Here is a 57,671-nt window from a genome sequence, read left to right as displayed (position 1 = left end):
ATTTTTAATTTGTGCGAACACTTTGGGACAGAGGTAGTGATTATAAATCAAACCGAAAATACTAGCTGTGACGAGGATTTAGCTAAAGATATATTAGAAATAATCACTGTTGTCTCCGCCCGCCTGAATGGCAGCGGGAATCCCAAGAACAAGCGCATCGTTGAAGAACTTAAAGCAATTGCCGGTAAACTATAATCAATACACCAGCTTGCAAAGTTCGTTAGTTACAGATTCTCAATTACCAATTACCGACGCACATCTCATGCAATCGGAAACTACTATATGTAAGGCTTTGCATAATAGCGGCATGATTTTGATTTTTTTGTCAGATGGGATATGGTAGCCCAAAGGCGTGTATTTTCACAGCAAGCGGGACACCCCACCATAATCATCCTCAAATTGTGCAACGTCATATGTCAGCCATTAAAGGTCAACTAAAAATAAAATTATGCCCGCGTTCGCATCGAAGATTGAAACGCGAGCACAACGATAGACAGCCATAACTTAGCAGTTATTTCAGATTGTGGTTTTTCTGAATAAAGGCGTGAATTAGCTGATAAATAGCTAATCTAGGACACGAAAGCTGAATTGGTCGAGATCTTCGCACGCTCTACAGTTTGGTAGTCTTGCCTCCAGAACCCCCACCATAACCGCCGTAGCTGCTCTCACTTCTGTTATCCAAGCTGGTTTCCTTCACAAACCCGGTGTAAGCTTCCATCCCGTGTTCGCCGATATCCAAACCTTCAGCCTCCTCTAAAGCAGAAACGCGGATACCCAGCAAAGCTTTGAGTGCCATCCAAAAAATCGTAGTCAGCAGCACGGTCATCCCGCCTACAGAAATAATGCCGACCAACTGCGCCCATAGTTGACCGAAACCTCCGCCCACAAGCAATCCGGCTGCGGGGCCTGTGGTATAAAGTCCAGTTGTAGGCCCGTCAGCAAATAAGCCAACTGCCAGAGTTCCCCAGATGCCGCAGACTAAGTGAACTGAAGTTGCGCCTACAGGGTCGTCAATTTTCAAGTTGTCGAAGAAAGTTACTGCGAAGACTACCATGATACCGGCGATCGTGCCTATAATGGCAGAGTTGGGTATGTTGATCCAAGCGCAGCTAGCTGTTACCCCGACTAAGCCGGCGAGGATGCCGTTGATAATCATCGAAAGGTCGGGTTTGCCAAGGTACAGCCAAGCAGTAATGGTGGCAGCAGCTCCCCCGAAGGCACCGGCGGTGTTGGTGGTGAGCGCAATGTGGGCGATCGCATTTGGATCGACTGCCATTGTCGAACCGGGATTGAACCCGAACCAACCCAACCACAGAATCAAACAGCCCAGGGTGGCAATGCTCATATTGTGCCCCGGCATCGCCACAGTATCGCCGTCGCGGTACTTGCCGATCCGCGGCCCCAAAAATGCCGCTCCCATCAAAGCAGCCCAACCGCCTACCGAGTGAATCACTGTCGAACCCGCAAAATCGTAGAAGCCTGCGTCTGCCAGCCAGCCGCCGCCCCAAATCCAGTGTCCGGTAATTGGGTAAGCAATTCCTACTAGCAGCAAGCTGAAAATTAAGAATTCCAGGAATTTAATTCGCTCTGCAACGGCTCCAGAAACGATCGTGGCAGCAGTTCCCGCAAAAACTAATTGGAAAAAGAATTTAGCGTTAAGAGGCACTCCCGTCCAGTTAAGCGAGTCGAAAATGCCTTGATAAGCGTCTCCTGTGGCGGGGCTGTTGTCGGCTACATTCCACAGAAAAAATCCGCCGCTGCTGCCGATAAAACCGTTGCCGTCGCTGAACATTAACGCAAAGCCGATCGCCCAAAATGCGATCGTAGAAAGCGCAAAAACAATCAAGTTTTTGGACAACACGTTAACGGCATTTTTCTGACGACAAAAACCGGTTTCCAACATACAGAAACCCGCGTTCATAAAGAACACTAGCATCGCCGCCACCATGACCCACATGGTATCCATGCCCACCTTAAGGCTTGCTAATTGTTCCTCGGTGGTTGGCGTGGCAGGGGTTTGGGCTACCGCCGCATATCCCCACACCAAGACGATGATTGCAGCTAAAGGTATGCAGGCTTGCCAACTTGGAGTGAGGCGGGCGATCGCCCGTGGTAACTTCTTCAACCTGTTGACTTTCGTAAAAAATTTAGCTGCTGGCAAATTTAAAGCCTCCCGCCTGACTTGTTTCGACTTTTTCTTTCCGACAGTCATTTTAATCACTTTTACCCTCTTTACGGCTAGTAAGCTCAGCAATATTCGGAAAACTTTCCAATCTTACTACAAAAGTTTATGGATTATTTGTTGAGATTGAGATAGTTATGATAGCCTAGCTCTTCTAGTTGATTTTGTTTTTTCAGTACAGATTCGGACAAAGTTTTGCGGTAATGCAAAACTCGCTCTAGCAATTCTGGCTGATGAGCTGCCAGTATCTGAACTGCCAGCAAGCCAGCATTCTTAGCGTTGCCGATCCCCACTGTTGCTACGGGTATCCCGGCTGGCATTTGCACGATCGAGTACAGCGAATCTACCCCTTGCAGGTGGCGGCTAGGTACAGGCACCCCAATTACGGGCAAGGGGGTTAAAGATGCTACCATACCCGGAAGGTGCGCCGCTCCCCCTGCTCCTGCGATAATGACTTTCAAGCCTCGTTGGTGCGCGGTTTGGGCGTATTCCACCATGCGCTCAGGGGTGCGGTGCGCCGAGACGATCGCCACGGAGCAAGCAACACTGAATTCTTCGCAAACTGCGATCGCATCTTTCATTGTTGGCAAATCCGAATCGCTACCCATGATAATTCCAACTGTCGCTTGATTCATAAAATTTTCAGATTTGAGATTTCAGATAAATGCTAATTTTAAATGATTGCGTTAACTCAAATTTAGATATTTTGTACCAAAACTGACCCTTCAAAGCAATTTTGCCACAAGCCCCCGTCTGAGCAGCCATGGAGCCAGCAAAAAGCAAAAAGCTCCCCATCCTCATCGCCAGCCACCGGATTTATCCGTAGCGAATATTAAATCTAAAATCTAAAATCTAAAATCGGATGACTGAAGCCACAACCCCAACTGCCACACCCACAGATATTCTCAATGCTCGCCTCCCCGGTTGCAAGGATTTGCAGATGCTTGCTGTTGACGAAAGGGGAATCATTCAAGAAGTTTTGCCGATGGACGCCATATTTAAACGGATTTGTCCTCCCCATTTGCACGTGCTTGATGTAGCAGGCGATTGGCTTTCTCTGGGCGGTGTTGACTTGCAGATTAACGGGGCCCTCGGTTTTGCTTTTCCCGATTTAGAAAGCAAGCATATTGAAATTTTGCCGAAAATTTGTCAATTTTTGTGGAATCAGGGAGTGGATGCTTTTTTGCCGACTTTGGTGACAACTTCGGTGGATAAGTTTAGGCGATCGCTCTCGACTATAGCTGATTATATCCGCACTGTACAAACTACTGTTGCCACAACCAATAAAGCCAAAACAGCGGAAATTATCGGCGTTCACCTCGAAGGCCCTTTTCTCAACCCCCAGAAGCGAGGCGCTCACCCAGTTGAGTTTTTGCTACCGCTAACTATAGAAAATGTCAAGCAAGTTTTAGGAGATTGTGCCGATATTGTCAAAATAATTACTTTAGCGCCGGAGTTAGACAGCACTGGTGAAGTCATTTCCTATTTGCAAAGTTTGGGAATTTCCGTCAGTCTTGGACACTCCCAAGCGACGGCAGAGCAAGCTCAACAAGCATTTGAGCGGGGAGCTTCAATGGTAACTCACGCTTTTAATGCGATGCCGAGTTTGCACCACCGAGAACCGGGTTTGTTGGGAGCGGCGATTGTTTATCCGGGCGTAAAATGCGGTTTAATTGCTGACGGGAAGCACGTTTCTCCGACAATGATTGATTTTTTGCTACGCGCTGGTAGGTATCAAAAAGGCGTTTTTTTAGTGAGCGATGCTTTGGCTCCCCTGGGCTTGCCTGACGGTGTTTATCCTTGGGATTCCCGACAAATTGAAGTCAGAAAAGGTACAGCTTGGGTAAGATTAGATTATCACTCGGCCCTGGAATGTGCTACTTTGGCAGGTACTACTCTGCCGCTGTTGGCGGGAGTGCAGAATTTGGTGGAGTGGGGAATTTGCGATGCCGAAAGTGCGATCGCCTTGGCAACTGAATCTCCGAGAAGGGCGATCGGAATTTCGGGAATTATTGGCAAATCGGCAAGTCAATTGTTGCGCTGGAATTTAAATGCTGCGACAAAGCAATTGACTTGGCATCGGTTATTTTAACCTGTTATACCATTTTAAATTAAAGAATTTCAGAAGTGGGAATGTGCGAACTGGTATTACCCGATCGATTTGAGATTTTAGATGTGCCGTTTTAATCTAAAATCTCAAATCGCCAATCTAAAATCGGTTGTTGCAAGTTGCACATTTTCCGAACCGGATTGCTATATAATATCTAACCGTTGGCAATAAATCAGCAGCAGGCAGATCGATGAATTTGGTAGACGACAAGACTATAGTTAGACAGTATTTTAACTCGACGGGATTCGATCGCTGGCAGCGAATTTACGGCGAGGGCAAAGTCAATAAAGTTCAGCTAGACATCCGCACCGGGCATCAGCAAACGGTGGATACAGTCATCAAATGGCTGCAAGCTGACGGCAATTTGCCTGGGCTTTGTGTCTGCGATGCTGGCTGCGGTGTAGGCTCTCTGAGCATTCCTCTGGCTGACGCTGGGGCAATTGTTTGCGCTAGCGATATCTCTGAAAAGATGGTAGCAGAAGCTTATGATCGATCGACAGCAGTTCCCGGCAAGCTCTACAACATCTCCTTCGCCGCCCAAGATTTGGAAGCTTTAACCGGCAAATTCCACACAGTGATTTGTTTGGATGTGCTAATCCACTATCCTCAAAATAAGGCTGCAGAAATGATCGCTCACCTAAGTTCGATCGCCGAATCTCGACTAATTCTTAGTTTTGCACCCAAAACCTTAGCACTCACCGCCCTCAAAAAAATTGGTGAACTTTTCCCCGGCCCGAGCAAAACTACCCGGGCTTACCAGCACCGCGAAGCTGATATTATCAAAATCCTAGAAAACAATGGTTTTGTTATTAACAGAACAGCGATGACTAGCACTAGCTTTTACTATTCTCGCTTGTTGGAAGCTGTGCGGAAATAGGTTAAAAATATCTACAAGAAAGCTAATTTCTCATCAGCCTAGGGTGCGCCTAGCGCACCTTCCCTTACCAAAGTTAGGCAAGTGAATTTCCATACTCTGCGATTGCTTCGCTCCCGCTGGCAATGACAAAGACGGCACGCAGCGCGCACCTTCGATATCAACAATTAGATGTTTTTTCCTCTTCCTTCTTCCTTCTTCCTTCTTCCTTCTTCCTTCTTCCATCGGACTGACATCCGTTACATCCGTTACATCCCGTACATTGCTCGTTGCCGAACTTCCTTCTTCCCAATTCAATAAATATTATGTCAACGCTAATTTTAATTCGTATTTTTATAGCAGTCGCAGCGGTATTCGGAGGTTTATCCGTTGCAGGCGGTGCTTTCGCCTCCCACGCTTTGAAAAATCAATTGAGCGATCGAGCTTTAACAATTTTTGAGACCGGCGCCCGATATCAAATGTACCATGCCCTGGCTCTATTACTCGTCGCTTTACTCTTGAGCCGCGCCCAAGAGTCTCAAACCTTTTTTGCAGTCGCTGGATGGGCTTTTATTGCCGGCAATATCATATTTTCAGGCAGTTTGTACGCCCTAAGTTTGAGCGACATCAAATGGCTGGGTGCAATTACGCCACTGGGGGGAGTTGCTTTTATTGTTGGTTGGGGATGTTTGGCAGTCGCAGCTTGGAGTTTTAAATAGAGATGGGCAATTCCCAATGCCAAATCCCTCCGCGAGAGTTCCGCTTTTTGACCCCATGCCTTATGCCCTATGCCCTATGCCCAATACCCTAATTATCAAACACATCCCTGGAAAACATCTCTGTCAAAGTACGCAAGTAAGGTACAAATACCGTTAAATCTTCAGCAGGAAGCCGATCGCATATTTCCCAAAATAAAATCAGCAGCATATCCTGCACTAACTCCCAACTTACATGAAGTTTCGGATACAACATCACGCAAATTGGAAACAATTCTTGCTGTACCGGGCGAATACTACCTTCCAAAACGCACCAGCACAAATAGCTTTGAAAAATCTCGACATCACGGATACCAGAAATTTTTACCTCTCGATCGCTCAAATAGCCGCTGCTGCTGCGGTATCCTTGATGCTGAGCACTAGCTCGATCGTACACTGCACTAGCAATCTGAGTCGTGTGCTGCAACAAATGCTGAACGGCTAATAGAGCTCTTGAATTCGGGGGCTGATTCGCCGCAGCCTCGTTAATCTCTCCGTAGGGAATGTGCAGGTAGTCGTCTACAACTTTTAAGTAGGGCGCAAATTCCGCTCGCTCTGACTCCGAAAGACATCCTAACAAGATTTTGCTAGTGTATTGAAACTCAATTGTCACAAATCCCAGCACTAACGGATCAGTCTTTGAATATTTTCGCCTCACTTTGATAATATCTTTTCCCACCAGGACTGACAAGCGGAAAACAGGTTCTCTATCTGCATAAGCGTCTATTGCTTTCTTATATAAGGTGCGAGAATCGGCGGCCATTTCTAAAGAATTAATTAAACTTGGATCGATCGCGTGCCGCTCTATTTGTTTCCCTAAAAGAGCTTCTACTCTACTCCAAGCTATCTCGCTGGCTAATTTCAGGGTATCTGTCAATTTGTCAACTATTGGGGCTCTATTTCCCTCAAAAGTAGTTAAATCGAGGCTTGGGAGAATTTGGCGTGGCGCTTGGTTCTCTCGTGCCGCAACTGTACTGTAATATTTTTTTGCCCAGCTAACTGCGAAGGAAGAAACGCTGACACCTTTAGCTTTTGGGAGTTTGTCAGTGTCCAGTCCGATAATACCTTGGGGCGCCTGACTTGCGCCCTGTTGAAGTTGGTCGGCTGCTGGTAAAGATTTTGAAGATATTTGTGAAATACCCGTCATGATAAACCTCGTTTTTTTATTAAGTCGCACCCGATCGATTCCCCTAATTTTTAACGTTGTTAACTACAATTTTCTGCATTTGTACGTTGAAAGTCATCAGCCATTACGCTTAAAGCTATAAGCCATTTCGCTCGACTGCCTGCATCTTTTATAAGTTGCACGTTAATAACGTTATTTATTGTGCGATCGATCACCATCATTCTGTGATCGCGATCCTAATTTATTTTTTTGACCTATAAAGAGGACTGGAAATAAATTTAATTTGTCTTAAAATCTAATAACTAAAGTCAAGTCTGCCTCAAAAAAACTGCTGCTTGAAATACTTTATCTTTGTTGTGGAGCGCTTTGGTTGATCGCCCTAATTTCTTAATGAAGCTAGGCTACAGCACGATCTAGCGATGACTTTGGTTAATTTATTTCTATAGGTCAATTAGAAATGTATTTTGAGCCTGACGATTGTTATGAAACCCCAATAAATTTAACGCTCGGTTTTTCTAAATAAAAAATTAAATTTGAGATGAGAATCAGATTTATGTGCATTTAGTTAATGCCATTGCCAGGGCAGTTTTTTGTGATCAGTTGTTTAGCTTCCCCGTGAAGCGAAGCTATCCCGTAGGGAATCGCCCGCAATTGATCGTCGTCCATTCGATCAACCACCTACCCTTCAAAACCGGAATTAGCGAGTGACTCCCCCGGTAGCGGGCACATTTTGCCAAATCCGGCGGGTTCGAGTCCTCTGTCGGAGGCGGAAGCCTGTCCCGACAACGAGAGGATTAGGTTGATGCGGCCCCCACCGGCGATCAATCCTCACAAACAGCACGGCCAGTACGTCTTTAAGGCTATGGCTTCGGGTAGGATTAGTAGGACGAGAGGAAGTGGATAAAGTCAGTAACTCAGGGCTAAAGCCACTGAGCTTGTAAGAGAGAGCTCTCGCAAGCTGTACTGACCAGCCTAAGTCTTCACTGACTACGTTATTTAGGTCATAACACCGGAGAATACGTCGCTAGTTTTCCGCTCTGTTGTTTACAGTTAAACAGTCTTAAAGTCACTGAGACAGTGCTGTAAGCGTGACAAGCCTTCATAACATTGGCGAAGCGAACTTTACCCCGAAAGGGAGATTGAGGCAACCATACCTCACTGGAGAGGTTGATTAAATTCCCTCTCCAACCCCGAAAGGGGATTCAAGGCGATTGAAATCGCCGCGCCGTTTTCCTCTCAGGGCTAAAGCCGCTGAGTTTCCCACTTACCGAGTTTTTTTATGAGCGCTAGCAGCAATTCAACTGAAATTAAGTTCGGAACCGATGGGTGGCGAGGACTGATTGCCCATGACTTTACTTTTGCCAACGTGCGAAAAGTCACCCGGGCGATCGCCAGTTACCTAGAAACCGCTTACACCAAAGACCGCCCAGTTCTAGTCTCCTACGATACCCGCTTTCTGGCAGACGAGTTCGCCCGCACCTCGGCGGAAGTATTGGCAGATTTGGGATGGACAGTGAAAGTGGTCGATCGAGATTGCCCCACACCAGTCATCGCCTACAGCGCCAAGCATCTCAACTCCGCAGGGGCCCTGATGTTCACGGCTTCGCACAATCCCGCACCTTACTGCGGCATCAAATACATCCCGGACTACGCCGGCCCGGCTACCCCGGAAATTACTGATACAATTGTGGCAAATATTGCTGGTGCTTCTGATGCCCCAGCCAAAGGCAGCCACAACGATAAAATCTCCACTTTTGACCCGAAACCCGAATATCTGAAGTTTCTTTATACTTTGATCGATGTGGAGCGGATTCGCTCTGCTAAGTTGAAGGTGAAGTACGACGCTCTCTACTCGACTTCTCGCGGCTATCTCGACGGCGTTTTGGAACACTGCGGCTGCGAGGTCGAAAGTTTTCACACCTACCGCGACGTGCTGTTTGGCGGCGGAATGCCCGAACCCAAGGGCGAACAGTTGGTTGAGTTAGTGGAAGCTGTTAAGAAGGATGCGGCGGATTTGGGTTTAGCTACCGATGGCGACAGCGATCGCTTTGGTATTGTTGACGAGTTGGGAAATGTCTTGACTCCAAATACTGTACTGTTGCTGCTGGCCCGTCACTTGGTTAAGAATAAAGGATTGACTGGGGCGATCGTCCGTACAGTCGCAACTACCCACTTGCTGGACAATTTGGCCGCCAAGTACGGTTTAACAATCTACGAAACCGCAGTCGGCTTTAAATACATCGGCGAAAAAATGCGGGAAACTGCGGTGCTCATCGGTGGCGAAGAATCTGGCGGTTTGAGCGTTTTGGGTCACATTCCCGAAAAAGACGGGATTTTGGCTGATATGCTAGTTGCTGAGGCGATCGCCTATGAAGGCAAACCGCTGTCTCAGCTAGTCGAAGAAGCCATTAAAGAAGCCGACGGCCCTCTGTACAACAAACGCTTGGACTTGCACCTAGAAGAAGCCCACAAAGCAGCCGTTTTGGAATCTTTTACCAAGAATCCCCCCAAAGAAGTAGCAGGTATCGGCGTTAAGGAAATCGGCCGCAAAGACGGAATTAAACTTTATCTTGAAGACGGTGGCTGGGTACTGCTGCGGCCTTCGGGAACCGAACCCTTGATGCGCGTTTACATGGAAACCAATTCTGTGGAAAAAGAAAGCCAAGTTGCCCAACACATGGAAAAGGTAATTTCCCAGTTAGAACCTGTTTAATTTTCTACCTATTCCAACGGGGGTTTTTTCCCTAGCGTTTGGGATTGTGAGGTGCGCTTGGCGCACCTTACGTATTTTTGATAACTGCTGGGTCAGTTATATATTTGCAATACACTTGGATTTGTTTAAGTTTGGGAAGTGTCAATTTGTTTATGTTTGTTAAATTTTTAATTAATTAAAAAAATCCTCTCTTTTTCCGCATCTACTTGACTTTTCCCCTAATTGTATTGTAGAGTATTATATAATGGGATGTTTGCCAAAATAAAAATTTTACACGTATTTAAATTATAAAACAACTATACAATTTAAATTATTAGCCTGTCAACCGGTTTATGAAAACAATTCCTCTGCTCGCCATTAGTTTTTTAGTAGCAATTTTAGTAAGCGCGATCGGCATTGTTTCAGTGCAGAACGCTGCCCCCGTATCCTTAAACTTTATCTTTTTTCAATCGATACAAATGCCCGTAGGAGTAGTATTGGCAATGAGCCTGAGTGCAGGACTTATCGGAGGTGCGCTACTGCAACCGCTGTGGAACCTTTCAGATTCCCAAAACTCGCGTCCTAAATTTCAGGCAAATCCAGAAGAATCCGACACCGTACAATATTAAATAGATTTTATCCCTTAGAGGGAATATACCTGACCGTCAATCAGCAATCGAGTAATTCCCTTAGCTCGCAAATAAGGTGCTGCTTTTTGCAGCATACTGCTGTCAGGAATCTTGAAAACTCTTTGATTGCGAGTAGCAAATCGGCGGGCCACTCGGTGATTGTCAAACACTGCCAGGGTTTTCTCGCGAATTTCCGCCGCCGGAATTTGACCGAGTTCGCCAAAAGCTTTTAGAGGTCTAGTGATTAACTCTGCCGCCCGATCGACCACCAAATAACAAATTTTGGGCAGAGATGCTTCGCTTAAAGGCAAAACTTGAATCAGTCCTGTACCCCGAAGCTCGTTAGCGAAGCCCTCGAAGAGGATCGACTCGCCCGACGATAGTGAACCCAGGAGACTGCCTTCAAACAGAGAGTCTTCATCCTCTACATCTTCGTCGAAGTCGTCATCTAAATCGTCTTCATCCTCCTCATCCTCGTCGTCGTCCTCGAAATCCCTAAAGTCTTCACCTGCCAGCAGCCCTTCTGCTGGCAGCATTGCCTTTAGTTCACCAGTCACAACAGCGCGGTGGCTTCGATCGGCAAGATTGGCTGCTGGGGCATCTGGCACATCAGAAACATCTAAATCAGACTCTACATTGCCTCGAATTTCTGGTTCTGCAACTGGTTCAGGGACTGAGTTAGAACGCTTTCGGATTGTCGGTCTCGAATTTGAGGCTGACGGCAGGACAGGGACTGACTCCGACAGGGGGACAGCTACAGGATCGGTTTCGCCATCATCTGCCGACGACTCAGTAGTCGCCTCTGTCGGTTCAGAAACACTGCTGCGATCGGACAAACGCTTTTGTTTTTGCTGCACTAGAAATTCGTATTCCGGCTCCGACAAAGCCCCCTGAATGATGCGCCTCACAGTAGAACTGCTCACTCCGTAGCGCTTTGCCAGAGTGATAGTATTCTCGTTTGACTGTCGGTACAGCCTGATGAGTTCGCGTTTGTCTGAATCGGAGAGTTTTGTAGGCGTCATGCCAAGTTTCCCAGCAAAAAGACTTGAAAAGACGCAGGCTAGCAGTCAGCGAACTGTGATTTTTCATCTTCGATTTCAAGCTCAGAGATGCCGACAAGGGCAAAGAAGCTTTCGCGTCCCCATCGCTTGCCAAAGCAACCCCAATCTCCAATCGCTACGCTGCGCGACGACTGCGCCTGCTCTGACGAGAGCGGGTTGAGATGTCATGTTCCAAGATAGCTCCAATCCCAAACAGGATGGCGCTGAAAACAAAAAAGACTTCCAGCAAACTGCCGCTTTGATAACTACCCTCAGCCTGAGTATCGCGCCATTTAAAGTACATATCTGCGATGTAAAGCGAAAAAGTTGCAGCCGCAATCATTCTCCAAGATTGGGAAAAACGTCCTCCCCAAAACGCCAGCAGCAATGCAGTAGCAATAATCAGGAGAAAAACATCCCCAACGATGTAAAACAAATTGATTGCGTTTTTGTGAGGCGCCAGTTGCTTGTCAAGTGCCATCACCCATGCGGGAGCTTTGATTTCTGCTTCTTCTTCTTCGGGTGCTGATGCAGCATCGGTCGCGGCTGCTTTTGCCTGTAACTTAGACGAATTTTCCAAAGCAGGCGCTCTTCCTGTGGCAGCGGTTGCTGGTGCAGATGTCACTACTTCTTCTTGAGTGGCTGCCGGAGCCATTCCTAGCTGGGCCCTCCAAGAGTCAGGTGCAGCAACCCAAATAGCTACAGCTATCCCGAAGGCTGCAATTCCCGCTAACAAAGCCCACTGCCAAATTTCTAGATTCAGCCGCTTGGAAGTCACAGCTACAACCATGCCCCCGATCAGTACCACATAGCTGGCCAGATAAAACGCATCTGCTGGAGACACGTCCGGGTCTAACCCGAAATAGAGTTCCCAAATCCCGAACAGCACGCCGGCTATGAAATAGAACAGCATCCCCAGACCTATGCCCAGCCAGACGTTGCGCCCGCTGACCATGTGGGGGCTTTGCCAGTTTCTAAAACAGACTAAAGCCGCTCCCAAGTATGCTCCGCATTCAAAAATATAAGTGCCGATCGAGTACCACAGAGGTAAACCCTCTTCTGCTGAGAGGGGGACGCTGAACAGCAAAAAAAACAGCAGCGCCATGACAGCCCAGACAATGCCTGCAATCACTAGGGTCTGAGCTGACAGTAAAGATGAAGATGTAGATGACTTTTCTGAAGTGCTACTCATAGGGATTCCACGAGACCTAACTAGCGGTTGAACGCACCCCATCTCAATCTTTGATTGTAGATGAGGATTCTTTCGCCAAAAAAACTTAAAAAACCTAGATCTGACGCTTCCGGAATAACTGGCGTCCTCAGTGTGTCGTCGGGACTTTTGCCCTCGTACACTATAGAAAGACTAAGCAAGAATAATCTCTATTTACTAATTCAATAAATTAGTCGTTAGTCGATCTTGTACCCGGAAATATAATGATAGATATACGGTAGATGTCTCCACCATTAAGGTTTTTACAGTACCAAATCTATCTCTGAAATTATACCCTCAAAGGTTGAGGGAGCTGTTTTTTTGCTTTCACTCTTCCCCACTCGTATCAATGATTGTGACTGGGGAGTGCGATCGAAACTGAATTAAATTGCCAGACCATAGGTGGCATCCAAACCGAATCAACAATTTGGTTGTCAATACAAGTTGGCAATCCAACTTGTATATCGCGTACCCCCTACAGTGCAATTATCTAAGCTGAATTATCTGGACCCAATTGTCTGAGAAATTGTCACAGATTTTCTATCCTGCGATCCACAACTTGTTGAGGGCTGATTGTTTCAGCCAATCTAGAAACTGAGTCCGATCCGGTGCTGGCATATCTTGCAGCACATCGCTCACTCCCTCCGCGAAGTCCGTATTGCCAAAATATGATTTGCCCAAGCGGTGGAGTTCTTGCAATAAGGTTTTGAGATGCTGCTCTTGCCAAGGAGGCACCTTGTGAGATTGCAAGGGACTAACGGTTAGCCAGTTTTTTATCGCATCAGGGGAGTCTGCCTGGGGGAAGTTTCCCTGCTGAAATACCTTGGCGATATCTTTCTGAAACGATGTGGCTTGCCTTGCGCCTAAAAGGTCTTCTACATCGAAGTAAACAGCTTGGAGTAGCAGCAGACAAGCCTGCGCGAACAGTGGTGCTTTGGCTGCTTCATTCCCTGCCGGTTCTTCACCGGCAAGCTGATCTAAACGGACTTTTCCCCAGACGCTATATCGATCCGGCTCTTCTAGCAGAACACAGGCTTTGCCTCGGTTGTCGGTTAAGTCCCGCCACAAGGCTCTGGCGTCTTCTGCTTGCTTGCCGTTGAAGGCGCTGATCAGGCGAAAAGTCTGCCCCTGATAATTGAGAATGGGAATTTGTTGATCCCGTTTTGGGTGTTGAAAATTGGTTATTTCAACATCCTGCCGTTTCAGAATAAACATGACACTGCGATTTGACTCCTGTCATGGCCGAGGTGCTGTGCTTTTGACACTCCCGATGCCTAAAGGCGAGGGGATTCTTGATTCAGCGAGTCCACTTAAATTAGCAGGATTGCTCCCGATCACCCAGAGATGGTTCTCTTCTCAAGCGTTCCGATACTTTTTTGCTAACAAATGCTAACAAATATCTAAGCTGAAATTGTCTCTCAGCCTTGGCGTATAAATCAATGCACGAAGGAAAATCCCCCGCGCACAATTTACGACTGCTGTACTGGCAACGCTTGATTTTCTCGCTCGTGCCGAGCAGGCGATTGACTGTTTTGCTTTGATGCCGTAGAGGAAGCTTATATAGAGGCTCCGTACCATCAGGGATTTTCACCTGAGTCTTTCAATCCTAGTTCTACCACATTTTTATCAAATATCAAGTCGAGCATAATGTTAGCCAACATAACTCAAGATCAGCAAATTAGTCATTCTGGCTCAACTCATACCTCAAATCAGGAGACGAGCTCTGGTTTTTCGCTAATGGGGTCAGCGTTTTAGGCTTTGCCACTAGGGGAGGTTAACATAACCAATAGACATCTGGGAAAAAGCACCTGTGACTCTTTTGCTGTCTGAGTTCCGTCTTAATTGGGAGAGATATCCGATCGACCAAATAGTTGGGTTTCAACTCGACCCCTAAATACTTTACGCGAGTTCACGTCCTACCTAGTTTTGATTGTAAATTTACAATTGTGCTGTTTGCAGGTGAGTTCCTCCAGCTTTTGTCAGATACAGTCTTGAAGGCAAAGGCACTCTCATCATCTTGGTTTTTTTCCCGAACCATCGCACTGCACGCCATATTTTTGCACCTCAAAGCGGTTTCTGCGTAAGTCATCACATAATTTACTTGCTCGATCGCACACTGCACCTATACAATAATGTTGTTAGCGATTTTTGAGTTGGGTGCGTAACTCAGTTGGATAGAGTAGCTGCCTTCTAAGCAGCGAGCCGCAGGTTCAAGTCCTGCCGTACCCGTTAATAAAACCTAATACCATCAATGCTTTGAGCCGTTCTTTACCGAAAAGGAGAGAGTGGCTCAAACCTTATTTGTTGTGCTTTTGTTGTGCATTTGTTTCGCACAACAAATGCGAAACACCGCTTATCTGGGTCAGGTGGTATCCCGGCATCCTGTCGGTAGACACGGGTTAACTCTCCGAACCCAATATTTCCAAGAACGTATCCACGTCTGCCAAGTCCGCTCTGGATTTTTTGCGTCGCGCTTTTAACTGGTTGAGCAAGTCGGCCGCTTCTGGAAAAACTGCGACGGTCGGACCGGAGTTTTTATTTTCCTCCCGCTCGCGCTGCACTTCCTTGAGTTCTTGCTCCAGCATCTGAACCTTCAGTCCCAAATCGCCGTTGCGCTCGTGTAACTGATTCAGTTCCTTGTCCCATTCTGCAAGTTGCTTGTTGGCCGCTTTCTATTCCTACCTGAGCGATTCATCGTTGCCATCGCTAGGGTTTCAGCAGTTTTCTCCTGCCAAGAAAAGAGAGGCTGAGATATTATTTGCTTCGGATTTGTTTTGGATTTCGGGCATCCAAAACAAATCCGAAGCAAAAGCCCCACCTGCCAAACTGGGCGAATCTTCCTGCTTCTGGGCGATCGACACTGCTACCTTTCTGAGTATAGGTTTGACACAGCCGATGTATTATCATAAAAAGTCTATTGTGTCAATAGACTAGATCCTGCGATGTTCAAACACCACCAGCAGCAGGTTGTGGGCCGAGTAGCCCTCAGAGGTTATCCTTAGTAATCAGGCTAGTTTCCGACAGGTTTGGATATGTTCCCAACAACTCTATTTAATGTTCCCCAAAATTTAATGCTATTACTCGACCGCAGCGCGATCGACCGCTTAAAGCCCCTATTGGCGCAAACAACCGGAATGCCTATAGTTGCATCGGAAAATACGGCAACAATTGCGCTCGTATTGGTTGCTCTGGGAATTCTGGGTTGGGGATTTTATCGCGCCAGACCTTTTGGCAAACTGGGAATTTTGGCTTGGTTGCAGTCTGTTGCGCTGATGAGTCCCTGGCTGCTGTTCTTTGGTTTATTCGCCGCCGGAATTTACCTCAATCTAGTGGCGGTATTGTTGCTGCTAGTGGCATCCACGGGATTGTACATTTATCTGGGCCGGCAATTGCGTAAGGCTGCATCCGATACAGTGCTGCCGCGGCCGGATGCTGCTGAGGTAAAGTCCCAAAGCGATGCTTTCTCTGCCCCTGAGTCGCAGCGACCACCAGGCCCAGAAACCATTAAGATCGTCACCTCGTCGCCTGCGAATAATGAATCAGAAATAATTCCCGTTCCGGTGGAAGACCTCAAGGCAATTAAAGGCATCTTTGGAATTGATACTTTCTTTGCCACAGAAACGATTCCCTATCAAGATGGGGTAATTCTCAAAGGCAATCTCCGAGGAGACCCAGAACAAGTACACTCACGTTTGACGGCAAGTTTGGAAGAAAAATTAAACGATCGCTACCGCCTATTTTTAGTAGAAAATCAGGACGACAAGCCCGTAGTTATTATCTTGCCCAGCACCAACGACCCGCAGCCCACAACAGTGTCTCAAAAAATCCTAGCAGTCGTCCTGCTGCTGGCAACAATTGCTACTAGCTTAGAGACAGGCGGTTTGCTGCTAAGTTTCGATTTCTTTAACTCGCCCGCTAGATATCTAGAAGTTCTGCCAATTGCAGCGGGAATTTGGGCGGTTTTAGGATCTGGGGAAATTGCTCGCCGAGTGCTGGCAAATCGGTACAAGGTTGGCTTGAGTTGGCCGTTTTTTATACCAACTTTGCAGATAGGTTGTTTTGGAGCGATCGACCGTTTTGAGTCGCTGCTGCCCAACCGTAAAGTTTTGTTTGACATCGCTTTTGCCGGGTCAGCCGCTGGGGGAATAGTTTCTCTGCTAATGCTGGTAACGGGTTTGCTGCTGTCTCACCCCGGCAGTTTGTTTCAAATTCCCGCAGAATTTTTCAAGGGCTCGGTTTTGGTGGGAACTTTGGCAAAAGTGGTTTTGGGTTCGGCGTTGCAGCAGCAGATTGTTGACGTTCACCCGCTGGTAGTTATCGGTTGGTTGGGCTTGGTAATAACGGCGATTAATTTGATGCCGGCGGGACAGTTGGACGGCGGTAGAATTGTGCAAGCCATCTACGGTCGGAAAATAGCCAGTAGAACTACTTTGGCGACTTTTGTGGTGCTGGCTATCGTTTCTTTAGTTAATCCTTTGGCTCTGTATTGGGCGATCGTGATTCTGATTTTACAGCGGAATCTGGAGCGGCCGAGCCTCAACGAGCTGACTGAGCCTGACGACGCTCGCGCGGCTTTGGGTTTGCTAGCTTTGTTCTTGATGATTGCTGCGCTGTTGCCGTTGACTCCGGCTTTGGCTGGCCGTCTGGGAATAGGGAATTAGCAGTAGTCGGGCATCTTTGGTAATAGGCTCTTGGGTTGCGGTAAATTAGTGGAATATAGGAATTGAGCGATCGAACTGGTAACTGAAGGGCGATCGGGTTCCTAACTACTAATTTCCCATTAATACCCGCGCCCAGGGCAATTTATCTACTACCAAAAGTTGATTTTTTTACAACCAAAAATTTGTTTAAACTCGATCGATTAAGTTTAAATAAGTTATCTGAGCCTATAGGATACAGTCATGGCTAATCAACTTCCTCCTGTATTGGTAACTTTTGATGCAGATGTTTTAATGACTGGCCGAACCCAAGTTTGGCAAGAATATGCGAAGGTGGGAACTTGCTATATCCCGGAAGTAGTGTACGACGAAATAGATCGTCTGACAGGGCAAGCGGTGGAAAAAGCTCAAGAGCAAGTAGCTAGAGAGTTTATGCGATTTTTTGCCGACAGCGGCTGGATTGCAACTGACGCTCAGGAAACACACCGCGCTCTCGAACCTTCGATCAAAAATCAAAGCAAGCCAGCAATGCTGGTGGTGGCGACGGCTCAGTGCGTTTACGGTTTGGCTCAAGAACACCCGGACGCATTGGTGATTTTTGTGTCCAACAGCCAGCCTCTGCTGAAGCGGCTGGCTTCTGTAGGCGCTACGAATCTCTGCGGGATTACCGGGGCGATGCTGTTAAATTGGGCGAGGAAAGGGGAACGCCCGCCGGCGGCGACTCAGCAATTGCAAAGTTTGATGCGTACCCTCGCCGAACGCAAATCGACTCAGCGCCCTAACAGCAGAATTCAGGATGCTGCTGTTGGCCACACGGGGGCTTCTGCTAGTAAGTTAACGGGAACCCGCGGCGCTTCTGAGCTAAAGTCGCCCAGCAGTTTTACTAAAACTAATAAAACGGGTTTGACTGAGAGCCGCAGTGCGAGTTCGCGGCCCAAAACACCGCGGCGTAATCGCGAGGAGGCGAGAGATTACGAGCCGGCTGTATATCGCATGAAACATATTACACCTCCGAAAAAAAGGGACAGCGGTTTTCTGTCTACTGTGTTCAATTTTTTGGGAGCGTTATTTTTCTTGACGGTAGCGGTAGGTATTTTGTGGCGAGTGTTCGATGTTAGGGGTTTTAGAAAGACTTTTGTGCCGGCTCTACCACAGCCTGTGCAACAATTTGTTAAGTCGATCGACCCTAAATAATCTGGTTTTCTGAAAATTTCACTTTCTGATGTGGCTGATTGGTGCTTTCGGTCATCGTTAATCTTGCACCTTGGGAAACTGGAATAGCACGCTTGGTTCACAAATGAGTTCCCTCCCCTAAATATAGCGGTAAGCGGCTCGTGGCGCACCCTACGGTTAGAATTTCTGGCATTAGTCCGCTGGGAATTTTCAACGGCTACTATCACAACAGAAGGCGAACGCTTCAATTTAGTGCTCTAAAAATTCCTTGCCATGCTGAACGGGAACGAAATAATTAGTGGATTAGCACTGGCTTTTGGGGGTTTTGCATATGCTTTAGTATTTTTTGTTCTTCTTCCCTTCAGACAGTACGATTATGCAGCACCACTTGGGGCAATAGCAATGGCGATCGCCCTTACTATTGCAATGAATTGGCTACTATCTGCATCGTTGCTAACTGGGTGGAGTTGGGTGGCGGCATTATTGGGTTTTCAGGTAGCCCTGATGCTTTTTGGTAGCGTGTTTCTGGAAGATGGGCTGTACCTGCCCAATTTGTTGTTTTTTGGAACTATGAGCGTAGGATATGCGAGCGTTTATACCAGTTTTTCAAAACAAAAAATACTGGTAATTGTGGGTTTATGTACAGGATTTTTTCTGGCTTCAATGTACTTATTTTTGATTGGTGGCTATGTGAGCAAAGGCAAAAATCCGTTTCAGGGTTCTTCTACTCAGATGCTGCCACTGTTGAATCAAAGGGTAGAAATTATCACCGACAATCCCAAACAATTGTATTTGAATGGCAAAACAGGCGAACTCACGCATATTAACCGTTATGAGGTGACAGTGAAACTAGATTCTGGAGGAGATGAGAGATTGATGTGGCCCTATGTCGATGTTTGGTGGCAGGATATTAAGGCTGCTAGCTAACAGAAATCGCAGTAATTTATATCGTTTCCGGTTGCACCGTCCGTGATAGTCAACAGTCAACAATCATGAGGAGTGCAACCGGAATTGATATCATTCACTATTTAAAGCTGGTGCTGTTCCTTCTACAGGTCGAATAATGACCGATTTATTAGTAGATTGTTGCTGAAAAAGTGCCTTGAGTGCTAATTCAAGATTTTCTGCCATGACGATGCGGTTTTCGTAGGCAGCAATAACTCTGATTAAAGTTGGCAAACTATTGCGTTCGGCTTCTAAGTAAAGAGGTTCCACATACAGTAAAGATTGTTCTATGGGAATTACTAATAAGTTTCCTTGAATGGCTTTGGAACCCTGGCGATTCCAGAGAGATATTTGTTCGGAAATAACCGGATCTTGGTTAATTAAAGCTTCTATTTGTTCCGGGCCGTAAACTAATCGCTGTTTGGGGAACAGATACAGCAGCAATTTTCCGTAATCGCCACCATCCGATCGCCCTGCAATCCAAGCAATTAAATTGTTGCGACTTACTGGTGTAAATGGCAGCAGCAAAATAAATTCTTCTGCTGTTTCCGTTGGCAGCTTCATAATCAAATAATACGGTGCTACGGGCTGCTGTTCGCTGCCATAAATTTCATTGGGAACTCGCCACAAATCCTCTCGATTGTAAAATACTTGCGGGTCTTCCATATGATAAGTTAGCAAGCGTTCGGATTGAATGCTCAACAAATCTATTGGATATCGGATGTGTTTTCGGAGAGCCGGAGGCATTTTGTCAAGGGGTTTGAAGAGCCCTGGAAAGATAGCCATCCAACTGTTAATAATCGGATCGGAGGGATAGGCAACGTAGAAGTCAACAGAGCCGTTGTAGGCATCAATTACTACTTTTACAGAGTTACGGATGTAGTTAAATTCATGCTTTCCTGGGTCAGAATATGGATAGCGATCGCTCGCTGTATAGGCATCGATAATCCAGTAAAGATAGTTGGGAGATTTATCAGTAGCCGAGGGTGAAGGTTTAATCTTGTTGCTAGTTTTATCTGTTTCTTTTTCTATATCATCATGGCTAAGATTGGCGTTGGCTACTACTAAATACGGGTCAGAATCGTAGCGCAAAAAAGGAGCGATCGCCCGGACTCTTTTATTAATATTTCGGCGGTACAGCAATTTAGTTTCTGGGGTAAAATTGCGCGTCAGTGCCATTTGCCAATTTTTGAGATAATTAGCAAACAGCCAGCGCCGCCACAGAGAACCGATGACAATTCCGCCCCTACCGTTGTAAGTATTGTAAACATTTTCTTCGCCACTAGGATAATCGAATTCTTTGACTTTTGTGGGCGTCATCGCGTCTGTATCGGTGATTTCGCCGTAGTAAATTCGCGGGTAGCCGATCGGAATACTGGCCCGAATTCGATCGCTAGTTACTTCCAAAGCAGTCTCTCCTTTCTGGGCTGCAACTCCAATATCTTTGACAAAATAATCGGGTAAACCGCCGACACCGACTCTGTTTACGGGAGAAAGAGTAAAGCCGTAACCGTGAGTGTAAACTAGGTGTTCGTTCACCCAAGTTTGAGCATCGGGGGCAACTGCTGTGTAATCTAATTCCCGCGCTGCCAGAAACACTTGTTGGCTGTCCGAATCTCCCTTTTGCGCTTTTTCATTTTTGATTGTGTAGCGATCGATATCGGCATCAGGAAATGTATAATATGGTCTAATTTGCTGTAACTGTCGGGTCGTTTGCAGCAGCGGTCGCTTGTCCCACAGGCGGATGTTGCTAATAGTAAGTTGATTTTTTTCTAAGTCGGAATAAGTAAGTTTTCCGGCGGGATCGAATGTTTTTATTTCGATTTGGTTGAGGTCAAAGGCTTCTTTAGTAAAGGCTATGCTGCGCTGAATGTACGGCTGTTCTCGTGCTAGTTCGTTGGGTTGAACTATGAGTTTCTGCACAATTTCTGGCAGCAGCCAACCTCCCAAAAAACTTAAAGTTAGCCATGCTAAAAGAATTTTTTTTATGAGTTCATTTTTAATTTTGAATTGGTAAACCTGCCACAGCATCAAAAGTGCGATCGCCCCCGCCAAAATACTCAAAAATCCATAGGAGGGCAGCCGCACCATCACGTCAGCATAATTTGCCCCGTAAGTAACGTCTCCCCGCGCATACAGCAATTCGTAGCGCCCCAACCAGTAGCGCAATGCAATAGCTAGCATGGAAGCTGCACCCAACCCGTACAAGTGCCGCTGCTGCGATCGAGAAAACCCCAAAAAGCTCCCTTGACTCAGGCTATTTCCTGATAGCAAATATGTTAAAGCACAAGATACTAAACTGTACACAAATACAACTGTCAGCCCGAATCCTAGCAAATCTAAGATTGGCAAAATAAATACATAAAAGCTAATATTTTGATTAAAAAGAGGGTCGGTTGTGTTAAAATTAATAGGGTAAAAATATTGCAAAACATTTGTCCACCGAGTAGCGACAATAAGCGCGATCGCCAAACTGAGAAAAAGGGCGATCGCCCGCAGCCAAAAATCAGGCTTAATTACCACAGCTAACATTGTCCCCAGCAGCAAGCCCAACTGCCACCAGCGAGAAAATAGCTGCACTGCTATTTGTTGGATTGACTCAATTCCCAACTGCACCGGCGGCGAAGGTAAATTGTCAGCTATACCGAAATAGTTGATGCTACTGGCAGCTAACAGCCCGCAGTGAATTAATGTCAAAGTTGCGATCAAGGTCAATCCGAATACTGCCAACAGCAACCAAGAAAAGGTAATTTGGGATTTAGCAACAGGTATTTGGTAATTCTTCCCGGTGTTGTTCGCCCTCAGTGAAGCGAATAGCGCCCCCGGCACCGGCGATTTCATTTCCTCTGCCGAATGTTGCAGGCGGCGGGCTAAAGCCAAATTTCCCAGCAAAAAGACAGAAGAAACAGCAATTGCGATCGTCCCCAGCAACCCTTGAGTTTTCAGCTTTAACAGAAAAACCTGAAGATATCCAACTTCCTGAAACCAGAGAATTTCTGCCGCAATGCGGGAGGCTAATTCAAAAACCAGCCATAGCCCCGCAATCAGTAGGATTATTTGACAAATTCGCCTATTAGTCATTAGTTATTAGTCATTAGTTATTGGTTGAATGATAACTGATATCAGGTTCGAGCAATTTACCCTCCCGAATGATGCTTTGGCCGCAAGGGTTGGAGGCATTTTTATTCATGGTAATTGACCGGGCATAATATGACTCCTGCTTTCCAGTCAACGGCTAACTGCTTTCCTGTCAACTGACTAATGACTAATGACCAATGACTAATGACAAACTAGCTGTACTGCTGATTGACATCCACATCCAAATTAAACAGTGTTTGCAAAGTTTGCATCGCTTGCCGCCGCGCCTCAATATCCTGCTGAGCGCGCAACTGTACCATCGGATCGTGCAAAATCTTATTCACAATCCCCCTTGTTAAAGATTCAATCACGTCTTGATGTTTCTCCGAAAATTCCGAACCCAGACGCGATAAAGCTTTTTCTAACTCTTGTTCCCGAATCAATTCTATCTTATCCCGCAAACAGCTAATAGTAGGAACCGTTTCCAGACTGCGCCACCAGAGATCAAAAGCCTCTACTTCCTGTTCCAGCAAGCCCTGAGCTTCCATTGCCATTTTGCGGCGGCTTTCGTGATTTTGAGCTACCACTGCTTTCAAGTCGTCCACATTAAACGATCGCACATTAGCGAGTTCGTTCGCATCCGAGTCAATGTTGCGTGGCACAGAAATATCCACCAACATCAAAGGGCGATTCGGGTCTAAAACCGCTTCCAATTTAGCTTTATTTAACAGTGGCTCGGTAGCTGCGGTACTGGTAAAAACCAAGTCAGAACTGGCAATTATCTGCATCATTTCCGAGAGCTGATACAGGTGCAATTCAGCGTCTTTAAACTGACCGGCCAACTCCAGGGCGCCACGCACAGAGCGGTTAACGATCGAAATATGGCTAGCTCCTTTTGAGAGCAAATGCTGCACCAAAAGCCGCGACATTTTACCAGCACCGATAATCGCAATTTTGCTGCTTGCTAAATGCTGACCTTTCATTTGAGCCAATTCTGCCGCCGCAGAACTAATCGAAACTGCACCGGTACCGATGCTAGTTTCCGTGCGAACTCGCTTCCCTGCTGTGAGAGCTTGCTTGAACAAGCGCTCTAAAATTCTGCCTACACCTTTGTACTGCTGGGCGAGTTTGTGAGTTTGTTTCACCTGAGCCAAAATTTGTCCTTCTCCGAGCACCAAACTGTCGAGGCCAGAAGCCACTCGCATCAAGTGCATCACCGCATCTTCGTGCAGCAAAATAAACAGGTGAGGGCGCAAAGACTGCAAAGGAACTTTACTGCATTCTGAAAGGAACTGAATAACCTCTCGCACACCAGGCTCCGACTCGCTGGTAACAATATAAATCTCTAAGCGGTTGCAAGTGCTGAGGATGGCAACCTCTTGAATGTGCGGGTAGCCACGCAATTGGGCGATCGCCGCTTCAACTTTCTGTTCTGGAATGCTCAGTTTTTCGCGAACTTCTACCGGCGCTGTTTTGTGGCTGAGACCTATGACTGCAATATTCATATCTGTGATTTGTCACTATTTCTTTCTTAGTTGTTAACAGTCACCTGTTATTAGTTCTTAGTTTATCGCTAATTGCTAATCATCGGTGACTGTTAACCGTTAACTGTTAATTGTTAACATTTAACTGTTAACCACTAACTAATCACTAATTCAATTGCAGAGATTTCGGCTGGTCAAACATATGGATTGTATCCACAAACCGAGCAGTTTTCGACTGAGAAGAAATTACCAAACTTTCAGTGCGAGCGCCGCCGCCAAAGAAGCGAACTCCATTCATCAGCGTTCCGGGAGTAATCCCGCAAGCTGCAAACAGAACTGTTTCTCCAGATGCCAACTCTTCAGCATTGTAAATCTTGTCAGGGTCTGTGATGCCCATGTCTTTAAGTCGAGCGATATTGCTCTCTTTGCTTTCACCGATCAAACCAGTTTTTACAACAGCCGGATCGTAAATTAACTGCCCTTGGAAGTGACCGCCCAAGCAGCGCATTGCTGCTGCGGAAATCACACCTTCGGGTGCAGCGCCAATACCCATAAGTGCGTGGATGTTGGAACCAGAAAACGCGCAAGAAATCGCTGCCGAAACGTCGCCGTCGCTGATCAGCCGAACTCTTGCACCCGCTTGCCGAATTTCATTAATTAAATCTTTGTGTCGGGGGCGATCCATGACCACCACCACCAAATCTTCAATACTGCGGCCGAGACAATCAGAGATAATTTTGAGGTTTTGAGTTGGCGTTTTGCGAATATCTACATGATTCTTAGCAGCCGCAGGAGCCGCCAATTTGTTCATGTAGAAATCCGGTGCCGCAAACAAACCACCTTTTTCAGAGATTGCCAAAACTGCCATCGAACCGTTTTGACCGTAAGCTACCAGGTTAGTACCTTCGCAGGGGTCAACAGCGATGTCAATTTCGATCAATTCATCTATGTTGCAGACATCTTTGGCATCTTCGCGGGTACAAATACCTACTTGTTCGCCGATGTAAAGCATGGGTGCGTCATCGCGTTCGCCTTCGCCGATCACGATGCGGCCGCGCATATGAATTTTGTTCATGCGCTCCCGCATGGCTTCTACAGCCACTCTGTCAGCTTCATCTTTCTCGCCTTTGCCCATTAAGCGAGCGGAGGCGATGGCTGCCTGCTCAACTACTTCGATAATCTCTAAACCGATTACATTGTCCACGAACTAGATCCTCCCAACTGCTGATGCGTGCCTTGTGCTCTTTTGCACTCCCAGCCATCAAGTTTATCAGAGGCGGGGATCTGTGCGAGCGCAAGCAGTTGCTTAGTTTGTGTTAACTTTTGCTTCTTTGAGACTGGGGCTGGAAAATCTGATCCCAACCAGCTCAAAGATCGATCGCCCCAATACTTCACTCTTGCTCGATCGATCGCACGCGGGCCCCCAGGGAGCGCTAAATCGCGGACTCCAGAGGTTCCGGGGGAGCGAGGGGCTGTTTCAGGCAACTTGTCATCCCGAATGGCGTTAAAGGTTTTATGATTAGTTTGCGATCGCACGATTTCTCAGAAACCTGGTTGCCAAACCGGATTTATCGTTACTAAACCCAATATTTTGGTATAAACCGGGTTTCTGAGGGTAAGTCCTAATGATGATCGCAAATCAAATGGACAGCCCCAAATCGGGACGCAGTAGACTTTATCAGCGGGAAGGAATAAAAAATGATGATGAAAGCCCAAGATATTATGACCACAGATGTTGTTACCATTCGCGGTTCGGCAACTGTAGCTGAAGCGGTGGCGATGATGAACGATTTGTGTTTGCGCGCTTTAATTGTGGAACGTCGCCACGAACAAGACGCCTACGGCATTGTCACCGAAACGGATATTGTCTATAAAGTAGCAGCCTACGGAGTAGACCCCAAAAAAGTCCGCGTCTTCGAGATTATGACCAAACCGTGCATCACGGTGAATCCAGACTTGGGCGTGGAATACGTGGCTAGGTTGTTCGCGAATACCCGCATCCGCCGGGCGCCGGTGATTAAGGACGAGCTAGTGGGCATTATTTCGGTCACAGATATCTTGACAAAAAGCGATTTTCTTGAGAAGCCGAAGAGTATTTTATTTGACGAACAAATCGAACAGGCGATCGCGGAGGCCAGAACTATCTGTGCCGAGAAAGGCGTTACTTCTAGAGAGTGCGCGGTAGCGTGGGATATTGTAGAGGAAATGCAGGCTGAGGCTTCTCACCAGCGATCGATGAAGCTTGAAAAAACGGCTTTTGACGAGTATTGCGAGGAAAATCCAGAGGCTGCTGAAGCGCGGATTTACGACAGTTAATTTAGTCCTTAGTTATTAGTTATTAGTTATCAACTCTTATTTATGGATTGATAACTAATAGCTAACGATGGGAAAGAGCTTTTTTTCTAAGAGCCTCACGAAAAATAAAAATCTTAAGTGTTTGGCTCAGTCATACAAAACACGTTCAGCTTATTCCCATCAAGATCGCGAAAATATCCCGCATAAAACCCTGGCAACACGCCTCTTGGCCCCGCCGCTCCTTCATCCTTAGCCCCAAGTTCGATCGCTTTGTTATAAACTAAGTTGACTTTTTCGGGACTGTCAACTTGAAGAGCTATCATTACTCCATTGCCAACAGTTGCTCTGTTACCATCAAAGGGTTTTGTAATAGCAAGTGCTGGTCCCTCTGGAGAAACGCTCCATGCGATAAATCCGTCGAATTCCATGAATCGTCTAGCGCCAATTTCCGCAAGCAAAGCATCATAAAACTTGGCTGCTGTTTCAATATCGTTGGTACCGAGTGTAACGTATCCGATCATATTTTTGGTCTTCTAACTGATGTTAAGATTTAAAAAATGTTTGAGTACATAACAACTGAGTTAAACTAATCCTTATAAAACCAAAGCTACAACTCAAACATCATTTTAGATCATAACTCAAACTATCTCGGTTTTCTCCGCTGCAATGATTTATTGCCGATCGCTAATACATTCGGGACTGTCTCTAGTTGGACTGTTGACGATCGCACTTACCGCCTTTGCTTTCATGGCTTCGGAAGCATAGGGCTTTAACAGCGACAAAACTTCCTGAGCATTGTTAACAGCAGGATCTAGCCACTGTTCCCAATCGCTGTCGGGGAGAATCACCGGCATTCGATCGTGCATCGGCTGCACTGTTTCGTTAGCAGCGGTAGTAATTATACTGCAAGATACAATGTTTTCTTTTTCTGGAGATTCCCAATTTTCCCACAAACCGGCAAAAGCAAAAGGTTCGCCGTCTGCCGTTTGAAAATAGTAAGGCTGTTTGTTTTTTCCCTGCTGTTGCCATTCGTAGAAGCCGTCAGCGACTATCAAACATCGCCTGTGCTTGATGGCGCTGCGAAAAGCAGGTTTTTCGGCTACAGTTTCCGATCGCGCATTGATCATCTTGCTGCCCATTTTCATGTCTTTTGCCCAACTTGGAATCAAACCCCAGCGCATGAATTGAAACTGTCGCTGCATTTTTTCTTTTTCAACTGTTACTGTGGCAACTGATTGAGTTGGGGCGATATTGTATCGCGGTTTGATGTCGGGAACTTCCGACAGTTTGAAGAACTCGGCGATGATTTGACCTGAAGTAGTTAAAGTGTATCGTCCGCACATAATTTATAGTTGGTATTAACGCGGTTTTCTCTTAATTCCGGCAGTCCAGTATTGGTCGGGTTATCCACAGTCCGGCAGAGGTTTAAACCCTGCCTCAAAGCTCAAGTCGGTTAAAACCGACTGGAAATACGATCTCAATATCTATCTATTTTAGTCCTCTTTTAGAGGACTTTAGCTATGAGACAGGGGTTAAAAACCCCTGTCGGATTGTCGGACTAAACCGGGCGGGCGGGACGCCCACTCCACAATAAAATTCCTTCTTTGTGGAACAGGCATCTTGCCTGTTCTTTGGATTTACCCTTGGGTGGGGGCGGGTTTTCGAGATGATTGGTTTTAGGGAATTATTGTTGGTAAAACCCCACGCTACGAGACATTGCTAAATTGTGGAACATTCGCAGACAACCATTCGGCGCGCAACTTTTCAATAGCTAATTCTTTGAATTTAGCTTCTACTTCAATCCAAGGAGCCTGATAATAACAATTAGGCATTTCTGTAATTACATCGCTGTGGCGCGGGTCGGCAAAAAATTCTCTGCCATTTGATATGTGTACTAATTGCCATTCAGGAACAGACCAAGTGGTGCGGGCTGCTGCGAGCATTTCGGCCACACTCGGATCGTCGTAAGTTTCTAAATGTTCGTGAATGACGTGGTGGTGGGCGTCAAAAACCATTGGTACGCCGGTATCGAGACAAACTTCTAAAATTTCCGAGGAACTGTAAGCGTATTCGTCATTTTCAAAGGTTAAGCGCGATCGAATTGATTCGGGTAAATCGCGGATGACTGATTTGAGTTGCGAAGTGCGATCGCTCTTGCCGCCGTGAATGTTCATCAGTGCCTGGGGCGATCGGGGCTGTCCCAACATATCTAAAATTAAAGCATGAGTCGCGAGAATTTTAATGCTATTTGCAACGACATCAGACTTGTCGGAACTGAGCACTACAAATTGATCCGGGTGAAGTACCAAGCGGATACCCAAAGAGAGGGCGCGATCGCCCGTAGTCCGCAATTCCTCAGTCATAGAGTGTAGCACTGCTTCCCCCAAATCTGTATCTGCAAAAGGGAACAGTGCAGAAGTCATCCGGTAGAGCTTAATCTGATTAGCTGAACAGAAGTCGATCGCTTTGTCAAGTCGTTTTAAGTTGTCTGCATACAATTCGCGCAACACTTTTTCTTGTTCAAGTTCTGTTAGCTGTAACAGCCGCTTCCGCGTGACAGTGCGAAAGCGAACTGCATCGGATGTTGTAATGCAGACTAGCCCCAATTCCGGCAATTTTTCCTGTTCCACTACTTGGTTAATCTCGCTCATTTAGCAATAATCCCTAACTTTAATTTTATATTAAATAGGTTTCTCATAAGGACTTGAGTTTTTAGTCTTGAAGTTTTTAGGTACTACTCAACCTGCCCAAATAGTCCGGCAGAGATTGAAATCCCTGGCGGACTATGGAAGTGCAAGATGTAATTAGTACAAACCTAATTTTTATCAAACCTCTAATCAACCACGTCGCAGATAGCATATCGATGACAATTAATCGATATAACTATTGCTGTTCTTCGCCAGACTCAGCCTCTTCGTCGGGCCGGGCGGTGGCAACAGGATTTTCCATTGCTTCGTTATGGAACGGATAACCGGATGTTTCTTGATTTAGCGGGTCAGCGGGTTGATCATCGGGGGATGTAATTTGACCGTTAGTGTTGGTATTGGGTTTTGTGGAAGAGCCTTTATGGCTGGCGTGACCGCTACTCATCTTTTTTTCCTCAATTAGGTTTATGGAACAATTTCTAGCTTAGACTTAGCGGCTGCGGGCGATCGCCTATCTTAAGTCAGAGATGTTGCTTAATAGTTGAGGATGCTATAGCCTTTCTTGGCAACAGTGCGGTAGATAGGAAAACCGCAGATTAAGGCAGATAAACACAGATTAACGCCGATAAATTCAAGATATCTCTGCGAATGGCAATCCGATCGGGAATTGGTCGCCTGTGTACCTCACGAAAATTGAGAAAGGCTATATATCTCATGATTTTCCCTATTTCTCCTTGACAATTAACTCCGCAAACGCCCGGATCGCATAATGCTAATAACTAACCACAAACCCAAAAAACTCGCCGCCCCAAACAAACCCGTGCTCAGAAAAGATAGCTGAGGAGTTTGTGCGTTAGAAGAAATAATTGCTGCCCCCACAATCAGCGAACCCACGACAATACTAAAAGAAAGTCGGTTCGCAGAATCCCCCAGAGTGCGGCGTAGCGGATCGAGTTCTTTTAGGGTCAAGTTCCACTTCAAAGTTTCGGAAGTAACTCGGTCTAAAAGCACTTCCACCTGTCGCGGAGATTGCAAAGATAAGCTTTTGAGATCCAGGGCTGTTCTCAGCAGAGCTTGGATCGGATCGTCTCCTAATAACTGACGCCGAAACATATCGGTCATCAGCGGTTTGACCTGCTCTACAATATTAAACCGGGGATTAAAAGAGCGCGCCAGTCCTTCCAAATTCGCTAGAGTTTTTGCATACAAACCGAGATTGCTGGGAAGCCGAATTTTATTTTTGCGGGTGATTTCCAGCACCTCATAAAAAATTTCCGACAAGTTCATTTGCGACAAGCTCACATTGTAATACTTGCGGAGCATTCGAGCTAAATCGTTCTCTAGATTAACTAAACTTGTCGGCTGAGCAAATTCTGCCATTTCCAAAGTTAATTGAGCGCAGCGCTGAGCGTCTAAATCGACAATTGCCAGCAACATTTCTGTCAAATTCTGCTGAGTGCGCGGGTCTAATCGGCCGACCATGCCGCAGTCTAGCAAAGCTATGCGGCCGTCTTTGAGATAAAATAAATTGCCGGGATGCGGGTCTGCGTGAAAGAATCCGTCGATGTACAACTGTTGGAAGAAAACGCGGCAAAGTAGCGTTGTAATTTCTTCGCGTTCGGCATTTATATCTCCTTTGTGGCGAATTCCTTGCAAATCGCCTAACAAAATCGGGACTCCGTTCAGCCACTCCATTACTAAGAGTTTTTTTGTAGTCAACTCCCAGTTAATTTCTGGTAGGACAACTTGTGTGGGGTCAAACCATTTACTTTTAGATAAATTGCGGCGCAGTTCGTCTGTGTAGCTGGCTTCTTGAATGAAGTCTAGTTCTGCACGCAGGGCGATCGCAAATTCTTCTGCTAGGGCGACAATATCGTATTGTTGACCGAAGTCTGTGAGCATGACAAGTTCTGCCAAACCTCGGAGCACGGCGATGTCTTGTTCGATGACAATCTCAATACCGGGGCGCTGAACTTTGAGGGCGACTTCGCGACCGTCTTTTAAAGTAGCTTTGTGGGTTTGGGCGATCGAACCTGCAGCGACGGCTTGAGTGTTAAATTTAGCGAAGGTATTTTCGAGAGATTGTGTGAGTTCCTGGCGGACGATTGCTTCTACTTGGGACCACGGTACGGGCGGCACTTCCGCTTGTAGCGTGGAGAGGATTTCGATGTAGGTGGCCGGTAAAAGGTCGGGACGGGTGCTCAGCAATTGACCCAATTTGACAAATACTGGGCCTAATTCTACGAGGATGTTGCGGAGAACTGCTGGAGTTGGGAGACTGGGTGCGTCGGTTTTGCGGCCGGTTAGGAGGCTTTTCATGTAGTCCCAACCGTTGCGGAAGACGACCTCTAGAATTTCTCCTTTGCGAGAAGTGTTTTGAACTAGGCTAAACAAGGGGCCTCCGGGTCGATCGGGTTTAAGGGCTATATAACTACTAGGATAGCGCTGTTGACCGGGCTGACCAGTGTCTTGGGGAATAACTTGGGCGAAAGGGTGCGATTCCTTACGGGATAGCTTCGCTTCACGAATTTTGGGGCGTGGGGGCGATCGGTCTTTGGCCGTGGCATTAATCCTCATGGTAATATACATTTAAAGCAGACATGATATTTTTATAATTAAATTTATTCATTTGAAAAGATATGTCAAAGAATTGAATGAGTAAGTTATGACAAACCAGATTCTCAATGTGTTTAATACCGTATAAGAGACATGATTGCCATCCAATTCCCTACCAACTCGATCGAATTATCCATCAACTTAAGTGACGAGCAATTTTTTGAGCTTTGTCAGCACAACCGCGATTATCAGTTTGAACGTACAGCATCATGGGAATTAATTATTAGGCCACCGACAGGCAGTGAAACTAGCAAGCGCAATATGGATCTATCGTATCAACTTCAAGCCTGGAGCCGGCAAAATAATCTAGGAGTTGCCTTCGACTCTTCGGGAGGCTTTACACTCCCCAATGGTGCCGATCGCTCTCCTGATGCCTCTTGGGTCAAAAAAGAACGCTGGGATGCTTTAACACCGGAACAAAAAGACAGTTTTGCTCCTTTATGTCCTGATTTTGTTGTTGAGTTGCGTTCTCGGACTGATTCCTTGAAAAAACTTCAAGAGAAAATGCAAGAATATATAGATAACGGTGCTAGATTGGGGTGGTTAATTGACAGGCAAAATCGGCGGGTAGAAATTTATCGCCCCGGTCAAGATGTTGAAATTATCGAAAATCCTGCGACTCTATCAGGGGAAGATGTACTGCCTGGTTTTGTGTTGAATTTAGAAGAAATTATGTAAATAAAGTAAAGAGTAAGGCACAACACAGATTCAAAAACGAATGCCGGGATAAACAGTGATGAATAGTTGGGGTATCCGCCATCAGAATCCGTGTCGTGCGGCCTCATCTCACCTTCACAGCAAATCTTTCAATTTCTCATCTTCTCCCAACACCTTAATTACCTGTTTAATCTCCTGCGTCCTGTCCTTTTTCACAATCAAGGTCACATTGCCATCTCTGACAACTACGACATCTTCTAAACCAATGGTTACAATTACTTCATTCTCATCTGCTGCATAAAAAATGCCGCCCTTGGTATCAATTCCGACGTGTTTTGCTAACTCGACATTGGGTTTATCTCCTTGCAGCAAACGACCGATCGCATTCCAATCTCCCAAATCGTCCCAGCTAAAGCCTACGGGCAGAACACAAGCCTTTTGGGTCTTTTCCATCAGCGCGTAATCGATGCTAATTTTGGGTAATTCCGAGTAAGCCTGCGCGCCTTTTGCTTCCAAAGCTGCCATCATTTCCGGTACATGATTTCGCAATTCTGTCAAGACAGTTCCAACTCGAAAGACAAAAATTCCGCCGTTCCAACTAAACTTGCCGCTGGCTACAAATTCTTCAGCAGTTGTGCGATCGGGCTTTTCCGTAAACCTCGCCACCCGATAGGCCGGAAAACCACCAAAACTGCCAATTTCCTCGCCTTGTTCGATGTAGCCGTAGCCGGTGGAAGCATAACTCGGTTTTACTCCCAAAGTGGCGATCGCATCCTGATTTTTCGCCAACTCGGCCGCCGCCTCCAAAGTCTTGATAAACTCCTGTGGTTCCCCAATCCAGTGATCCGCGGGGAAAAAACCAACAACCGCATCCTCACCGTAACGCTTGCCAGTTTCTATAGCAGTCCAGGCCACCGCCGGCGCCGTATCCCGGCCCTCCGGTTCCGCCAGCAAATTCTCCGGCGGTAACAGCGGCAACTGTTCGCGAACCCCCGCAGCCAACATTTCCGACGTTACTACCCACAAATCGTCCCAACCGTTACCTAATGTTAATAGTCGATCGGCAGTTGCTTGCAGCAAACTCTTGCCACTACCGTCGAGACTCAAAAACTGCTTGGGCCGCTGTTTGCGACTCAGCGGCCAGAAACGTTCGCCTTTACCGCCGGCGAGAATTACGGGAATTAAGGTTTTGGTCATGATTTGAAGTTAAACGGTTCTGATCTATTTTGCCTGACACTTGAGGGATTGAAACGATCGTGATATAATTGATAAAACTTATTAATTGTTGGCAGCGTGGCGTTAAGGCGCTAAGTTTTTTATTTAGTAGAAATTTTAAAAATTCCTAGGATGGATTTTGGGTCATCTTGTCAATCCAATTAGCATAAAACGATACCCGCGTGTCCCCGGAAATTTCCCCGAAACTGCCATTGTCGTCAATTTTATCAATATCGGCGATGTTTGTTTTGAAAAATCCCCGATCGCTATAACCCCAAGAACTAATCCCCGCAATCTTGCCCTCGACAAACGAAGGCCCGCCGGAATCTCCGCTAGCCGTAGCGATCTCATTTTTCCCCAAACCTCGATCGCGCAATCTTGGAAAATGCCTCCCCAAAGCATCGTGTTCGCTAGTTCCCGCATCAAAATCAAAGATTAATTGACTTCCCAAAACCAATTCCGACATATCTGATTCTGTAGCATCTTTCAAAACATCAATTAAAGCATCATACCGATTCTGTCCGCTATATCTTTTCGCCTCAGAATTAGAATTTTCATCTTGTCCCTTTGCACCTAACCCTATATACCCGTATCCTACTTTTGTCAATACTTTACCGACTTCATTTTTGTTTCTATTTATCTCGTACTGTTCGATCCTTGGCGGCGCGATCCTTTTCAGCTTTAAAATAGCAATATCGTTGCCAACTTCCGATTCGTAACCAGTCCAGCCCGGATGGATATAATATTTGCTAACGGGGATGCTAACTTCACCCCTAGCCAATTTAAAAATTGCTTTAATTGCCGTTTCAGCAGGAACCTTAATTCCGCCTTCATTCAGACAGTGGGCCGCCGTGAGAAGGTACAACCCTCCCGTTAGCAGCGAACCAGTACAGGAAGCCGAATCGAGATAGGCGACACCTGTATATTGATTTAAAGCTAAAGGTTTGCGGGAACTGCTGTCAGGAAAAGCGCTAATTATCGATCGCCCGATTTCTGCTGTTTCTAAAACTAACAACACAGTCAAAACTGCCATTAATAAAACTTTGATTACTGACTGCATTTTTGATATTGAACTGATTGAATAGCTGTTATATCAAATCCGATACTATTGGAATTAATTTTACCCAGAATCAGGACACGGCAGTGCAGTTTCCATACAATTAATCCGGGTATGGGCACGGCACTGCCGTGTCCTCTTATGGCAATATTTTACTTCGATAATTCGACGTTGAGTTCGTTCACAACACGGCGTTTGAGGGGGATTGATTTTTCTCTGGGCAGCAAGTCAAAGACTTTCCGAAAAGCATCATCTACCTGTTCAAATGGTATTTGTCCTTTCTCATTAAAAACGACTTTTCCCGATTGGTCGAGGATGAGAGTTTGAGGTACGAAACCTTCGTAATAATGGCTCGGTTCGGTAAGTTCCGGTGACGGTTGCGGAGGCAAAGAGTCAATGCTTATGGGCATAAAATCGGCTTCGCGGCCGTAAAATTCCTGGAGTTGAGAGACGACGATCGCATATTGCTTCGAGTCGCTGCTGTCATCAGTATAAAAAACTAACAGTACGGGTTTATGGCGTTTGAAAGAATCTACAAGCTTGACTTTAGGAGGAACTAGGGAACCGTTGCCGGCGTAGAGGGCAAAGATTGTACCGTCGAAGCGATCGTCGGTGAGAGTTGCTAAGGCTGGTGGCGTGCCGGTTAGCAGTATCAAGCTAAGTGAGATCGCCACTGTTAAAAGACTGGCTGACAAGATTCGCCTCAGCCAGTGGATGCCAGAAGCAGCAGTAACAATTGAATTTTTGTTCTCAGGAAATATCATAGGTTGTGGGCAGTTGCTGTAACAAAAGCGAAATCAGATGCAAAAACTTTCCTAAGTTTATCAGCAAAATGTAGGCAAATGTTCTTGAGTAGGTTAAAGTAGTTTCGGCTCGACGATCGTAAATTGCTGATAGTGGCGATCAACAAGGCGATTCTACAGACCGAAGATCACTATGTGCGATAGACTTTTCAGGGGCGGACTGGAACTGTCCGCGCCACAATAAAATTTATTTGTGGTGGGGTGGGCTTCTAGCTTCCCAGAAGGGTGCAAGATATTAAATTCAACTGATTACTAGAAACTGACAACTGGGAATTTACAACTAATGATAGCTTTGCTTGATGCACTCCTCGCCCAAACGCCCGCTGCTGATGTTTCCGGGTCTGCTCAAATTAATCTAGTGCAGGCGCTTGTTTTAGGAATTGTACAAGGATTAACAGAGTTTTTGCCCATCAGCAGCAGCGCTCATTTAAAGGTAGTGCCGATCGCCCTGGGATGGGGCGATCCCGGAGTTGCTTATACTGCTGTTATTCAGTTGGGCAGCATTATTGCCGTGCTTTGGTACTTCTGGAAAGACTTGACAAATATAACTGTTGGTGCAGTAGAAGCCTTGGTGCAGCGCAACTACAAATCGCATGAGTTTCAAATGGCTGTGGGACTGGTTTTGGGAACAATACCTATAGTATTTTTTGGGCTGCTAATCAAGGCATTGGTTCCAGATTTTGACAACTCGCCACTCAGAAGTTTGGCCAGCATTGCTATTGCTTCGATCGTCATGTCGCTACTTTTAGCAATAGCAGAAAAAATTGGCAAGCGCAATCGCAATTATGAAAAGTTAACTATCTTAGACGGTATTTTGATGGGATTAGCTCAAGCAATCGCATTGATTCCGGGGTGTTCGCGATCGGGTTCCACTCTAACAGCAGGATTGTTCATGGGATTGGAAAGACCCGCCGCCGCGCGGTTTTCTTTTTTATTGGGAATTCCGGCAATTACTCTGGCTGGATTAGTGGAATTAAAGGGTAATTTGGGGCAAGGAATCGGCGATGCAGGAGTTGCAGCTTTGATAGTGGGAACGATTTCATCATTTTTGTTTTCTTATTTGTCGATCGCGTGGCTAATGAAGTTCCTGCAAACTCAAAAAACGTGGATATTTGTGTTGTATAGGCTAGCTTTTGGCGTAGCCATTTTAACGGCGCTCGCAGGTGGGGCAGTTAAAAATGCGTAGGTTGTTATAATTACAAGGACAGGCATCTTGCCTGTTCCACAAAACAAGAACAGGCATCTTGCCTGTTCCACAAAGAGTAAATTTTCTTGTGGAACGGGCCGGAGAGCCAGTTCATAAAAAGCTGATTAATAGCTGACAAGCTGTTAGCTTTTAACTCAAAGTGAGCGTCGCCGTAAAGGATGTAAAATGCCCGAAGATAGCGACCGCCAAAATGCACAATTAGCGCTAATTATGCTGCTAGCATTGGTGTAGGGATGTCCTTCTTTATCACTCCCGGAATTGTGGAACAATAGTATCAGATTTCAAACGGCTTTTCGGTTCATAATCCCAGTCCTAATACATGGAAGAGTATCGCAACAAAAGCGATTATTTCCCGCACGTCTGGGTTGATAAAAGAGCGGTGTTGTCCGGGCAGAAACAACTAAGTAATGAGAATTAAATAACTTACAATTTTGATGGTTCTTGTGGGATGGGCGTCCCGCCCAACCCTACTCCCCACAAACTTGTGTAAATTATTTAACTCCCGATCCTAAGCCTGTCAGGAACCCGTCAAAATTTTGAGTTTCATAAATACATATTTTTGATACATCCTCTCACAGTAAAGCTAAATTCACAACCCAGAACTTATCCTGCTTGTAAAGGCGATCTACTTTAGCAAACGGCTAAGCTAAAGAGAGAAAACTAACACTGCCATCAATCTCAAAATGCTACTTGTTACTACGGCTGAACCAATTTCGCTGGTGGCTGATGCAAACGGTGTGATTCGCGTTAGCAGAACCCGCGTCACCCTAGATACAATCATTACAGCTTTTCTTGAAGGCTGCACAGCAGAAGAAATCAGAAAACAGTACCCGTCTCTCCAACTTTCCGATATTTATTGTGCGCTCGGCTACTACTTGCGAGACCAATCCGAAGTTAACGCTTATCTGATGGAACTTCAACGTCTTGCCGCAGAAGTTCAGCAGGAAGCAGAAAGGCATTTTAACCCAGTTGGAATACGCGATCGCCTATTAGCAAGACGCGACCAAAAAGGGTAGTATTATATGCTGCGATTCTTGGCAGACGAGAACTTTAACAATCAGATTGTCCGAGGTATTCTGCGGCGGAATCCCGACGTTGAGATTGTCCGCGTTCAAGATATCGGCTTGATCGAAGCAGATGTAGCAATGATGACCAACTTCGCCTACGGACGAATGCAAACAGGTCTTGGGATGCCAGGGTTATTTGAAGTAAGTCGCCATGTTTCCGTAGGTTTGGCGATCGAGGAAATTTTGGTAATAACTGAGTGCAGTCTGGAAGGAGAATGGGAAGGGCAAGTACGATTTTTACCTTTACGCTAAGGAGCTTAGCAAACTTATGTCAATACCGAAAAAAGGAACAAGAAAAATAATTGTTGATGAGGAGGCTTTCATCTGGCTAATCCGAAGACAAACTACTAATACGCAAGCAGAATCCGGCTGCGGACATCTTCATGTTGCTGTCGAACACGCTGAACAACCAGGATCGGTGTTAGTTATCCTCACCGATCGACCTCATCCTCAAGGTTGGAGCCAAACTAACTGTGAATTTATACCGGTAAAACCTCCAGATGGAGCGCCACAAGAGGTAAAAGTATGGCAGATTATTTCCACGCAAGAAGTGAAACCAGTAAGACCCTCTGATGTAGCACAATGGATACGGCAAGCGGTGCGACTCGGATGGCAGCCTCGGCGATCGGGAATCACTTTTAATGTGCAGATTGCAGGAGAACGTGCAGAAAAAATATATTCGAGGGGGGAGTATCGATCGGCTATGCTGAAGACAGAAAATTAACACTACACTCAAACTCAAAATGCTAGTCGTTCCCAGCAGTTAATATTGATTTAGCACAAAAATATATATCCTACACCAACCACCACGATTCGGCTGTCGCCGACGCTAAGCGATGTCTACCGAAACATTAGTTAACTGGCTCGAATCGAGCACCGAATTAGGCATATTATCCCGCGAGATTTTACAGGCGATCGCGGATGAAATGGAGATGTCAACTTTTCCCCCTGGATTTCGAGTGGTAATCGAAGATACACCAGTCACTAATCTCTATATCCTAGAACGAGGACAGGCCGATCGCTACCGCCGCAAACAACCGGGATTAATGTGGGCGAGTAGTTTGTTGCCGGGGGCGATCGTCAATTTATCGGCCCTCCAGCGATCGCAACCTGCCGATAGTCGAATTATAACTCGGACAGAATGTCAATTTTGGGTAATTAGTGCCGATCGCTGGCCCAATTTGCTAGAAAGATATCCACGCATTACCGAAGCCTACGCTCAACGCTTGGCAGCGAAATTAGAACAGTTAGAAGCAGAAATTGCCTACGAACGAGAGCGTCAAAATGCCCTCCGCAGCTATCTAGTACCTAGGGCGAGACGGGGAGTAATTGGCAATAGTCGTTATGCAGTGAAATTGCGCCAACAAATTCGCACGGCATCGAGTGACAGCCGATCGGTATTAATCTCTGGTGAACCTGGTTTAGAAAAAGATAATTTAGCAGCTTTAATTCATTTCGGTTCTCACCGCCGCAGCGAGCCAATTATTCAGATTAAAAGTGCTTTACTTCAGAGCAATGGAGCGGAATTATTCGGGCGGTTGGGCGGCAAACCGGGGCTACTGGAATGGTTGGGGGAAGGGACGTTAATTTTAAATGACGTGCAAGAATTACCCGCTCAATTATGCCCCCAAATTCAGCAATTATTAACCGAGGGAACCTATACGCCAGTTGTCAAGGAAGGACAAATACCGCGACCACCGCGTTCTAGTAAGGCCCGGATAATTTTAATCTCAGAAATTGTGCAGCCCAAGCTAGATAAGCTGACACAACACAAGATTAAAGTCCCATCCTTGCGGGTGCGAAAAACAGATTTAGAAGCACAGGTTAACTATTATCTCAATATCATTGGTCGCAAAAAGAAATTAGTCAAGCCCCAAGTTACACCGGAAGCAATTCGCCGCTTACAAGCCTACGATTTTCCAGGGAATTTGCAGGAATTGCAGGGAATGGTCGATCGCGCCTTAGTTCAAGCACAGGGAAGTCAGGTATTAACGGAAGAAGTGTTTTGGACCCAGGCAGCAAAGAAACAAAAGTTTCGGCTGAATTTATTAAATATTTATCCAAAATTTCGGCAATTTTTACGGAGCGATTGGTATCCCGATCGCGTGAATTATTGGTTTACCACCTGGGTGTTTGCATTGGTGGTAATTATCCTGTTTGTGGCTCCCCAAGATCGACAACATAATTTTGCGCTAAATATTTTTTGGGCGTGGTGGTGGCCATTAATTTTATTATTATTCCCCATCATCGGGCGATTGTGGTGTGCTTTTTGCCCTTTTATGATTTATGGGGAAATCGTCCAAAAACTATCGCTGAAAATTTTCCCTCGAACTCTCAATAAATGGCCACGCCAACAAGCCGAGAAATGGGGTGGCTGGTTTCTATTTGGACTATTTACTCTGATATTTCTGTGGGAAGAGTTGTGGAACTTAGAAAATACCGCCTATTTATCCAGTTGTTTGTTGTTGCTCATCACCGCCGGGGCGGTAATTTTTTCCCTAATCTTCGAGAGGCGATTTTGGTGTCGTTATTTATGCCCGATCGGGGGAATGAATGGATTATTTGCTAAACTCTCAATTATCGAACTTCGCGCCCAACAAGGAACCTGCGCGGCGGAATGCAGCACCTACCAATGTTACAAAGGCGGTCCCGGCTTGGGGGAAGGATTAACTACTAATGGCTGTCCGATTTATTCCCATCCCGCCCAATTAACCGATAATAAAGATTGTGTGTTGTGTATGACTTGCTTGAAAGCTTGTCCCCATCGATCGGTAGAATTAAATCTGCGCCCTCCCGGCATCGAATTATGGACTACCCACGTTCCTCACAGTTATGAAGTTGCCCTGTTATTTCTATTATTAGGTGGTATTTATCTGCATCGCTTGCCGGAGATAAATAGTTGGTTGGGGCTGGGCATCAATTTAGAGCAATTTTTACCTCATTTAGGACTGTCGATCGCAGTGTTAATTATCCCGCCGATGATTCCCATAATTGCCTACGCCATCATGCAGGCAATTTATCGGTTGGGACAAGCAGAAACCATGCCATTTACAACCTACAAACCCCTCTCATTTGTCTCTCTCGCCTACGGTTATTTACCCTTAGTCTGGGGTGGTAGTTTGGCTCACTATTGGCGATTGGGTTTGCAGGAAGGCGGTCGAGTGATTCCCGTAACTTTTGCCACTTTCGGACAAATTAGAGACGATTTACCGACTTTTATTGGCGATCCAGCAGTGATTAGTTTTTTGCAAGGTTTCACTTTGATTGTATCATTATTAGTCACAATATTTGTGACTCAAAAAATTGCCAAGCGCTCGATTAAATCTTTGATTCCACAACATTTAGCGAGTTTGTGCCTGATGCTGAGTTTGTGGTATGCGATCGTGGGAAACTGAGAGTGAGTATGCGCGGTCTATTACTTTGAGTTTTAATTATTTACTCGCTCTGACCAATTTAAGAGCAGGCTTCTTGCTGACAGGTACAGCAAAACACCATTACAAAGATGCCAGAGGAAATGAGTCCCTGTTGAAAAGAAAGGGCAAATTGCCCGATCGAGAGTACGGAATGCAAGGGCTAATAGGAAGACACCTGTTGCTGCTAATAGAATGAATGGTTCGCGCTTTTGCTGTCGATAGTGATACAGTCCTAGTCCGAGCAAAACCAAAAATGCAGGAGCATAGGAAAGAGAACCATTGAGAAAATTTGTAAATTGCTTGCTAAAATCGCTAACAAAAAAGAATGCTGCAAGTAATACTCCTGCATATCCTGAATTCATCCTAACTACCCGACGACTGTAAAGCCATATAAAACAAAGCTGAAAGACCAGAATAGGAATCACATCTAGTAAATTTGCCCATCGCGTTGCAAATGTATGAAACAGGAAACTTCCGATACCAATACTGGTGGCTAAAGCAATCAGTATCCAAATACCAGGGGATATTTTGTGGTGTCGCTGAGCTAATTGCCAAATAGCCCCTGCTGCAATAATGAAAGACACATTGGAAATAGCATTCAGTGGCTCGCTCCATAAACCAGGAATGAGCCGCTCACAGTAAAGGTCGATATAATCATTCATAGCTCTACCCTTGATTTTTTCAAGGTAACTTATAATTGTGTCGCAGATGCGGTACAATACACTATCTAATCTAGAATACCGCAAGTCGCTGATGTATCTAAGCCCCTTCTTACTCCCCTTCAGCATTTTAAACTCAACTAAACCTGTATAATTGAGACAGGTGCATGGGAGATAGTATGAAAATTTATTTACACATTAAAATTTACCAAATTTTTGTCAAAAACACTTAATCAAAGCCAAAAATAAATCAATAAATCATGAGCGAATCCTCAATCAAACCTGCCATAATTACCAAAGTAATCCCCGACAGCATCTGCGCGGAAATGGGATTTGAACCAGGAGACTCAATCGTCGCCGTCAACGGCCAAAAACCCCGCGACTTGATCGACTATCAATTCCTGTGCGCCGATGAATTTATTGAACTAGAAGTATTAGACAGTAAAGGCAAAAGTCACAAGTTAGAAATCGAAAAAGAGTACGACGAAGATTTAGGATTGGAATTTGAAACTGCTCTCTTCGATGGACTAATTCAGTGCAACAACCGCTGCCCTTTTTGCTTTATCGACCAGCAGCCTCCGGGAAAGCGCGAAACTCTCTATCTCAAAGATGATGACTACCGACTTAGTTTTCTTTATGGTAGCTATCTCACTCTCACAAATCTGACTCAAAAAGAGTGGGACAGAATCGAACAAATGCGGCTTTCTCCTCTTTATGTTTCCGTGCACGCTACCGAACCGGAAGTGCGAATTAGACTGTTAAAAAATCTCCGGGCTGGCCAGATTTTAGAGCAAATCAAATGGTTTCAAGAACGCCGCTTGCAAATTCACGCTCAAGTAGTTGTTTGTCCCGGTATTAATGATGGCGAACATTTAGAACGTACTTTGTTAGATTTGGCAAAGTTTCATACTGGAAGTATTCCCGCTGTAGCATCGGTGGCTGTAGTGCCGGTGGGTTTAACTCGCTTTCGCCCTGCCGAAGATGAACTGATCGCAGTAACTGCGGAAAAAGCGCGAGAAGTAATCGAGCAAGTGCAGAAAATTCAAGGGCTTTTGAGTACAGGAAAAGGCGGCCGAAAAGCTAAAAAGCAGAATTCAAAATCGCGGTGCATTTGGCTGGCTGACGAGTGGTTTTTAATAGCTGGTTTAGATTTGCCGTCGGCTGCTGATTACGAAGATTATCCGCAAATAGGTAACGGTGTCGGTTCTATCCGCCAGTTTATCCAGCAGTTTGAAACGGCTTTTGAGAAGCTGCAACCGATGCCAGTCGAGCCTGCGCGCAAGTTAGTTTGGGTGGTGGGGAATGCTGTCGAAAAAGCTTTTGAGCCGATCGTACAACAACTAAACCAAATTCCCGGCTTGTCCGTCAACATGGCAGCTTTGTGCAGCCACTACTGGGGACAAACTATCACTGTTACGGGTTTGCTCACCGGGCAAGATTTACTCGAAGCTTTGCAGGGGCGAGACTTGGGAGATGGCATCCTGCTGCCGTCGGTGATGCTAAAACAGGGGGAACCGCGTTTTCTAGACGACATGACCCTCGAACAGCTCGCTAGCTCGCTGAAAACCCGGATTTTGCCCGTGAGCGGAGTAGAGGAACTAATCTCGGCGGCGATCGGTCTGGCAACTGCTGAGGTTGAATTCTAAATTTAGAATCGAACATTCAAAAGCTAAGATGAGTAGGGTAATTCTGACTTGTAACTGGAGAGTTCAGGCTACAAACTAGAAACTTGAAGCCAAATCTTGCTCTAAAATTGTCTCTAGAATTGCAGACTAATTAAAAAATTATGCGTGTTTTTCATCAAATCGTGGTAGTCGGAGTGGGCGCTGCAATTACTTTCAGCAACGCCGCACAGAGTGCTTCAGCACAGCCTCCGGCTCAATCTCAGGACAGTTTGGCCCGCTTCAATCAGCTCGAATTAGGGCCCATTATTCGATCGACCTCGAACACAGCGGCAGAATCAGCATCACAGGCCGAACAGTCGATCGCCCTTAATCCTCAAACCTCCGAGTCTCAGCAGCAAGGGGGAGTCAAGATCGCATCAACTCGAACCCAGCCCGAGCAAGCATCAAAGCCTCAACAGGCTGCTCCGGCTGCCCCATCAACTCTGTCTCAGGGCGGTTCCACACCACTAAGAGGTTTGGAACCGAAAGACGCTCAGCAGCCTTCCCCGAACCCTCCCAACAATGTTCCTGTGCCCAGTTCCCCAGTACCAATTCTCCGGGGCACTCCGAACGAAAGTTTCCCCCCTGTCCCTCCGAGGGGCATTTTAGACACCAAGCCTCCGACTTCCCTGGAACCCAACCCGAATCCGCTGCTGTTTCCGACAAACCCGGAGGATGTCAGGATCGAGCAAACTGAGTCAATTACCTTGCAGCAGGCGATCGACCTAGCCCGCCGCAACAGCCAAGTTTTGCAAATCGCCGGACAGCAAGTGGAACAAAGCAGAGCAGCTTTGCGCGAACAGCAAGCTGCTCTTTATCCAGACCTGAATTTTCAAATGGACGCCAGCCGTTCTGTGACTGCCGGCGGAGAACTTGGAATCCGGGCTGGGCAGCGCCGCCTCAACGCTCTGGCTAACCGAACCGGGCAGCCCGCCGAGCAAGCCGGCACAAATTTCGGTAACAACAGTCTCAACAGCACTTTGCAGTTGAGCTATGACATCGATTTGTTCGGAAGGCGACGGGCTAACATCCGCGCGGCAGAGGAACAGTTGCGCCTTCGGGAATTGGATGTGGAACGCCAAGCCGAGGAACTCCGCTTCGACACTGCTGAGGCTTACTACACCTTGCAAAACGCGGACGGACAAGTTGCCATCCGCCAAGCTTCGGTCAGAAATGCCCAGCAAAGTTTGCGGGATGCCGAAGCCCTGGAACGGGCAGGGGTAGGAACCCGGTTTGCTGTGTTGCAGGCTCAGGCAAATTTGGCTAACGAAGTGCAACAACTGTCAGTGGCCCGTCGCGATCAGCGGGTTGCCCAGCGGCGACTGGCTGAGATTTTGAATATCAGCCAGTCGGCGAACTTGACGGCGGCTGATCCGGTAGAGCAAGCGGGCTCTTGGAGGCTGTCTTTGGAAGAGAGTATCGTGCAGGCTTTTAAAAATCGCCCCGAGTTGGAACAGCAGTTGGTGCAGAGGGATATCAGCAAGCAGCAGAGGCGATCGATTCAGGCGGGGCGTTTGCCTCAACTGAGTGTTGGGGGTAGTTACAACGTGCTGGGACAAGACCCTGATAACCCCGATCCGTATACTGCTCGCGGCTGGGCCGATGGTTATTCGATCCGGGCGAGTCTGACTTGGAGTATCTTCGATGGGGGCGCGGCGAACGCGAGGGTAAAACAGCGGGATGCGGATATTACGATCGCCGAAAGTCGATTTGACCAACTCCGCAATCAGGTGCGCCGGGAAGTGGAACAAGCTTATTTTGGCTTAGAGTCGAGTTTTGAGAATATCGAAACTTCTGAGGCGGGGGTTTTGCAGTCAAGGGAAGCTCTGCGTCTGGCGAGACTGCGGTTTCAAGCTGGTGTGGGTACTCAGACGGATGTGATTCAGGCGGAAACTGATTTGACTAGGGCTGAGAGAAACCGATTGTCGGCAATTGTCACCTACAACCTGGGACTTTCGTCTCTTCAGCGGGCTGTGAGCAATCTGCCCACTAATAACCTCTCGGATGCTCCTTGAGATTGGGTTGGGGGGAGCTTTAATTACCAGATCAATTGGACATCCTGTATTAAACGTCCGACACATTAGTTAATATTTTGTAATAGAGTTCCATGTCAACTGCGTTAAGGGATCGGCAATGGCCAATATCAAGTTTGTGAAGGAAAATCAGGAAGTCATCGCAGCAGACGGAGCCAATTTGAGGCTCAAAGCTCTAGAAAACCGCATCGATTTGTACACATTTTCGGGAAAGATGATGAATTGCGGGGGCATCGGTCAATGCGGCACCTGCATTGTGGAAATTGTCGAGGGTAGTGAAAATCTGTCGCCCCGCACTGACTTTGAGAATCGCAAGCTCAAGAAGAAGCCCGAAAACTATCGGTTGGCTTGTCAAGCTATGGTCAATGGCCAGGTGAGCGTGAAGACTAAACCGTGACTCTCAGAAGGCAGAAGGTTGATTAACAGAAAGAAAATGCAGAATGCAAAAATTGTGTTTTTTTTCCTATTTCACTGTATAATCACGCTTTTTGCTCGCCTAGGAAAAGAAACTTGGTTTCTAGGACAAATAAGAGATGGGGCAGCGAGGCATCCAAGCAGAAAGAGGGTTTCGACGCTTGTCGGTAAGCTCTTCTTCTGTCTTCGAGTTTGCCTTTTGCCTTTGAGTGATATCCTAGTTGTGTGTGTTTTTCTATTTTCCGATAGAGGCGAGCGTCTTCATGGAAGTTAACGATTTAGGGTTTGTGGCAACCATTCTGTTTGTATTGGTTCCCAGTGTTTTTCTAATCATTCTGTACATTCAAACAGCTAGCCGTCAAGGTAGAAAAGATTAGCAACTGCTGCTATTTCTGTCTGGCTTTGCTGCTTACAAAAAAAAGCGCCAACAGCTTTTTGCTGAGGCGCTTTTTTTGTTAACTGTTGAGTGTTAGCTGCTAACTTGTTAACTATGAGATTCTAGCCGACTGTGCGGGCTAGCAAGACGGGACAGTTGGCATAAACTCGCACGTAGTCTGATAGCGAATTTCCTAAGAGTCGATCGATATCCACAAAGTTTTTGGCAACGCTGGGTCGCCGATCCGGGGAACCGATTACCAACAAGTCGGCATTCAACTCGTCTGCAATCCGACAAATTTCTTCCCCTGGCTTGCCTGTAGCACTCACGCAGCGGTAGCTAACTCCCATTTGTTTGGTTAGTGCTACTGCTGGGGCCAATACAGCGTCTTTTTCAGCACTTGTTGTTAAATCTGTGCTGGATTTTCCCGTCAAATCTTTGGTGACGTGTACTAAAATTATCTCTCCGCCACTGACTTCTTTGACCAAAGATAGCGCAAGCTGTAATGACTGTTTGGCAGATTCTGATTTGTCTACCGCCACCATGACGCGCTTGATTTTTTTGACGTAGATGTCGTCTTTTACTAACAACATCGGTCGGGATGTTAGCTGGAAAACGTACTGGCTGACTGAGTTTTCCAAAATCGATTGCAGCCGTCCGAGTCCCCGGGAACCCATAATTACTAAGTCGGATTGTTCTTCTTCTGCGACTTGGCAAACTGTGGTTTTTGGGTCTCCCTGTTTGAGCCGAGGGTTGACTTTGCTGGGATCTATTTTCAAAGACTGGACTGCTTGTGCTAAAATCTTGCCTCCTTCTTCCAGTTTCTCGGCCATGCCATCGGAGGTTACTTGGGGCGGCACGACGTGCAAGACGGTGACAGAGGTTTGTTGCAAGGAAGGGATGTCCATCAACATATTAAACATCTCTTCGCACAAGCCGCGACCGGCGACGGCTACTAAAATTTTTTCTATCATGGTTTTGGCGGTAAAAACAGTTGAGTTTTCTTGTGCGACGTTAAACTAGGCCGTTGGTACTCTAGTTCGTTAATGTTAAGCATAGACCTGAAGTTTGTCTTATGATTTGTAGAAATGTAGCGTTTTGGAACGATTTGTAAAGTGTTAGAGAACGATCGAACTCAACCAGAGCTCGCACCGGCTGGTGCTATTCAAAATCGGCGTGGGATAGACTCTGATGGCTGGTTTGAATATTTGGTGCGAGTTTACCCTCACCATACTGACTATAGCGGTGTGGTTTGGCACGGGACTTATATTGCTTGGATGGAGGAAGCGAGGGTGGAAAGTTTGCGCTCTCTCGGCATCGAGTATGCAGACTGGGTGGCGCAGGGTTTGGAATTGCCCGTGGTGGAACTTTCGCTGCGCTACCACCGGGCTGTACAAATGGGTCAATCTGTGGCAGTCAGAACGCGGATGGCTGCTACCGAGGGTGTGCGGCTGCTTTGGGATTACGAAATTCGATCGGCTGATACTCAGGAGTTATATGTGACAGCACAGGTAACTTTGGTTGGTGTCGATCGCGACAAGAACAAGATTATCCGGCAATTGCCGCCGGCGCTAAAGGAGGCTTTGACAAGGCTTTCTGTTAAACCTTCAACCTAAGCTGCTGTTAACTATAAAAAATAGTTTTTGCAGCCCTAGTAAGTAGAGTGCGTGACTTTTGAGTCACTCCATTCGTCGCCCAAATTTTCTTTTGTCACGCACCCTACACAACTGCCTTCTGCCTTCATTGGAACTTTTAATAATGTCAAAAAAACTGGGATTGCCAGAGCCAAATATTGAACTTCAGCGCAATATTTTGGCAAAAACCGAGTTAAACTCTGCCTTAACAACTGAAGACAAAACTCTTGTTTCGGGAAAGCCAGACAGTTTAAAAAACGGTGAATTAGCTGACAGTCCAGGCAAAATTTGGGCGATCGCATCGCTGTCGGCGGCGCTGCTAGCGGTGTCGCTGGCGGCGATTTTTATTAGGTTGAGCGAACGAGAAATCAGCCCGAATGCTACTGTTTTTAACCGTTTGTGGATAGCAACTGTGGTATTTGGAGTGTGGAATGGTGCTGATGCTGCGCGTCGCCGAATGTCTGGGGGACAAGTTGAAGAGCGATCGAACTACACTCTGCAGGATGTGATGCTGTTAATAGCCGTAGGCGTGGTTTCTTCTGCTTCTGTGGGTTTCTGGGCCTGGTCACTGAGTCAGACTAATGTCGCTAATTCTACTGTACTGCGAAACTTAACTCCTTTATTTACTACTTTGGGGGGATGGCTGCTGTTGGGGCGACGCTTTGACAACAGGTTTTTGGTGGGACTGGCGGTGGCTTTGTCTGGCGCAATTGCGATCGGAATCGACGATTTGCAAACTGCGGGAGACAATCTTGTCGGCGACGTTGCTGCTCTTTTATCGGCGATGTTTTATGCAGGAAACCTGCTAATTTCTGAACATTTGCGAACCAAGTTTCCGGCGACAACTATATTGATGTGGCGCTGTTTTATGGGCAGTATCTTGGTTTTGCCACTGGTTCTCCTTGCGGGCGATCGAGTTTTCCCTTATTCTTGGGAGGGATGGCTGACGGTAATTGCTTTGGCCGTGGTTTGCCAAGCTTTTGGTCAGGGACTGCTTATCCACAGTCTAGGTCGTTTTTCGTCGGAATTTGTAGCTTTTTTCCTGCTCCTAGAACCGGTAATTACGGCTATTATGGCTTGGGTGCTATTTTCGGAAAGTTTGAGCTTGTTTAATTGGTTTGCTTTTTCTGTGGTTTTGGCTGGAATATATTTGGGAAAATCTAGCGGTTCCGTCGCTAAAAAATGAAACAAAAAGGAAAAACACTTAAATGATTCCCCGATCAGTTAGCCGGAATCGCTGGCATTATGACTTTAGTTTGCTGCCTCAATATTTGGAGGTACTGTTTGCTAAACTGCGGATTGCTGTGGTGTTCGGCGGCGACTGCGATCGCCCCGGCTCAGTGATTTACAAAACTCACAATCCCCGCGCTTGGAAGAGTTACGAAATCGTCGCCCGCGAGATTGCTACAGCCTTAGCAGAAATTGGCTTTAAGCACGTCTTTGTCCTACCTGATGACATGAACTTGCCGGAACAACTCAAACAAAAAAATATCCATTTAGTGTGGCTGAATACTGGCGGAGTCCAGGGCTACAATCCTGTTTGTCACACTCCCGCATTGTTGGAAATGTTGGGAATGCCTTATGTGGGTCACAATCCTTTAAACAGTTCAACTTTAGATAACAAACACGCTTTTAAACGGGAACTGCAATCAGTCGGAATTAAAACCGCTCCGTTTATGACTTGGCATCCTTCTCAAGGGATTTTGCAGCCTAATTTACATCAGCGTTTTGCCATTGCTTTTGGTGACTATCAAGGGCCGTTTGTTGTTAAACCAGTATCCGGTCGCGCTTCACTGCACGTTCATTTTGTAGACAATATTGAGGGTTTGTCTCAGGCGGTTTCGGACGTTCACCGAGATACTCACAATACTGCTTTAATTGAAAAATATTTGCCGGGAAGAGAATTTTGTGTAGCGGTTTGTGGCTATGTTACTTATGCTAAAGGCATATTTGATAAAAATACCAAACCTTTTGCTTTTTCGACTGTCGAGCGGGTGCTGGAGCCGGAAGAACGCATCTTTACTTCTATGGATAAAAAGGCGATTACGGCCGACCGAGGACGGTTGATGGGCGGTGAGGAACCTGAACTAAAAAAAGATTTAATTGAGTTAGCTCGAAAAATTTATTGGGAGTTTAGTTTGAACAGTTTGGTGAGGATTGATGTCCGAAGTGATGCTGATGGCTCACTTTATGTTTTGGAAGCAAATCCCAAACCGGATCTGAAACATCCAGGGGAAAATGTGACGAGTTTGGTAGCTTTAGGTTTGGCGGAATACGGAATGAGTTATAACGATTTAATTTTTAGTTTACTGGCGGATAGGTTGGATTATTTGTTGACTCAGCATATCGAAATTATTCCTCATATTGTGGATTTGCTTCATTAATCGGACTTGCAGGGTGCGCTGCACCTTACCTGTAAACAAAACGGATTTGTAAAGAAATATAAATTGTTGAGCCAAGTGAACACAGGCTGGCAAGTTGTGATAGCTTTGAGTAATATCAATTCCGGTTGCACTCCTCATGACAGTTGACTGTTGACTGTTGACTGTTGACGGGCGGGTCGCAAAACTGAATGGTTGATTGTTAACTGTAGACTCGATTTTCTTATTCCGATGCAACCGGAAACGATATAAGATAGCGAGTTGTGGATGTCCATTTTTTTCGTCAGCATCAAAATCACTCAATTTATATTAATTAGATAAAACAAATGGAAGCATTACTTTTATTAATAGGATTTGGAGGCGGGGCATTAGTCTGCTGGCTAATTTTGAATAAGCGAAATTCACGCAATTTGGTGCGGATGCAGGGTTCGCAGGAGGCTATATCGAATTTGGCTGCTCAGTTGGATGCCCGAACTTCGGAATTGCGACAAAAGCTACAGAATGAAAATCAGCTAAATTCTGAATTGTCCCAGTTGCAAAGTCGGTTGGAAACTGTGACTGGCGAGCAAGAATTGTTAAAAAATCAAGTGTCGGAAATGGAAGAATTTTTGGCAGGAATTGCCCAGGATCGATCGCAAATAGATGCTCTGATTGCTGATTTGCAGTTTCAGTTAGAAAATGCTCACCAAGCTGAGTCCCAGTTAGCAGAAGTGGCAGAACTTAAAGAGCTGTTAGAAGTTGCGGAGCAGGAGCGATCGCAGCTTAACGCTCAATTGCTGGAAATGCAAGCAGAGTTAGAGGCGGTTGATACAGAACGTTCTCAATTTCACGCTCTGCTGTCGGAATTTGAGAGTCAGTTGGAAACGGCTAGCCAAAGCCGATTGCAGGTACAGTACCAGTTGTCGGAAATTCAAATTAAGTTCGAGCGCTCGATTGAAGAGCGGCACCAACTTCAGTCTCAACTGTCGGGTTTGCAAACTCAACTGCAATTAGTCGAAGCAGAGCGATCGCAATTTACTTCGGAATTGTCAGAGCTACAAGCTCAATTGGAGAGTGCAGAGCAAGAACGCGAAATACTCAACTCTCAATTGCAAACCGCTCGCGAACAAGCACAGCAACCTCCATTTGAATTATTAGAACTGCAAAGAGAGTTAGAAGCTGCTAATCTAGATAAAATGCAGTTAAACTCTCAAGTTCATGAACTACAACTTCAATCCGAAATGGTTGTTTTAGAGCGAGAGAGACTGCTGTCTGAGTTGTCAGAATTGGAGTCTCAGATACATCGCAAGGAGGAAGATAGCTCGCAACTCCAGTCTCAGTTATCAGAACTGCAAGCTCAATTAGAAACTGCTAACACAGAACGATCGCACCTTTATTCTCAACTCTCGGAATCCCAAAGTCAAATCGAGACAGCCCATCAGAATCAAACTCAACTTCAATCTCAAATCTCCCAGTTAGAACGCCAGTTAGAAAGTGTGCGTCAAACTCGCTCTGAATTAGAATCTCAGCTAGAAACTGCTAACACAGAACGATCCCAACTTTATTCTCAACTCTCGGAAATTCAAACTCAAGCCGAGACAGCTAACCAGAATCAAAATCAACTTCAATCTCAAATCTCGGAGTTAGAACACCACTTAGAAAGTGTGCGTCAAAATCGCTCTGAATTGGAATCTCAACTCACTTCTCAAATCTCCCAATTGCAAAGTCAAACCGAGACAGCAAACCAGAATCACAATCAACTTCAATCTCAAATCTCCGAGTTAGAACACCAGCTAGAAAGTGTGCGTCAAAGTCGCTCTGAATTGGAATCTCAGCTCACTTCTCAAATCTCGGAATCCCAAAGTCAAATCGAGACGGCTAATCAGAATCAAACTCAACTTCAATCTCAAGTATCCGACTTAGAAAATCAGTTAGAAAGTGTGCGTAAAACTCGTTCTGAATTAGAAGTTCAGCTAGAGACTGCTAACACCGAACGCTCGCAACTTTATTCTCAAATTTCGGAATTCCAAACTCAAACCGAGACAGCTAACCAGAATCAAACTCAAATTCAATCTCAAATCTCCGAGTTAGAACGCCAGTTAGAAAGTCTGCGTCAAAGTCGCTCTGAATTGGAATCTCAGCTCACTTCTCAAATCTCGCAATTGCAAAGTCAAATCGAGACAGCCAATCAGAATCAATCTCAACTTCAATCTCAAGTATCCGAGTTAGAAAATCACCTAAATATTGTGTATCAAACTCGCTCTGAATTAGAAGTTCAGCTAGAAACTGCTAACACAGAACGATCGCACTTTTATTCTCAACTCTCGGAATTACAAAGTCAAACCGAGACAGCAAACCAGAATCAAAATCAACTTCAGTCTCAAATCTCCGAGTTAGAACGCCAGTTAGAGAGTGTGCGTCAAAGTCGCTCTGAATTGGAATCTCAACTCAATTCTCAAATCTCCCAATTGCAAAGTCAAATCGAAACAGCTAATCAAAATCAAACTCAACTTCAATCTCAAGTATCCGACTTAGAAAGTGAGTTAGAAAGTGTGCGTAAAAGTCGCTCTGAATTGGCATCTCAGCTAGAAACTGCTAACAGAGAACGATCGCACCTTTATTCTCAACTCTCGGAAACTCAAAGTCAAATCGAGACAGCAAATCAGAATCAAGCTCAACTTCAATCTCAAGTATCCGAGTTAGAACATCAGCTAGAGACAGTTTATCAAGAACGCTTGCTGGTAACATCGCAACTTTCCGAAGCGGGCTCACGACAATCTGAGCATTTTGAGTCGAAGTCAGGGCAAATTAAAGCATCTACTTCTGATCCCAAAGTTTTGAAGAGTCAAAAATTTGTTGTTTCTCAGCAGGGTCAAGGCGATTATACTACTATTAGCGAAGCGCTGAAAAATGCAGCACCGGGCACGCGGATTGACGTGCATCCAGGCGTTTATCGCGAAAGTCTAATTCTCGACAAATCGGTAGAAATTATCGGCAGCGGAGATGTCGATCGCATTGTGGTTGAAAGTATCAACTCAAACTGCATTAAAATGGCAACTGATACTGCTTTAGTGCGGGGTTTAACCCTGAGCGCCACTGGGAAATATTACACTGTCGATATTCGCAAAGGCGAGTTGATCGTAGAAGACAGCGATATCACTTCTGCGGACTATTCTGTCGTGGGAATTTGCGGCCCTGATGCAAATTCTATCCTGCGCCGCAGTCAAATTCATGATGGGGTATGGAACGGAATTTTTATATCGGATAATGGGAAAGCAACGGTGGAAGATTGCAGTATTTTTGACAACGGCAGTTTGGGAATAGGTGTCGGATTGGGAGGAAAATTGATCGTGCGCCGGTGTCGGATTAATGGTAATGAAGGTGAGGCAATCGGCATTTACAGAGATGGCATTGCTACCGTGGAAGATAGCGATTTAACGGGCAATGCTGGGGGTGCTTGGCGCATTGCAGATAACGGATACCTGCGCGGCAAAGGCAATCAAGAATAGAAGAAGGAAGTTCGGCAACGAGCAATGTACAAGATGTAACGGATGTCAGGAAGAGGGAAGTTCGGCAACGAGCAATGTACAAGATGTAACGGATGTCAGGAAGAAGGAAGAAGGAAGAAGGAAGAGGGAAGAAGGAAGAGCAAAGAGGGAAGAGAATTCCCAATTAACGGTTCCCAATCCCCGATTGCCAATTACCAATTACCAATTACCCGTTCTAAATGCCTAACAATCGAGCTGGATTGTGTTTCATCATTAAATCAATTTCGTGCGGAGAAATGCCTTGATTTATCAATTTTTTCACAAATAATTTGTAACCTTCTGCAGGTAAAGGATCGGGTTTTCTTCCCAAATCTGTACTCATAACAAAATGCTCGGCTCCTATTAGTTTAATCGCTGCTGCCATCTTACTAATAGGAACTTGATGCCAGTTTTTGTGTCCGTCATCAGCGGCATTTTCTCCCATCAAATCGTTGACAAATGCGAGTTCTAGAAAAGCTCCCCTCTGGGCGGCTGTTTGCATATTTTCTAGGGATAAACCGGGTACATCCGCCATGGCGTGGGTAATCAGGATGTTTTTAATGCTGAGCAGGTTGGCTTCAGCTACAACTGCCATCACTTCTTCTGAGGAAATATGACCAGTTTCCAATACCAAATTCTCTTTAGCTACCATCTTCAACACCGCTGCTGTTTGCGGTAAAACTTTGCCCTTTTCCGCAACTTTAATCCCCCTTCCCGACTTTTGAAAAACCTGCAAGTGATGCTCAGCATCAACCGTTGGCAGCCACACTACTTTACCGTATTTGCCGCCGATGCGGTGCATTGCTTCGACAGCTTGGGGATTAATGCCGCCGACAGCATAATTGAGAACAACTCCTCCGAAAACTTGGATTTCTGGTACTATTTTATTAACCAGAACTGCCCGCGCTGCTGTGCTGGCATAATGATTTTTCAATACCACAGCTTTCATCTTCGCCCTAGCAGCTAATTTCGCTACTTCAAAATCGTCTAATCTGCGAGGAATCACATCAGGAGAAGAATGAATGTGAAAGTCGATCGCACCTTCGATCGTACTCTTTGGCAAATTGACCATCGGCGAATCTCCGACAGCATAAACTGGCAGACAAAACCAATAGCAAACCATCCAAACTAACGTAAAAAAAACAGCTTGCATTCATCCCCTCTTCTCTTCTCGCCTCTGCGTTCTCTGCGACCTCTGCGGTTCATTCCCTCTTAATTCTCTCAAATAAAAGATTTAACCGCATTTGCTAAAGCTGCTGCATTCTCTTCGTGCATTCCCAAGGAACCAGGAATAACTCGCGACTCAACACCCGGTAATTCCGTTAATGCTTCCATTTCAGCCTTTGATTTGGGCGGCGCATTCTCAGCAATTACAACCATCACCGGCACTGCTAATTGTTGAAAATTATCTGTAAATTCCGATCGCACTTTTGCCGGATCTAAACCACCAGTCACAAAGGCAGCGGAACCGTATCTAGCACCGGGTTTTTGCGTCACTTGCCATTTACTTTGGATGAAATCGGGCGTGACTTTAGCTGCATCAACATAGACGTGGCGGCGGTACATCAAGCTGAGGAATGACGGCGCAGTGTTGAGTTTGTATAGGAATTGTCCCAGTAAGGGCGATCGTACTAATTCTCTCACAATTCCATGCCACCCGCTTTGCTGTTTGCTCATCGTCGGCAAAGGCCCGCGCCAAGTCGGCGCAGCTAACACAATCTTTGACCACACATTGGGCTGTGATTGCGCTAACTGCATCACATAACCCGCAGCATGACCTGCCGCAACTACAGCAACCGGACTATTAAAAATTGCCTCAACAAAATTCTTGATAAATTGATGGTATAGTTGCGGTTGATAGTCAGTTCGCGGTCGATCCGATTCGCCAAAACCCGGCCAATCTAAGCTCACAACTTGAAATTCAGAAGCTAACAATTCTGCTAAAGGACGCATTTCTTCTCGCGTCGAAACTGTACTGAAAGCAGGCAGCAGCAATACAGGATTTCCCTGTCCTCTGGTTTCGTAAATAACTTTGATTTGCGTTTCTTGCCAATTCCAGATATATTCTTGAACGGCAGCGGGATAGTTGCCCGAACCTGATTTTGTTAAATTGGTAGTTTGAGTCATAACTTTTTATTCTTTTAATTTGCTTCGGCTTGCTTGCTCAATTCACAAGCAAGCGCCTTATTTTTCATCATTTGAAAAATGTTGTAAAAGCCGTTCGCGCGGGAAGGTGTCAGACTCACATTCAATCCCGTGTCTTGAATAAAATCTGGGGTAATGGTGACAATTTCAGCAGGTGTTAATCCGCTCAAACCTTCCACCAGCAAGCCAACTAATCCTTTGACTAACTGAGCGTCTGAATCGCCTTGATACAGAACTTTTCCGTCTGCCAAATTTGCAGTAATATAAACTTGCGACACGCAGCCAGACACTTTGTTTTCCGGCAGTTTGTCGCTTTCGGAAAATGCTGGGAGTCGCTTGGCGTACCACAGCAGTTGTTCGTAGCGCTGTTTCGGATCGGAGTGTCGCTGAAAGCGCTGGACGATTTTAGCTAGGGCTGCGGGTAGTGCGGTGTTTGTGGACATGATTCACTCGTAGCGGTTTACTGCGTTAATATTATACCTTCAATTGTAGCAGGTAAGGGCGATCGATTTGAGATTTGAGATTTGAGATTTGAGATTTGAGATTTGGATTTATGCATGAGATAGTAGGGACACGGCAATGCCGTGTCCTCATGGGTTTTTCAGACACGATCTTAAACTAAGCAACTGTTCAGGTGTTCTCGAATTTGAGTGGTATCTAAGTTGCGGCCGATGACTACGAGTTGATTGTTAGGTGCGGTAAACCATTCGGAAGCATCTAATTCGTATCTGGGGCCGCTGAGTTGAAAGATGTGTCTCATTGGACTGTCGTTAAACCAGAGAATTCCTTTTGCCCGAAATACATCGAAGGGCATTTTTTCAGTGAGAAATTCTTGAAATTTGCGGACATCAAAAGGTCGATCGCTCTCAAATGATAATGAAATAAATCCGTCGTTATCTAAGTGATTGGAGTGATGTCCGTGATGATGGTGTTCGTGTTCGTGATCGTGTTCGTGTTTTTCCTCAATTTCAAGACTGTTGAAAATATCTGCTTGCGTTAAACCTACACCCAAAATTAAGGGTAGAGGAACTTCACCGTATCGAGAGTGTAAAATTCTCGCTCCTTCCTTAACTGTGCGAATGTAAGATTCTAACTCTTCTACTTTTTCTTGAGGAGCTAGATCGGTTTTGTTCAGCAGCACAATATCTGCAAATGCCACTTGTTTAAAAGCTGCTTCGCTGTCAAAATGATCGGGAGTGAATGTTTCGCTATCGACTACGGTAAGTACAGAATCTAGATTGGTTAAATCCCGCAATTCGGTGCCGACAAATGTCAGGATAATCGGCAGCGGGTCGGCCACTCCGGTGGTTTCAATTACCATGCAGTCGATGCGTTCTTCTCGTTCTAAGACTCGGTAGACTGCATCGACTAAGCCTTCGTTAATAGTACAACAGATGCAACCGTTGCTAAGTTCTACCATGTCATCTTCTGTAGAAACAAGAAGCTGCGAATCGATGTTGATATCGCCAAATTCGTTAACTAAAACTGCTACTTTTAAATCTTGGCGATTTTTGAGTATTTGATTGAGCAAAGTGGTTTTGCCGCTGCCGAGAAATCCGGTAATTATAGTTACTGGCATCCCTTTTTTGGGAAGATCGGCAATTAAATCTGGGGTTTGTACGGTGAGATTAGTCATTGTTATTCATTGGTTAATTGTAAAGGCATTGCTGTTAATTTCCAAAGCCGATCGCACCTCATCGCTGACAGCCCGGTGCGATCGCCTCTGCTAAGATACGGGCGATCGAGCCGATCGCGTACTGAGTCTGATAATCATTCTCACTATACCTGAAAATGCGGTTGCCGCGCAAGCTCTACAATTACAGATCGCTGCCATATCTCCGATCGAGCCTTAATCTGAATAGGTTACTGTAGTTAGGGCTTGCTGAATATATCGAGCGCATATTACGTGGGCTGGGTTAAGAGAGCGTGCGATCGAGAGTAAAGTGCAA

51 protein-coding genes and 1 tRNA gene (1 of these 52 running past the window's edge) are annotated in these 57,671 nt (G+C 45.9%); 26 read left to right on the top strand and 26 right to left on the bottom strand.

Annotation, left to right across the window (positions count from 1 at the left end; translation table 11 throughout):
* Window positions 1-195, top strand: partial view of an IS607 family transposase gene (locus QUA34_RS20755; RefSeq protein WP_333389098.1) — the final stretch only. 408 nt of this gene lie to the left of the window's left edge; only the last 195 of its 603 coding nucleotides appear in the window; the start codon falls outside the window, past its left edge; the stop codon is at window positions 193-195.
* 415 nt (window positions 196-610) lie between these two features.
* On the opposite strand, the gene QUA34_RS20750 is transcribed toward QUA34_RS20755, so the two are convergent.
* Together QUA34_RS20750 and purE are read right to left on the bottom strand one after the other, a co-directional pair.
* On the bottom strand, window positions 611-2,212 hold the full coding sequence (locus QUA34_RS20750; RefSeq protein ID WP_333389097.1) for an ammonium transporter: 1,602 nt from the start codon (window positions 2,210-2,212) through the stop codon (window positions 611-613).
* A gap of 83 nt (window positions 2,213-2,295) precedes the next feature.
* Window positions 2,296-2,817 (bottom strand): 5-(carboxyamino)imidazole ribonucleotide mutase, encoded by a 522-nt coding sequence (gene purE, locus QUA34_RS20745; protein WP_333081709.1) that lies wholly within the window; start codon window positions 2,815-2,817, stop codon window positions 2,296-2,298.
* Window positions 2,818-3,044: 227 nt separating this feature from the next.
* Here purE and nagA point away from each other — a divergent pair, with 227 nt between their 5' ends.
* Window positions 3,045-4,274 (top strand): N-acetylglucosamine-6-phosphate deacetylase, encoded by a 1,230-nt coding sequence (gene nagA / locus QUA34_RS20740; RefSeq protein WP_333389096.1) that lies wholly within the window; start codon window positions 3,045-3,047, stop codon window positions 4,272-4,274.
* 208 nt (window positions 4,275-4,482) lie between these two features.
* Window positions 4,483-5,169 carry a magnesium protoporphyrin IX methyltransferase gene (gene bchM / locus QUA34_RS20735; RefSeq protein ID WP_333322779.1) on the top strand — a complete coding sequence of 229 codons (687 nt, stop codon included), beginning with the start codon at window positions 4,483-4,485 and terminating at the stop codon, window positions 5,167-5,169.
* Window positions 5,170-5,202: 33 nt separating this feature from the next.
* Here bchM and QUA34_RS20730 read toward each other — a convergent pair whose 3' ends face one another.
* Window positions 5,203-5,463 carry a hypothetical protein gene (locus tag QUA34_RS20730; RefSeq protein WP_333389095.1) on the bottom strand — a complete coding sequence of 87 codons (261 nt, stop codon included), beginning with the start codon at window positions 5,461-5,463 and terminating at the stop codon, window positions 5,203-5,205.
* Window positions 5,464-5,471: 8 nt separating this feature from the next.
* Here QUA34_RS20730 and QUA34_RS20725 point away from each other — a divergent pair, with 8 nt between their 5' ends.
* On the top strand, window positions 5,472-5,864 hold the full coding sequence (locus tag QUA34_RS20725; protein ID WP_333322783.1) for a DUF423 domain-containing protein: 393 nt from the start codon (window positions 5,472-5,474) through the stop codon (window positions 5,862-5,864).
* An 88-nt stretch (window positions 5,865-5,952) separates the two neighbouring features.
* On the opposite strand, the gene QUA34_RS20720 is transcribed toward QUA34_RS20725, so the two are convergent.
* On the bottom strand, window positions 5,953-7,047 hold the full coding sequence (locus QUA34_RS20720) for a hypothetical protein (protein ID WP_333322785.1): 1,095 nt from the start codon (window positions 7,045-7,047) through the stop codon (window positions 5,953-5,955).
* A 1,258-nt stretch (window positions 7,048-8,305) separates the two neighbouring features.
* On the opposite strand from QUA34_RS20720, the gene QUA34_RS20715 reads away from it, so the two are divergent.
* Window positions 8,306-9,739: a phosphoglucomutase/phosphomannomutase family protein gene (locus QUA34_RS20715; RefSeq protein ID WP_333389094.1), complete on the top strand. Its 1,434-nt coding sequence runs from the start codon at window positions 8,306-8,308 to the stop codon at window positions 9,737-9,739.
* A 332-nt stretch (window positions 9,740-10,071) separates the two neighbouring features.
* The gene (locus tag QUA34_RS20710) at window positions 10,072-10,347 is read left to right on the top strand and encodes a LapA family protein (protein WP_333322789.1); all 276 of its coding nucleotides are present in this window, start codon (window positions 10,072-10,074) and stop codon (window positions 10,345-10,347) included.
* Between the two features lie 14 nt (window positions 10,348-10,361).
* On the opposite strand, the gene QUA34_RS20705 is transcribed toward QUA34_RS20710, so the two are convergent.
* From QUA34_RS20705 to QUA34_RS20695, 3 genes are all read right to left on the bottom strand, one after another.
* Entirely contained in the window at window positions 10,362-11,369 is a 1,008-nt protein-coding gene (locus tag QUA34_RS20705; RefSeq protein ID WP_333389093.1) for a hypothetical protein, read from the bottom strand.
* A gap of 154 nt (window positions 11,370-11,523) precedes the next feature.
* Window positions 11,524-12,579 carry a hypothetical protein gene (locus QUA34_RS20700; RefSeq protein WP_333322793.1) on the bottom strand — a complete coding sequence of 352 codons (1,056 nt, stop codon included), beginning with the start codon at window positions 12,577-12,579 and terminating at the stop codon, window positions 11,524-11,526.
* A 558-nt stretch (window positions 12,580-13,137) separates the two neighbouring features.
* Window positions 13,138-13,812: an Npun_F0813 family protein gene (locus tag QUA34_RS20695; protein ID WP_333322795.1), complete on the bottom strand. Its 675-nt coding sequence runs from the start codon at window positions 13,810-13,812 to the stop codon at window positions 13,138-13,140.
* A 940-nt stretch (window positions 13,813-14,752) separates the two neighbouring features.
* Here QUA34_RS20695 and QUA34_RS20690 point away from each other — a divergent pair.
* Window positions 14,753-14,826, top strand: a tRNA-Arg gene (locus QUA34_RS20690).
* A gap of 170 nt (window positions 14,827-14,996) precedes the next feature.
* Here the strand turns inward: QUA34_RS20690 and QUA34_RS20685 are convergent.
* Window positions 14,997-15,182, bottom strand: a complete 186-nt coding sequence (locus QUA34_RS20685) for a hypothetical protein (protein ID WP_333322797.1) — start codon at window positions 15,180-15,182, stop codon at window positions 14,997-14,999.
* Window positions 15,183-15,629: 447 nt separating this feature from the next.
* Here QUA34_RS20685 and QUA34_RS20680 point away from each other — a divergent pair, with 447 nt between their 5' ends.
* The 3 genes from QUA34_RS20680 (at window position 15,630) to QUA34_RS20670 (ending at window position 19,355) form a co-directional block, all read left to right on the top strand.
* Window positions 15,630-17,258: a site-2 protease family protein gene (locus QUA34_RS20680; protein ID WP_333322799.1), complete on the top strand. Its 1,629-nt coding sequence runs from the start codon at window positions 15,630-15,632 to the stop codon at window positions 17,256-17,258.
* 240 nt (window positions 17,259-17,498) lie between these two features.
* Complete coding sequence (locus QUA34_RS20675) at window positions 17,499-18,449, top strand: hypothetical protein (RefSeq protein ID WP_333083531.1); 951 nt, start codon at window positions 17,499-17,501, stop codon at window positions 18,447-18,449.
* A gap of 252 nt (window positions 18,450-18,701) precedes the next feature.
* Window positions 18,702-19,355: a hypothetical protein gene (locus QUA34_RS20670; protein ID WP_333389092.1), complete on the top strand. Its 654-nt coding sequence runs from the start codon at window positions 18,702-18,704 to the stop codon at window positions 19,353-19,355.
* Window positions 19,356-19,445: 90 nt separating this feature from the next.
* Here the strand turns inward: QUA34_RS20670 and QUA34_RS20665 are convergent, their stop codons facing one another.
* From QUA34_RS20665 to QUA34_RS20650, 4 genes are all read right to left on the bottom strand, one after another.
* Window positions 19,446-22,454 carry a UPF0182 family protein gene (locus tag QUA34_RS20665; protein WP_333322802.1) on the bottom strand — a complete coding sequence of 1,003 codons (3,009 nt, stop codon included), beginning with the start codon at window positions 22,452-22,454 and terminating at the stop codon, window positions 19,446-19,448.
* Between the two features lie 209 nt (window positions 22,455-22,663).
* Window positions 22,664-23,956, bottom strand: a complete 1,293-nt coding sequence (locus QUA34_RS20660; RefSeq protein WP_333322804.1) for a glutamyl-tRNA reductase — start codon at window positions 23,954-23,956, stop codon at window positions 22,664-22,666.
* Between the two features lie 145 nt (window positions 23,957-24,101).
* The gene (glpX, locus tag QUA34_RS20655; protein WP_333202578.1) at window positions 24,102-25,139 is read right to left on the bottom strand and encodes a class II fructose-bisphosphatase; all 1,038 of its coding nucleotides are present in this window, start codon (window positions 25,137-25,139) and stop codon (window positions 24,102-24,104) included.
* Window positions 25,127-25,471 carry a hypothetical protein gene (locus QUA34_RS20650; RefSeq protein ID WP_333389091.1) on the bottom strand — a complete coding sequence of 115 codons (345 nt, stop codon included), beginning with the start codon at window positions 25,469-25,471 and terminating at the stop codon, window positions 25,127-25,129. The genes glpX and QUA34_RS20650 overlap by 13 nt, the downstream gene beginning before the upstream one ends.
* Before the next feature lie 162 nt (window positions 25,472-25,633).
* On the opposite strand from QUA34_RS20650, the gene QUA34_RS20645 reads away from it, so the two are divergent.
* On the top strand, window positions 25,634-26,251 hold the full coding sequence (locus QUA34_RS20645) for a CP12 domain-containing protein (RefSeq protein WP_333389090.1): 618 nt from the start codon (window positions 25,634-25,636) through the stop codon (window positions 26,249-26,251).
* A 113-nt stretch (window positions 26,252-26,364) separates the two neighbouring features.
* On the opposite strand, the gene QUA34_RS20640 is transcribed toward QUA34_RS20645, so the two are convergent.
* The 5 genes from QUA34_RS20640 to QUA34_RS20620 all read right to left on the bottom strand — a co-directional run bounded on the left by QUA34_RS20640 (window position 26,365) and on the right by QUA34_RS20620 (window position 31,269).
* On the bottom strand, window positions 26,365-26,751 hold the full coding sequence (locus QUA34_RS20640; RefSeq protein WP_333389089.1) for a VOC family protein: 387 nt from the start codon (window positions 26,749-26,751) through the stop codon (window positions 26,365-26,367).
* Window positions 26,752-26,901: 150 nt separating this feature from the next.
* On the bottom strand, window positions 26,902-27,573 hold the full coding sequence (locus QUA34_RS20635) for an SOS response-associated peptidase (RefSeq protein ID WP_333389088.1): 672 nt from the start codon (window positions 27,571-27,573) through the stop codon (window positions 26,902-26,904).
* A 363-nt stretch (window positions 27,574-27,936) separates the two neighbouring features.
* On the bottom strand, window positions 27,937-28,881 hold the full coding sequence (uvsE, locus tag QUA34_RS20630; protein ID WP_333389087.1) for a UV DNA damage repair endonuclease UvsE: 945 nt from the start codon (window positions 28,879-28,881) through the stop codon (window positions 27,937-27,939).
* 232 nt (window positions 28,882-29,113) lie between these two features.
* Window positions 29,114-29,320 carry a hypothetical protein gene (locus QUA34_RS20625; RefSeq protein WP_172190898.1) on the bottom strand — a complete coding sequence of 69 codons (207 nt, stop codon included), beginning with the start codon at window positions 29,318-29,320 and terminating at the stop codon, window positions 29,114-29,116.
* A 296-nt stretch (window positions 29,321-29,616) separates the two neighbouring features.
* Complete coding sequence (locus tag QUA34_RS20620) at window positions 29,617-31,269, bottom strand: AarF/ABC1/UbiB kinase family protein (RefSeq protein WP_333389103.1); 1,653 nt, start codon at window positions 31,267-31,269, stop codon at window positions 29,617-29,619.
* Window positions 31,270-31,584: 315 nt separating this feature from the next.
* On the opposite strand from QUA34_RS20620, the gene QUA34_RS20615 reads away from it, so the two are divergent.
* A complete protein-coding gene (locus QUA34_RS20615; protein WP_333389086.1) occupies window positions 31,585-32,169 on the top strand; it encodes a Uma2 family endonuclease in 585 nt (194 codons plus the stop codon).
* Window positions 32,170-32,283: 114 nt separating this feature from the next.
* Here the strand turns inward: QUA34_RS20615 and QUA34_RS20610 are convergent, their stop codons facing one another.
* From QUA34_RS20610 to QUA34_RS20600, 3 genes are all read right to left on the bottom strand, one after another.
* Window positions 32,284-33,345, bottom strand: a complete 1,062-nt coding sequence (locus QUA34_RS20610; RefSeq protein ID WP_333322814.1) for a mannose-1-phosphate guanylyltransferase — start codon at window positions 33,343-33,345, stop codon at window positions 32,284-32,286.
* Window positions 33,346-33,490: 145 nt separating this feature from the next.
* Window positions 33,491-34,423, bottom strand: a complete 933-nt coding sequence (locus QUA34_RS20605; RefSeq protein WP_333389085.1) for a trypsin-like serine protease — start codon at window positions 34,421-34,423, stop codon at window positions 33,491-33,493.
* Between the two features lie 149 nt (window positions 34,424-34,572).
* A complete protein-coding gene (locus QUA34_RS20600) occupies window positions 34,573-35,184 on the bottom strand; it encodes a thylakoid membrane photosystem I accumulation factor (RefSeq protein ID WP_333389084.1) in 612 nt (203 codons plus the stop codon).
* A 322-nt stretch (window positions 35,185-35,506) separates the two neighbouring features.
* On the opposite strand from QUA34_RS20600, the gene QUA34_RS20595 reads away from it, so the two are divergent.
* The 5 genes from QUA34_RS20595 (at window position 35,507) to QUA34_RS20575 (ending at window position 40,892) form a co-directional block, all read left to right on the top strand.
* Window positions 35,507-36,409, top strand: coding sequence for an undecaprenyl-diphosphate phosphatase (locus QUA34_RS20595; RefSeq protein WP_333389083.1), 903 nt, complete (start codon window positions 35,507-35,509; stop codon window positions 36,407-36,409).
* 704 nt (window positions 36,410-37,113) lie between these two features.
* Window positions 37,114-37,446, top strand: coding sequence for a DUF433 domain-containing protein (locus QUA34_RS20590; RefSeq protein ID WP_333322821.1), 333 nt, complete (start codon window positions 37,114-37,116; stop codon window positions 37,444-37,446).
* A 6-nt stretch (window positions 37,447-37,452) separates the two neighbouring features.
* Entirely contained in the window at window positions 37,453-37,749 is a 297-nt protein-coding gene (locus QUA34_RS20585) for a hypothetical protein (protein ID WP_333322822.1), read from the top strand.
* 16 nt (window positions 37,750-37,765) lie between these two features.
* The gene (locus tag QUA34_RS20580) at window positions 37,766-38,221 is read left to right on the top strand and encodes a hypothetical protein (RefSeq protein WP_333389082.1); all 456 of its coding nucleotides are present in this window, start codon (window positions 37,766-37,768) and stop codon (window positions 38,219-38,221) included.
* Between the two features lie 112 nt (window positions 38,222-38,333).
* Entirely contained in the window at window positions 38,334-40,892 is a 2,559-nt protein-coding gene (locus QUA34_RS20575) for a sigma 54-interacting transcriptional regulator (RefSeq protein ID WP_333389081.1), read from the top strand.
* A 32-nt stretch (window positions 40,893-40,924) separates the two neighbouring features.
* Here QUA34_RS20575 and QUA34_RS20570 read toward each other — a convergent pair whose 3' ends face one another.
* Entirely contained in the window at window positions 40,925-41,572 is a 648-nt protein-coding gene (locus QUA34_RS20570) for a ceramidase domain-containing protein (protein ID WP_333331349.1), read from the bottom strand.
* 257 nt (window positions 41,573-41,829) lie between these two features.
* On the opposite strand from QUA34_RS20570, the gene QUA34_RS20565 reads away from it, so the two are divergent.
* From QUA34_RS20565 to psbM, 4 genes are all read left to right on the top strand, one after another.
* The gene (locus QUA34_RS20565) at window positions 41,830-43,215 is read left to right on the top strand and encodes a TIGR03279 family radical SAM protein (RefSeq protein WP_333331352.1); all 1,386 of its coding nucleotides are present in this window, start codon (window positions 41,830-41,832) and stop codon (window positions 43,213-43,215) included.
* Between the two features lie 140 nt (window positions 43,216-43,355).
* On the top strand, window positions 43,356-45,248 hold the full coding sequence (locus QUA34_RS20560) for a TolC family protein (RefSeq protein WP_333389080.1): 1,893 nt from the start codon (window positions 43,356-43,358) through the stop codon (window positions 45,246-45,248).
* 118 nt (window positions 45,249-45,366) lie between these two features.
* Entirely contained in the window at window positions 45,367-45,663 is a 297-nt protein-coding gene (locus QUA34_RS20555) for a 2Fe-2S iron-sulfur cluster-binding protein (protein ID WP_333083505.1), read from the top strand.
* 280 nt (window positions 45,664-45,943) lie between these two features.
* Entirely contained in the window at window positions 45,944-46,057 is a 114-nt protein-coding gene (gene psbM, locus QUA34_RS20550; RefSeq protein WP_015177760.1) for a photosystem II reaction center protein PsbM, read from the top strand.
* Between the two features lie 121 nt (window positions 46,058-46,178).
* Here the strand turns inward: psbM and QUA34_RS20545 are convergent, their stop codons facing one another.
* Complete coding sequence (locus tag QUA34_RS20545) at window positions 46,179-47,030, bottom strand: universal stress protein (protein WP_333331358.1); 852 nt, start codon at window positions 47,028-47,030, stop codon at window positions 46,179-46,181.
* 141 nt (window positions 47,031-47,171) lie between these two features.
* Here QUA34_RS20545 and QUA34_RS20540 point away from each other — a divergent pair, with 141 nt between their 5' ends.
* The 5 genes from QUA34_RS20540 (at window position 47,172) to QUA34_RS20520 (ending at window position 53,785) form a co-directional block, all read left to right on the top strand.
* Window positions 47,172-47,672: a thioesterase family protein gene (locus tag QUA34_RS20540; RefSeq protein WP_333083502.1), complete on the top strand. Its 501-nt coding sequence runs from the start codon at window positions 47,172-47,174 to the stop codon at window positions 47,670-47,672.
* Window positions 47,673-47,814: 142 nt separating this feature from the next.
* Window positions 47,815-48,876 carry a DMT family transporter gene (locus tag QUA34_RS20535; RefSeq protein WP_333389079.1) on the top strand — a complete coding sequence of 354 codons (1,062 nt, stop codon included), beginning with the start codon at window positions 47,815-47,817 and terminating at the stop codon, window positions 48,874-48,876.
* A 22-nt stretch (window positions 48,877-48,898) separates the two neighbouring features.
* The gene (locus QUA34_RS20530) at window positions 48,899-50,074 is read left to right on the top strand and encodes an ATP-grasp domain-containing protein (RefSeq protein WP_333331368.1); all 1,176 of its coding nucleotides are present in this window, start codon (window positions 48,899-48,901) and stop codon (window positions 50,072-50,074) included.
* A gap of 323 nt (window positions 50,075-50,397) precedes the next feature.
* Entirely contained in the window at window positions 50,398-53,559 is a 3,162-nt protein-coding gene (locus QUA34_RS20525; protein WP_333389078.1) for a right-handed parallel beta-helix repeat-containing protein, read from the top strand.
* On the top strand, window positions 53,516-53,785 hold the full coding sequence (locus tag QUA34_RS20520) for a hypothetical protein (RefSeq protein ID WP_333331374.1): 270 nt from the start codon (window positions 53,516-53,518) through the stop codon (window positions 53,783-53,785). The genes QUA34_RS20525 and QUA34_RS20520 overlap by 44 nt, the downstream gene beginning before the upstream one ends.
* Here the strand turns inward: QUA34_RS20520 and QUA34_RS20515 are convergent.
* From QUA34_RS20515 to QUA34_RS20500, 4 genes are all read right to left on the bottom strand, one after another.
* Complete coding sequence (locus tag QUA34_RS20515) at window positions 53,774-54,730, bottom strand: DUF6282 family protein (RefSeq protein ID WP_333389077.1); 957 nt, start codon at window positions 54,728-54,730, stop codon at window positions 53,774-53,776. The genes QUA34_RS20520 and QUA34_RS20515 overlap by 12 nt on opposite strands.
* A 68-nt stretch (window positions 54,731-54,798) precedes the next feature.
* Window positions 54,799-55,704: an alpha/beta hydrolase gene (locus QUA34_RS20510; protein WP_333389076.1), complete on the bottom strand. Its 906-nt coding sequence runs from the start codon at window positions 55,702-55,704 to the stop codon at window positions 54,799-54,801.
* A 14-nt stretch (window positions 55,705-55,718) separates the two neighbouring features.
* Entirely contained in the window at window positions 55,719-56,165 is a 447-nt protein-coding gene (locus QUA34_RS20505) for a SufE family protein (protein WP_333083494.1), read from the bottom strand.
* Window positions 56,166-56,335: 170 nt separating this feature from the next.
* The gene (locus QUA34_RS20500; RefSeq protein WP_333389075.1) at window positions 56,336-57,358 is read right to left on the bottom strand and encodes a GTP-binding protein; all 1,023 of its coding nucleotides are present in this window, start codon (window positions 57,356-57,358) and stop codon (window positions 56,336-56,338) included.
* Between the last annotated feature and the right edge of the window lie 313 nt (window positions 57,359-57,671).

This window comes from Microcoleus sp. POL10_C6, assembly GCF_036701585.1.
GTDB lineage: Bacteria > Cyanobacteriota > Cyanobacteriia > Cyanobacteriales > Microcoleaceae > Microcoleus.
Note: the sequence above shows the minus strand (reverse complement) of the source record. Positions and strands in the feature narration are given on the sequence as shown.

What these genes read in the sequence shown, in the direction of transcription:
- QUA34_RS20585 (WP_333322822.1), top strand. Translation starts at nt 37,453, where the DNA reads ATGCTGCGATTCTTGGCAGACGAGAACTTTAACAATCAGATTGTCCGA.
- QUA34_RS20595 (WP_333389083.1), top strand. Translation starts at nt 35,507, where the DNA reads ATGATAGCTTTGCTTGATGCACTCCTCGCCCAAACGCCCGCTGCTGAT.
- purE (WP_333081709.1), bottom strand. Translation starts at nt 2,817, where the DNA reads ATGAATCAAGCGACAGTTGGAATTATCATGGGTAGCGATTCGGATTTG.
- QUA34_RS20660 (WP_333322804.1), bottom strand. Translation starts at nt 23,956, where the DNA reads ATGAATATTGCAGTCATAGGTCTCAGCCACAAAACAGCGCCGGTAGAA.
- QUA34_RS20565 (WP_333331352.1), top strand. Translation starts at nt 41,830, where the DNA reads ATGAGCGAATCCTCAATCAAACCTGCCATAATTACCAAAGTAATCCCC.
- QUA34_RS20715 (WP_333389094.1), top strand. Translation starts at nt 8,306, where the DNA reads ATGAGCGCTAGCAGCAATTCAACTGAAATTAAGTTCGGAACCGATGGG.
- QUA34_RS20580 (WP_333389082.1), top strand. Translation starts at nt 37,766, where the DNA reads ATGTCAATACCGAAAAAAGGAACAAGAAAAATAATTGTTGATGAGGAG.
- QUA34_RS20525 (WP_333389078.1), top strand. Translation starts at nt 50,398, where the DNA reads ATGGAAGCATTACTTTTATTAATAGGATTTGGAGGCGGGGCATTAGTC.
- nagA (WP_333389096.1), top strand. Translation starts at nt 3,045, where the DNA reads ATGACTGAAGCCACAACCCCAACTGCCACACCCACAGATATTCTCAAT.
- QUA34_RS20705 (WP_333389093.1), bottom strand. Translation starts at nt 11,369, where the DNA reads ATGACGCCTACAAAACTCTCCGATTCAGACAAACGCGAACTCATCAGG.
- QUA34_RS20590 (WP_333322821.1), top strand. Translation starts at nt 37,114, where the DNA reads ATGCTACTTGTTACTACGGCTGAACCAATTTCGCTGGTGGCTGATGCA.
- QUA34_RS20515 (WP_333389077.1), bottom strand. Translation starts at nt 54,730, where the DNA reads ATGCAAGCTGTTTTTTTTACGTTAGTTTGGATGGTTTGCTATTGGTTT.
- QUA34_RS20645 (WP_333389090.1), top strand. Translation starts at nt 25,634, where the DNA reads ATGATGATGAAAGCCCAAGATATTATGACCACAGATGTTGTTACCATT.
- QUA34_RS20600 (WP_333389084.1), bottom strand. Translation starts at nt 35,184, where the DNA reads ATGATATTTCCTGAGAACAAAAATTCAATTGTTACTGCTGCTTCTGGC.
- QUA34_RS20505 (WP_333083494.1), bottom strand. Translation starts at nt 56,165, where the DNA reads ATGTCCACAAACACCGCACTACCCGCAGCCCTAGCTAAAATCGTCCAG.
- QUA34_RS20530 (WP_333331368.1), top strand. Translation starts at nt 48,899, where the DNA reads ATGATTCCCCGATCAGTTAGCCGGAATCGCTGGCATTATGACTTTAGT.
- QUA34_RS20535 (WP_333389079.1), top strand. Translation starts at nt 47,815, where the DNA reads ATGTCAAAAAAACTGGGATTGCCAGAGCCAAATATTGAACTTCAGCGC.
- QUA34_RS20575 (WP_333389081.1), top strand. Translation starts at nt 38,334, where the DNA reads ATGTCTACCGAAACATTAGTTAACTGGCTCGAATCGAGCACCGAATTA.
- QUA34_RS20680 (WP_333322799.1), top strand. Translation starts at nt 15,630, where the DNA reads ATGTTCCCAACAACTCTATTTAATGTTCCCCAAAATTTAATGCTATTA.
- QUA34_RS20500 (WP_333389075.1), bottom strand. Translation starts at nt 57,358, where the DNA reads ATGACTAATCTCACCGTACAAACCCCAGATTTAATTGCCGATCTTCCC.
- QUA34_RS20685 (WP_333322797.1), bottom strand. Translation starts at nt 15,182, where the DNA reads ATGCTGGAGCAAGAACTCAAGGAAGTGCAGCGCGAGCGGGAGGAAAAT.
- QUA34_RS20640 (WP_333389089.1), bottom strand. Translation starts at nt 26,751, where the DNA reads ATGATCGGATACGTTACACTCGGTACCAACGATATTGAAACAGCAGCC.
- bchM (WP_333322779.1), top strand. Translation starts at nt 4,483, where the DNA reads ATGAATTTGGTAGACGACAAGACTATAGTTAGACAGTATTTTAACTCG.
- QUA34_RS20695 (WP_333322795.1), bottom strand. Translation starts at nt 13,812, where the DNA reads ATGTTTATTCTGAAACGGCAGGATGTTGAAATAACCAATTTTCAACAC.
- QUA34_RS20675 (WP_333083531.1), top strand. Translation starts at nt 17,499, where the DNA reads ATGGCTAATCAACTTCCTCCTGTATTGGTAACTTTTGATGCAGATGTT.
- QUA34_RS20555 (WP_333083505.1), top strand. Translation starts at nt 45,367, where the DNA reads ATGGCCAATATCAAGTTTGTGAAGGAAAATCAGGAAGTCATCGCAGCA.
- QUA34_RS20720 (WP_333322785.1), bottom strand. Translation starts at nt 7,047, where the DNA reads ATGACGGGTATTTCACAAATATCTTCAAAATCTTTACCAGCAGCCGAC.
- QUA34_RS20635 (WP_333389088.1), bottom strand. Translation starts at nt 27,573, where the DNA reads ATGTGCGGACGATACACTTTAACTACTTCAGGTCAAATCATCGCCGAG.
- QUA34_RS20560 (WP_333389080.1), top strand. Translation starts at nt 43,356, where the DNA reads ATGCGTGTTTTTCATCAAATCGTGGTAGTCGGAGTGGGCGCTGCAATT.
- QUA34_RS20725 (WP_333322783.1), top strand. Translation starts at nt 5,472, where the DNA reads ATGTCAACGCTAATTTTAATTCGTATTTTTATAGCAGTCGCAGCGGTA.
- QUA34_RS20625 (WP_172190898.1), bottom strand. Translation starts at nt 29,320, where the DNA reads ATGAGTAGCGGTCACGCCAGCCATAAAGGCTCTTCCACAAAACCCAAT.
- QUA34_RS20610 (WP_333322814.1), bottom strand. Translation starts at nt 33,345, where the DNA reads ATGACCAAAACCTTAATTCCCGTAATTCTCGCCGGCGGTAAAGGCGAA.
- QUA34_RS20670 (WP_333389092.1), top strand. Translation starts at nt 18,702, where the DNA reads ATGCTGAACGGGAACGAAATAATTAGTGGATTAGCACTGGCTTTTGGG.
- QUA34_RS20750 (WP_333389097.1), bottom strand. Translation starts at nt 2,212, where the DNA reads ATGACTGTCGGAAAGAAAAAGTCGAAACAAGTCAGGCGGGAGGCTTTA.
- psbM (WP_015177760.1), top strand. Translation starts at nt 45,944, where the DNA reads ATGGAAGTTAACGATTTAGGGTTTGTGGCAACCATTCTGTTTGTATTG.
- QUA34_RS20615 (WP_333389086.1), top strand. Translation starts at nt 31,585, where the DNA reads ATGATTGCCATCCAATTCCCTACCAACTCGATCGAATTATCCATCAAC.
- QUA34_RS20665 (WP_333322802.1), bottom strand. Translation starts at nt 22,454, where the DNA reads ATGACTAATAGGCGAATTTGTCAAATAATCCTACTGATTGCGGGGCTA.
- QUA34_RS20570 (WP_333331349.1), bottom strand. Translation starts at nt 41,572, where the DNA reads ATGAATGATTATATCGACCTTTACTGTGAGCGGCTCATTCCTGGTTTA.
- QUA34_RS20605 (WP_333389085.1), bottom strand. Translation starts at nt 34,423, where the DNA reads ATGCAGTCAGTAATCAAAGTTTTATTAATGGCAGTTTTGACTGTGTTG.
- QUA34_RS20545 (WP_333331358.1), bottom strand. Translation starts at nt 47,030, where the DNA reads ATGATAGAAAAAATTTTAGTAGCCGTCGCCGGTCGCGGCTTGTGCGAA.
- QUA34_RS20700 (WP_333322793.1), bottom strand. Translation starts at nt 12,579, where the DNA reads ATGAGTAGCACTTCAGAAAAGTCATCTACATCTTCATCTTTACTGTCA.
- uvsE (WP_333389087.1), bottom strand. Translation starts at nt 28,881, where the DNA reads ATGAGCGAGATTAACCAAGTAGTGGAACAGGAAAAATTGCCGGAATTG.
- QUA34_RS20710 (WP_333322789.1), top strand. Translation starts at nt 10,072, where the DNA reads ATGAAAACAATTCCTCTGCTCGCCATTAGTTTTTTAGTAGCAATTTTA.
- QUA34_RS20510 (WP_333389076.1), bottom strand. Translation starts at nt 55,704, where the DNA reads ATGACTCAAACTACCAATTTAACAAAATCAGGTTCGGGCAACTATCCC.